We start from the raw sequence: 54,429 nt of genomic DNA on the forward strand, positions 1-54,429 counted from the left end.
GGCCCGCCGGTCTTGACGTTGATGACGTAGTCGCCGGCCTGGCCCTCGACATTGTCGATCTCGAGATTGACCGTGCCGTGGTCACCATTGAGCAGGAAGCGCGGCAGGGTCGTGGTCAGCACGACGGGATCGCGGATCACGACATCCGTGTTGGCGCGGCCAAGCTTGGTCGCGGTCCAGGCCACCGCCATGACGCGCGCGGTACCGGCGAACTCCGGAATCTCGAAGCTCACCTCGGCGGTGCCGTCCGCAGCGACGGTGACGATGCCCGAATAGAGCGCCAGCGGCTTTTGCGAGGGCGGCGAGCCCTGCAGCTCGGCCGCGCCGGCGTCGCCGCCGGACTTAATCTGGCCGCGCGTGCCCGACATGCCGTCGATGAGCTGGCCATAGAGATCGCGGATCTCCGCGCTCAGGCGACGCTGGCCGAGATAATAATCATCCGGCGCCGGCGGCTTGTAATTGGTGAGGTTGAGGATACCGACATCGACCGCGGCAATGACGATCTTGGCGTCCTCGCCCGGATTGAGCCCGTCGAGCTTGACCGGTATCTTCAGCATTGCGTTGGGGCGGATCAGCGCCGGCGGCGTCAGCTTCACCGCAAGCGTGCGGGTCTGCTTGTCGATGCCGAACCATTTCAGGCCGATCGCCCGGCCCGGCATGCGCTGGGCGGCGGCATCGAGCGGACGGCGCAGTGTCGCCACCACATAGGCGCCGGTGCCCCAGTCCTTGCCGACCGGGAGCTTGACCTGGGCGGTGCCTTCCTTGACGTCGATGGTCTGCGTCGTCAGCAGGCGGTCGCCGAGCACGTTGATGGTCAGCTTGCCGGCGCTGCGGACGTTGACCGACACCGTCATGGTATCGCCGGAAGAATATTGCGGCTTGTCGATCGAGGTTTCCAGCAGGTCCGGCGTGTCGGCGCTGCCGTCGGAGTACCAGCCAACGTCGAACTGCACCGAGGTCACCGGGCCGTCGGCATCGTTCGATTTCACATCCAGCCGATAACGACCGGGCTGCGGGGTGAGCGAGATGCGCGCAGGCTGGTCAGCGGCGATGGTGACATCACCGTCGGCGACCCGCGAAGTCGACTTGACCGGTTCGTACTCCCAGTAATTGTTCTGGCGATACCACTGGTAGCGCGACTCCATCTTCAGGAGCTCGTAGCGCAGGCCGTCGCGGCGCAGCGTCTGGCCCTCCGGCGAGACGAACACGACGTCGAACTCGGCTTTGTCGCCCTCGGCGACATTCTTGTCGCCGAACAGCGGCTTGATGCCGATCTGCGCAGCGGCGGGCGCGACCGGCAGCACGATCTTGCGCTCGACGGCGCGGCCGCCGGTCTCGACCATGCGCACGAAGATCTGCGCCTCCTGCGGGCGCGTCGAGGCAGGTTGCTTGTCGAGCGTCACCGGGAAGGTCGCAACGCCGTTGGCATTGGCCTCCGGCAAATTCTCCAGCGGCGTGCGCTCGTTCGAGGTGGTTTCCTCGTCGGCGACGCCGAACTGGTAGCCGGCAAAGCCCGGACGTCCGGCCGCAGGCGCAACCAGCATGTCGCCTTCGAGCCCAAGACCCGAGGCCGGCGCGCCGTAAAGGAAATGGCCGTCCGCCTTAAGCTCCACTGGAGCGTTAGCTTTGATCAGCTTGTCCTTGGCCGACAAGTCGAATTCGATCCTATCGGGAACGTAGTCCTCGACCATGAACGTGGTTTCGCCGACCGACGCGCCCTTCGGATCGGTGAAGGCGCGCACGCGCCAGGTACCGGTCGGCACCGCCGAGTTGAGCGGCACGGACAGCGTGCGGCCGCCGGCGCCCTGGTCGGGCAGCACCGCGCGGCGATATTCGACGCCGTCGGGGCGCTCGATCACCAGCGTCATCGGCCCGCCGCTCACGGCGTTGCCCTGCCCGTCGCGCAAGAGAGCCGTGAGGAAAACGGTCTCGCTGGAGCGGTAGACACCGCGCTCGGCATAGACGAAGGCATCGGCGCCGGCGGGCACGGCGCGCCCGGAAACGCCGCGGTCGGACAGGTCGAAGGCGGAGGTCTTCAGGCTCAGGAAGGCATAGTCGGCCTTTTCGCCCGTGACCGTCAGCATCGCCGGCGACAGGCCGCCCTCGCCGCGCGCAAGGCCTGCCTCGAACAGCACGTGACCGGTCTCGTCGCTCTTGCGCGTCGCCAGGATCTCGTTGTTGCGAGCGACCAGCCGCACCTCGGCCTTGCCGACCGGATCGGTCGAGGCCAGCGAGTTGACGAAGACATGGATGCCGTCATTGCCGGAATAAGCTGTAACCCCGAGGTCGGAGACGATGAACCATTGCGTGGCAAGCTGGTACTCGTCGTCCGAGCCGGGGCCCTTGGCCGCGGCGGTCATCACGTAGACGCCCGGCTGGAGCTCGCCGAGCGCCTGGTCCACCGGGAATGCCGTGGTGACGTCCTGGTTCAACGTCATCGCGGTCGAAAGCTCGCCCGACCAGACCTTGACGCCGCGCTCGTCGCCGAGATCGCTGAGCTGGTATTTGGTCAGCGTTTTCTGGAAATCGCTGTCCACCACCGTGTTGATCAGGTTGCGGTCGCCGATCCGGAAGACGTTGATGTTGACCGCGGGCGTGTTGACGCTGACCACGGGAATGCCGCGCTGGCCGGTCCTGGGCAGCACATAGGCGCGGCTGGTGAAACGCACGAAGGGCTTGCGGTCACGTACATAGACGTTGAACTCGGCCGATTTCGGCAGGCCTTCCTTGACCGTGGACGGCAGGCCGGCGCGCAAGTTGATGTTGTAGCGCTCGCCGTGCTTAAGCCCGTCGACGCAGAGCTGCTTGCCTTCCGCCGACAGCGCCGGCTTGTCCTGCCCTGCGAGGACCAGGAACGGCGCGAAGTCGGTGCGCTTGGCGAGCTCCTCCGAGAACTGGAAGCAGGCGCGCGGGCTCGCCGAATCCGAGTCCACGGTATAGTCCAGCAGCCGGAAGCCGTGCTCGTCGCGGAGCTTCTCATATTGCCCGCGGACATCGGCGACCTCGCGCAGGTCGAGCGACAGCCGCAGCGAATCCAGCGCCGGCCGCCACAGCTTGCGTTCGGCCAGCGACTTGCCGAGCACCGCGAGCGCGTCGGCCTCCTCGCCCGGATTGCCGGCGCGCATGTAAGCGACATAGGCCGCGGTCGAGGCGCGCTCCAGCAGGAAGGTCTGCTCGCTCGAGTTCTTCGGCCAGATCTGGAAGATCACCTTGGCGAGCCGCAGCCAGTTGCCGGCATCCTCGGGCGTGGTGGCGGCAATCTGGCCGAGCACTGACAGGCCGGTGCGGTAATCATTGCGCTTGAAGGCGGCGTCGGCATCCGTGCGCAGCGTCGCGTTGGTCTTGGCGACCGGCCCCGCCTCGCTCTTGATCTGCGCCTCCAGCTTGATCGCGGAATCGGCGAGATCGTCGCGTTTGAAGGCCTTGTCGGCGGCCTGCGCCGCGTTAAGGCCGAGCGCCAGCGCGGCGCAGATTGTGACGGCGCGAACAAGACCGATCATGGATGGACTCCCGGAAATCGCGGACGAACGCCGCTTGTCGCAAGAAATGCGCGGAAAGGTGACGGACTCAAGGCGATGGAACCAGAGGTGCAAAACGTCGCATTCGCCATGACAAGGCAGGCCCAGAGGAGACCGATCAAGATATCGCCGCGCACGCCGTCCTGATGGCGCAGCAACACCCAGCCGGTCGACCGGCGGCCGTGTCCCGGAAGCTGTTCAGCGTTCCCGGCGATGTGATCCATCGTCCAGTCCGCTGCCGCTCAACCCGGCACCCTGACACCCCACCGTTCCGCTTTGTCGCGCCATTGAGGAAAACGGTTCGGTTCAGACTTGGCGAAACACCCAATTTTTCATATTGGCATGCTAGATGAACGGCCAGCCGCCCGAACCGGGCGGCCCAAGACGGTCCCGTAGCTCAACTGGATAGAGTAGCGGATTTCTACTCCGCGGGTTGCAGGTTCGAGTCCTGCCGGGATCGCCAGCCTCCGTCTTGCCGCCAAGCCTTGCCACCAGACCCTCGTTCCCGTCGAGCCGGCAAACCACTCAGCCGAGGTTACGCGCCAGACGACGTTCATTCGCCGATCCGTCGTCCTTCACGAACGCGTGGCCGGCCCTTTGAACCGGGCTCATCGGTCCTATCTATGCGCCGGGCAACGTGCGCCCGAGAAGGACTCTGATGCCATCGTCCGAGTGGACGAGGATGGCCATCGCATCTGCGGTGGCCGTCATCGCAATATCATTTCTGGCAATTGATGCTGGCGTCGACGTGAACGCCGGCGCGATCGTAAAGCGCGTCGAGACGGCGCGGGCGTCCATTACGGACGCGGTGGTGCGCCAGCATGAGCTCGCCTTCGTCGTTCAGGCGTGGTCGCGAGGCAATCATGACAAGCCGCTCCAGGAGAAGCAGCCGCTGGAGCAGTGCCTGGCGATCGATTGATCCAGGTGCGCTGCCTGCGCATCATTTCCCGGCCGCCTACTCGTGCGCCCGCCACCAACCCGCAATCGCCGCCGCCAGATCATTCCAGAGCTCGGTCGGCAGATCCGGCACCGCGACCCGGACGCTGTATTCGTCCGTGGTCGCGTCGTGAAACCATTCCGTCGCGGCGAAGTCGAAGCCGAAGCTGCCGGCGTGGCGAATCGGGAAGCCGGCGCGGCCGAGATCGTGGCTCATCGCATCTGCGGCTTGTCGCGCGCTGGCCTCATCAAGGCGGCGTCTGCTGCGAAGGGTGATGTAGAGGCCGTGGGTGAAGTGGAGCTCGGCCGAGAGCGAGGCAAGCTCGCGCGCGAAAAGTCGGGCCGCCTGGCGGCCGTTACGCAGGATGGCTGCGACGCGCCGCTTCGTTAAGACCCAATAATCCGTCGTGCCGACAAAGGGTGGGAAATGTGCCGGCAACGCCGCGCCGCCGAGCAGCCGCACGGCATCGCGCGTCTCCGCGGCGAGGCGCTCAGACAACGAATGTTCGGCGCCCTCCTCGCTCCAGCGCATGAACACCGCGGAGCCGAGCCGGCCGTATTCCGCACCGAGCGAATCGAGCTTGGTGTGGCTTCGCACCATCACGACGGGAATTCCGCTTCGCCGGGCCAAGCGCAGGACACGACGGATGCGGCCGGACCGGCCGGCAAAGCATGTCGTGTCGAAGATCAGGAGATCGAGCGTCGAACCGTCGCAGCGCAGCGCCGCTTCAAATGCGGTCGCGGAGACACAGGAATCCAGCAGAAGAATTCGCAGGCCGCCGGCCGGAGCAAACCCATCGTCCAACGGTGGTCTCAAGGTGACGAGCCGCAAATCCGGGACGAATCGGTCGATCAGCTCCAGCGTCTCGCCGTAGGAGCCCGGCAGGACCAGGACGTCAGCACCGGCGACGATCCGGGTGGCGGCAAACAGCAGCGCCGCGATCGCGGCCATGCCGGAGGCGGTATAGATCGTCTCGCCGCTGCTGCCGGCCTCGCGTTCATAGAACGAGGGACCGTTCACCTTCAGATCTGCGCGCTGGTAGTCGTAGCTGAATGTGAACGGACCGCTGGTCGGAGACGCCGTGGCCGACCAGGATGTCTCCGTCGCCTTCCAGTCCTGCAGCGCATGCTCGGCGCGCAAGGCAGCGGTCAGCTGGAATTTCGTCCTGATGACCTCGTCCACCGAACGTGGGCACGGCATGTGTCGCGGGCTGCTCAGGCAGCCATTCAGCAGCCCGATCTCCCTGTGCTTGCGTTCTAGATAGGCCTTGATGGTCTCCATACGACGCTTGTCAGCTGCAACCCTCCTTCAACGTCCGGCGCGCCTCCGGGGTCCAAACTGCGGCACGCTGCGCCGAGCAACGAAGAGCCGTCTGCTTCGTTGAGACTGCCCAAGGAGGACATCATGCCGAAAATCAGGGAACACATGAAAATCATCGGCAAGGACGGCGTGCACGTCGGCACCGTCGACCGCCTCGAGGGCAACCGCATCAAGCTGACCCGGGAGGACAGCCCGGAAGGGCACAAGGACCACCATCACTACATCGAGACCAAATATGTCGGCGCGGTCGAGGGCGATGTCGTCAAGCTTTCGGTCAATGCCGACGCGGTCCCGAAGTCGGAAGCTGCGTGACAACACAGAGCCCCTTCGGCAGCGTTTTGATTGTTCACGATCCGACTCCGCTTCGTTCGCAAAGCACGAATCGCGATCGCGAAAATCAGCGCTGCGCAAATCTTAATAGAGAGTTGCTGTAGCGCTGATTGCGCGTGACCGCTATTCCGTCGGCTCATCCTCGCGACGCTCGCGGGCAAGCTGGTGCCAGGCGATGGCGAGCTCGATCAGGCGTTGCCGGTCGGCGCCCTCGGACGCAGCGGCGCGCTTCATTGCGGCTTCGGCTTCGTGCTGCGGGTCGTACTTGTTACACATGAGTCGGATTTTAACCGCTCGATCTGGACAAGTGCGTGGCAATTTCGTCCGTATGATTGCGGATGACGGACGTTGTCGCGAGCGATTTCGGCACGCCCAGATTGTTCCGGCCATGAAACGTCACTGGCGGTTTCAGCCTCGTCGTCGCAGGTTAAGGCTCGGCCCCATTCCCACTTATCTGTGAATTGCATCACAGCCAGCGCCCGGCGTCTCGCGCTAGACATCGTCTCAGCGCCTCCGGAAAGCGCGAGGCGGCGTGGGAGTCTTTCCCGTCATGGCACAGCAAGCAGCCGCCGAAGCGAGGGCCCCGACACAACGACAGCGATCCGATCTGTTCGGCATCGCTTGTCTTGCGGCGATCGGTCTCGTGATGCTGGCCTGGATCGCAGGTCTGGTCTGGGGCGCGATGGCATTCTTCAATTGGCTGGTATCCTGACGCGCGAGACGATCAGCCCTCATCCGCACACACCGGCACGAAACCAAAAAGGCGGGCCTTTCGCCCGCCTCTTCAGTTTCAGATCCTGTGCAGATGCTCAATAGCACGCGCGCGGATCGGCCTGCACATACTGTCCGTTCGGATAGCGGTAGTAGCAATTGCCTTCGGCCAGATAGTAGCCGGGGCGCGAAGCCGCCGTCGCGCCGGCGATCGCGCCGGTCGCGCCGCCGAGAACCGCGCCCGCGGCGGCCCCCGTTGCATTGCCCGAAATCAGCCCGCCGAGCACGCCTCCGACAATCGCTCCACCAAGCGCGCTTACGCCGGGATCGGCCGGCGGCGGCGGGGGCGGCGGTTCATAGGCGACCGGAGGCGGCGCCGGGGCGTAGGCCACCGGCACATCGTCGTAATACTCCTCCGATATATAGGCGGGCGGACCGGCCATCCGCTGCGGATAATAATACCAGACGCCGCCGACGTCCCACCACCAGCCTGATCGGCCGTTATGGACTTCGTGGCGCCAGCGCCCGCCATCCCAGGCGACCCTGCCACGATAGGCATGTCCGCCCCAATCGCGCGCCGGCGCGGGGCCGCGAGCGTAGTTGTGGCCGGGCGACGGACCAGCGGCATGGTGCGGGCCGGGACCGGGGCCGCCGGCACGAGGCTGGCTGCCACCGGGCGGCGGCGCGGGTCGGGCTGCCTGCTGCGGCGGGGGTCCTTTGCGCATGTTCTGATTGGTCTGCGGCGGAGCGCCGGCGCCCTGGCCAGCCGGAGGCTGGGCTGCATCCCTGGGCGGCCTGGCTTCCTGCGCCTGCGCCGAGAGCGCCAATGACATGGCCGAAACCAAGGGAATGATGATCTTCTTGCGACTGGACGCACTCATGCGTGCTTGCCCCCTACTCTCTCGCTCGCCGCGCTTCCTCGCGCGATAGACGATTCGCCTCGCGCCGGGGTGATGCCGGCTGGCATAACTGACCTGCTTGATCTGCTAAGTCCCGTTACAAATGATTAAGATCACGGCAATTTTCCGGCCCAAAGGGCGGCGGAGGCCGCGCGGAAGCGCGTCTAGCGGGCCGGCTCGATGACATTGCAATTGGTCCGCCCCGACATCAGGCAGTCCTGCATCTTGCTGGCAGAGGTGAGATCGCGGGCGAGCCACCAGCCAATTCCGAGGATCACGATGGCGATGACGAGGCCCGCGATGGCGCCGCGGCGGTTGTCGCCGGAGGGAGGTCGTCGCAGGGATTTGGGCTTCTCGCCCGGTTCGGGCTTGGACTCGGGCTTGGACTCGGACATGGCCACCTGATCGCACGGCAAGCCGGCCTTTATCACCTCTGCGACGAGGCGTCACATCCCGGCCGTCCCGGCCGGTTCAGCCCCGGGTCTGGTGGATCGCATCCTTGCGCGAGGTTTCGACTGCCGGGATCGCCTCGCGGGCCCGCGGTGCGCAGGTCGTGAGCACGAAGGCGGTCTGGCTGCACTCCCAATCGGCGCCCAGGACGGCGTTCTCGATCGGTTGCGGACGGGCAAACAGCAATGCTGCCCCGGCCAGCGCGGCCACCACGAGGGTGAGCGCGAGCGCCTTGAGGCTCAGCTGGAAGATGGTCATGCCCGTGCTCCGTCGCGTATCAGGCGGACGCTAGGCGCCGCCGTAGTCGCCTCTTATGAGGGACATCACAGTTCGGCAGTTTTTCCGGGCTACGAGAGATCGTCGGGGGCGATTTTTCGTCTACCTGATAGGCTGCGATTATGTATGGCGTCGTGACGCGCGCCGATGTACACGCATTCCGTCACGCGGCGCCGCGCTATGCCCAGCCGACGTACCCACGATCAGTGATGTAGGATTGAAAGCGAGGAAGACAAGGCTCGTCGATGAGTGGATTCAGGGAACCCGGCTTTGCAGACCGGCAAAAGGCGGCGCAGGACGCCCGCAAAAATCTTTTGAACAAATTCAAGTCGCAGCCGGGCCCCGACGATCCGGCCGTTGCCGCGCGCCGTGCCGAACGCGAGGCCCTTGCGGCCAAGCGCGCCGAGGCGAAGGCTGCGCGCGAGGCGGAAAAGGCCGAGCAGAAGCGCATCGAGGAAGAAGCCAAGGCCGCAGAAGCCGCGCGGATCGCGCGCGAAGCGGAGGAAGCGGTCGCCAAGCAGGCTGCGCTCGAGGCCGAGCAGAAAGCCAAGCGCGACGCCCGCTACGCCGCCCGCAAGGCCAAGCGCAAGTAACGTTCCGAAAGAACGTTCACAAAGTAACACGCAGTAGTCACGTTCAATTGAAATTGAACTGAGACATCGTTTCGGGGCGGTCCATGCGACCGCCCCCCGGACTCTTCCGAGCGCGCATCTGCCTCTCGCACGCGCGCCAGTGACGACAGAAGATCAGTTCTTCTTCATCATCCCGTCGTCTTTCTTCATCCCGTCCTTCGACATGTGATCCTTCTTCATGCCGTCATCCTTGGACATGGCATCCTTCTTCATGCCGTCCTTGGACATCGTGTCCTTTTTCATCATGCCGTCGTCCTTGCCCATCTTGTCCTGGGCAAAGGCGGCCGGCGACAGCGCGAGGCCAAGCGAGAGAGCGGCAACCGAGACGCCGAGCGCGATACGGGTACGAATGGTCATGGATCATCTTCCCTTCGAGATGTGTTTGTCAGCGACGGACGCCGCTAATTGATCTCGACGGATCAGGGAGCGGTCTTGTTACGGCCTTGGCGAAAGATTTCTCCGGGCCTCCGCGCATTCGCCGCAATCGCACCCGCGATATCCGGCCTCCATTCGAAGGACGGTTGACGACAAGTGTGCAGCGCAGCACGACCGGCACTTGCCGCGACATTCGGTCTCGAACTATCAGATGAGAGAACATCGCCTCGAAGACCGGCTAGGATGGGCCCAAACGCCGGTCTGACAAGACGAACCAATCACACCAACAAGAACAGTTCAAAGAAACGTTCAAGGGGATCACACCATGATTACGCGCCGCCATCTGATCGCGACCGCTGTCGCCGCGCCCGCCATCCTGCGCTTCGGCACCGGCACCGCACACGCCGCCACCACGTTGAAGATCTCGCATCAATTCCCGGGCGGGACCGTGGACAAGGGCGATTTCCGCGACCGGCTCTGCCGCATGTTTGCCGCTGAAGTCAGTAAGCGCAGCAACGGCGACATCGCCGCCGAGATCTATCCGAACTCCTCGCTGATCAAGACCAACGCGCAGTTCTCCGCGATGCGCAAGGGCGCGCTCGACATTTCGCTCTATCCGATGCCCTATGCCGGCGGCGAGCTGCCGGAGACCAATATCGGCCTGATGCCGGGCCTCGTCACCACCTACGACCAGGGCCTGCGCTGGAAGAAGGAGCCGGTCGGCAAGGCGCTGATCGACTTCCTCGCCGACAAGGGCATCATCCTGCTCACCTGGGTATGGCAGGCCGGCGGCGTCGCCAGCCGCTCCAAGCCGATCGTCGCGCCAGAAGATGCCAAGGGCATGAAGGTGCGCGGCGGCTCGCGCGAGATGGACATGGTGCTGCAGACCGCGGGCGCCTCGGTGCTGTCGGTGCCGTCGAACGAGATCTACGCGGCGATGCAGACCGGCGCCTGCGATGCCGGCATCACCTCCTCCACCAGCCTGATCTCGTTCCGCCTCGAAGAGGTCGCCAAGTCGCTGACCTCCGGCGCAGGAGCCTCCTACTGGTTCATGCTCGAGCCCCTGATGATGTCGAAGGCGATCTTCGACAAGCTGCCGAAGAACCAGCAGGACGTCCTGCTCACGGTCGGCGCCGAGCTCGAGGCCTTCGGCCGCAAGGGTGCGCAGGACGATGACGTCGAGGTCGCCAAGGTCTACGAGAAAGCCGGCGCCAAGGTCTCGGTGCTCGATGCTGCGATCGTCGGCAAGTGGCGCGACATCGCTCGCGACACCGCGTGGAAGGACTACGGCGCCAAGACCGCGACCGCCGCCAACCTGCTCAAGCTCGCCACTGACGTCGCGGCATGAGCCACGGTCCGCTTCCGGATCGTGACGACCACGCAACCGCCGCCGCGGGCGCAGGCCCTGCGGCGGCGATCGATCGCGGTCTTGCTATCCTCAACAGCATCATCGTCGTGCTCGCCGCGATCGCGCTGGTCGCTGCCTGTGCTATCCTGAGCTACAGCGTGCTCAGCCGCGCGCTGTTCAAGGCCGCCAATTACTGGCAGGACGAGGCCGCCGTGTTCCTGCTGGTCGGCGCCACCTTCATGACCGCCGCCTATGTGCAGCAGAACCGCGGCCACATCGGCATCGAGGCCTTTGTCGGCCTGCTCTCGCCGTTCGCGAACAGGGTCCGGCTCTGGCTGGTCGACGTTGCGACGTTGCTGTTCTGCGCCTTCTTCACCTGGAAGTCCTGGACGTTGGCCCATGAGGCCTATGTCGACGGCCAGGTCTCGAACTCGATGTGGTCGCCGCCGCTCGCCATTCCCTATTCGCTGATGGCGCTCGGCATGAGCCTGCTCTGCGTCCAGATTCTCGTGCAGCTCGTGCTGCCCTTTGCTGGAGGCCGGCGGCCATGAGCGTTTTCGGGATCGGCCTCGCCTACGGCATCGCGACGCTGCTAGTGATGTTTTCGGGCATGCCGATTGCTTTTGCCCTCGGCGCGGTCGCCGTCGTGTTCATGGGCATCTATATGCCCTCGGCCTCGCTCGATACGGTGACCCAGAACGTCTACGAGGAAATGGCCTCGATCACGCTGCTGTCGATCCCGCTCTTCATTCTGAAGGGCGCCGCAATCGGCAAGTCGCGCGCCGGCCAGGATCTCTACTCGGCGCTGCACGCCTGGCTGCACCGCGTGCCCGGCGGCCTCGGCGTCGCCAACGTGTTCGCCTGCGCGCTGTTCGCGGCGATGGCAGGCTCCTCGCCCGCAACCTGCTCGGCGATCGGCTCGGCCGGCATTCCCGAGATGCGCAAGCGCGGCTATTCCGGCGGCTTTGCCGCAGGGATCATCGCCGCCGGCGGCACGCTCGGCATCCTGCTTCCGCCCTCCATCACCATGATCCTGTTCGCGGTCGCCGCCGAAAAATCGCTGGGACGGCTGTTCCTTGCCGGCATCGGTCCCGGCCTCCTGCTGGTCTCGCTGTTCGGCGTCTATGCCGTGCTCCGCTTCCGCCAGGAATACGCGGCGGCCGACGCCATCTTCAAGAATGGCGGTCCGGAGGCCCCGATCCTCGCCCGCGACGAGTACACCCTCGCCGAGCGCTTCAGCGTCCTGCCCCGCGTGATCCCGTTCGTGCTGCTGCTCACCGGCGTCATGATCGCGCTCTATGGCGGCTTCGCGACGCCGTCGGAGACGGCGGGCCTCGGCGGCCTGCTCGCCCTGGCGCTGATCGCGGCGATCTACAGCGTGTGGCGGCCGAGTGACCTTGCCCCCATCATGAGGTCGACGATCCGGGAATCGACCATGCTGATGATGATCATCGGCATGTCGCTGCTCTATTCCTATGTGATGAGCTATCTGCACATCTCGCAATCGGTCGCCGAATCCATCGTCGCGATGCACCTGCCGCGCTGGGAGCTGCTGTTCGCGATCCTCGTCATGGTGGTCGTGCTCGGCTTCTTCCTGCCGCCGGTCTCGATCATCCTGATGACCGCGCCGATCATCCTGCCGCCGCTCCGCGCCGCCAATTTCGACATCATCTGGTTCGGCGTGGTCATGACCATCGTGATGGAGATGGGCCTGATCCATCCGCCCGTCGGCCTCAACATCTTCGTCATCCGCAACGTCGCGCCCGACATTCCCCTGCGCGAGGTGATCTGGGGCACCCTGCCGTTCGTGCTGCTGATGATGCTCGCGGTGCTGCTGCTGTGCTTCGTGCCGGGGATTTCAACCTGGCTGCCGGATCTCGTGATGGGGCCGGACGGGAGCAGGTAGCGACGACCATAACTGCCGTAGGGTGGGCGAAGCGCAGCGTGCCCACCACCTGTCAGCGACCACGGAGAGATGGTGGGCACGGCGCTACGCGCCTTTGCCACCCTACGAGTTCTGCGCTCGGTGCGGCCGCAAGGCTAAGTCACTCTACGACTTCTCGTTCCTCCGCGCCTTCGGCGCATTCGCCACCACCTGCAGCAGATCCTTGCGCACGGCCTCGATGTGCCGCTCCAGGAACCGGCAGGCCTCCTCCACCTTCTGCGCGCGGCAGAGCGCGATCAAATGGGCGTGCTCCTTCTCGGCAATGCCCATCGCCTTCGTGTTGGAGAGTTGCAGCCGTGTGTAGCGGTCGCTGGTCTGGAGCAGCGATAGCACGATCGCGCGGGTGCGCGGCTGCGGGGCGTGCATATAGAGCGCCAAATGGAAGTCGGCGTTGAGCTGGCCCCAGTCGCTGACATTCTTGGCCTTGATGGCCTTCTCGAATTGCCTGTGGATGTCAGCGAGTGCGTCGAAATCATCGGCGGAGAAATGCGGCGCCGACTGCGCCAGCAGGCGCGGCTCCAGGATGCAGCGCAGATCGAACACGTCGTTGATCTCGTCCAGGGACAGCTCGGAGACGATCGCGCCCTTCTGCGGGACGATGCGCACCAAGCCTTCCGCCTCGAGCTGGAACAGCGCCTCGCGCACCGGGATGCGGCTGACGCCATAGGCCTCGCCGAGCGCGTCCTGGCGGAGCTGCGATCCGGCCGGATAGGTGCCATCGAGGATCGCCTGGCGGAGCTGGTCGACGATCGCGGCCGACAGGGTGCGATGCTTCAGAGGCTGTTTCATCTGATCGTCCGTCCTGCTTTCCGACTCGTCCGTCCCAAGCGGTCCCTGTCTTGCATGTTGGGCTGCCGGCAAAAGCTGTGCTCGGCAAAAGCTGGTGCCCAGCAAAAGCGCGTCCTGCCGCCCAATTGACCGCAATCTCCGTTTGACTCGTAAAATGTATAAATTATACATTTGCCAATCGCACGACAAATCTTCCGGGGTGGGGCCTCTTTCATGATCGAGCAGACGATGCCGGCCACGCGCGCGCTCAGCCTCCGACGTACGGTCGTCCGGATGTCCAGCGCCCTGCTCGCCTTCGAGCGCCTCGCCCTGATGGGCCTGATGTACCTGCTCACCGGCCTGATCCTGGTGAACGTCGTCACCCGCTACTCGCATTTCCCGATCTACTGGATCGATGAATCCGCCGTCTATTGCGTGGTCTGGCTGACTTTCATCGGCGCTTCCGCGATGACCCGGCTGCGGCTCGACTTCGCGGTGACGATGCTGACGGAGCGGCTTTCGCCGCAGTACCAGAAGATCGCCAAAGCGATCTCGACCGGCATGGTCGTCGTGTTCGGCATCGCCCTCATCATCACCTGCATGCTCTGGATGGACCCGATCGGGCTCGCGCGCGCCGGCTTCGACGGGCGCAAGCTCGCGGCCGAAACCTTCAACTTCCTCTATACCGAGCACACCCAGACGCTGAACTGGCCGACCTGGGTGCTCTATCTGACGCTGCCGATCTTCGCGGTGTCGATGACCGTGCACGGCCTCGCCAATCTGCTGGAAGATCTCGAGCTGGTGCCGCGCACGCCGCCAAAGGGGTTTCAGCTCTCAGAGCTCGATGGGGTCAACTGATGATCACGTCAGCCGCCTTCGTCGCGATCATGCTGGTCGGCGTGCCGATCGGCCTCTGCCTGTGCCTCGCCGGCCTCGTCTATATCGCCGCCTCAGGCAATCCCGTGCTGTTCCAGTCCTATCCGCTCCAGCTGTTCGGCGGCGTCGACAGCTATGGCCTGATCGCGATTCCGCTGTTCATCCTGATCGGCGAGATCATGAACGGCGGCGGCATCACCCGGCGCATCGTCGACATGGCGATGGCCTTCGTCGGCTCGCTCAAGGGCGGGCTCGCCTACGTCAACATCCTCGCCAACATGTTCATCTCCTCCATCCTGGGATCTGCGACCGCGCAGGTCGCGATCATGGCCCAGATCATGGTGCCGGAGATGGAGAAGAAGGGCTACGACAAGACGTTTGCGGCGGNCCGCCTATGGCGGCATGCTCGGCCCGATCATTCCGCCGTCGGTGATGTTCGTGGTCTACAGCGTGCTGGCCCAGGTCTCCGTCAGCGACATGCTGATCGCCGGCATCGTGCCGGGTGTCATCCTCACCGTGATGTTCTGTCTCGTCATCGCGCTGATGGGCTACATGTACAACTATCCCCGCGCCGACTATCAGACGCCGCGCCAGCGCCTGATGACGATCCTGCGGACCTCACCGACGCTGCTGATCCCGATCGTCATCGTCGGCACCATTCTAAGCGGCCTCGCCAACGCCACGGAATCCGCCGCCGTCGGCGCGGTCGCCGCGGCGCTCGTCGGCAAATACTGGACCAAAGAGTTCGAATTCTCGCAGCTGCCGCAGATGATGCTGCGCAGTGGCATCTATTCGGCGATCGTGCTGTTCCTCGTGGCGGCCGCGGCCGTGTTCTCCTGGGTCCTGATCTTCGGCAAGGTACCTCAGGAAACAGCCGGCTGGATCCAGTCCGCCGCCAAGGACCCGATCAGCTTCATGCTGATCTGCAACGTCATCCTGCTGATCATCGGCACGGTCATCGACGGCATTCCCGGCCTGATCATGACGGTGCCGATCCTGCTGCCGGTCGCGACCGACGTCTATCACATCGATCCCCGGCAGTTCGGCGTCGTCGTCGTGATCAACCTCGTGCTCGGGCTTTTGTCGCCGCCGGTCGGGCTCTGCTTCTTCGTCGCGGCCGCCGTCACCGGCGCCAAGCCCGGCAAGATGTTCATGGTGACGCTGCCGTTCTTCGTCATCTCCTGCGTGCTGCTGGTGCTGCTCTCGCTCTACCCCTCGCTCTCGCTGATCCTCGTCAAATAGGCCCGTTCAAAAGGAAGCCCGACCATGCCGCTTTCACGCCGCCGCTTTCTCGCCGCCAGCGCCGCCGCATCGGTGTTCGCGCCCTCGCTCGCGCTCGCCCAGGCCAAGGAATTCCGCCTCGGCCTGATCACGCCGAACGGCCATTCCTGGAACAAGGCCGCGCTCAAGTTCGGCGATGAGCTCAAGGCCGCCACCAACGGTCGCCTGACCCTGACCGTGTTCCACTCCGGCCAGCTCGGCAACGAACCCGCGATGATGCAGCAGTTGCAATCCGGCGCGCTCGACATGGGCTTCATCCAGGCCGCCGAGCTCGGCTCGCGCGTGCCGCACATCGCCGCGATCAACGCCCCCTACATCGTCCGCTCGACGCCGGCGGTAGCGAAATTTGTCCGGCATCCGGCGGCGGTCAAACTGTTCGACGTGCTGCCGCAGGAGACCGGCACGATCGGCCTCGGCTGGGGCATCACCGGCATGCGCGCGGTGTTCTCGTCCAAGGACCTCAACACGCTCGCCGACATCAAGGGCATGAAGCTGCGTATCAACCCGACGCCGGTCTATCGCGACTTCTATTCCTCGCTTGGCGCAGCGCCGACGCCGATCCCGACGCCGCAGGTGTTCGACGCCATGGCCAACGGCCAGGTCGACGGCCTGGAGGCCGACCTCGAATTCTCCTGGAACCAGCGCTTCGACAAGGTATCGAAGGTGATTCTGCAGATGAACGCCGTCTTCATGCCGATGGCCGCGGTCGTCTCCGGCCGCGTCTGGCAGTCGCTCCCGGCCGCCGACCGCGAGCTGATCACCAAGACGATCAAGACGACGCTCGACGCGCAAATCGACGAGCTCGCCGGCAACGAGCCCGCGCTGATCGAGAACTTCAAGAACGCGCCGATCCCGATCCGCCAGGTCCCCACCGGCGACACCGAAGCCGTCATCGCCGAGTTCGACAAGATCTGGCTGCCCAAGGCGCCTGTCCTCGCCGAGCTGCGCAAGGTCGGCGCGACGCTCTGATCCTTTTCGCCATCCTCTTCACCACAGCCGGCGGTCCCAGCCCCCGCCGGCAAACTCACTTGGAGTGAACTCATGAGCCGCCGCGTTTCCTGGGAAGGTGTCTTCCCGGCCGTCACTACCCAATTCCACGACGATCTCTCGCTCGACATCGACGCGACCGCGAAGGTGATGGATGGATTGATCCGCGATGGCGTCTCCGGCCTGATCGTCTGCGGCTCGGTCGGCGAGAACACCTCGCTGGAGCGCAAGGAGAAGGTCGCGATCATGGAGACGGCGAAGGCGGTCGCGGCCGGCCGCGTGCCCGTGCTGTGCGGCATCGCCGAATTCACCACGGCGTTTGCGGTCGAGACGGCGAAGGAAGCCGCGCGCGTCGGCATCGACGGCGTGATGGTGATGCCGGCCCTGGTCTACTCCTCCAAGCCGCACGAGACCGCCGCGCATTTCCGCGCCGTCGCCAGCGCGACCGACTTGCCGGTGATGCTCTACAACAATCCGCCGATCTACAAGAACGACGTCACCCCCGACATCCTCGCCTCGCTCGCCGACGTCGAGACCGTGGTCTGCTTCAAGGATTCCTCGGGCGACACGCGCCGCTTCATCGACACCCGCAACATGGTCGGCGACCGCTTCGTGCTGTTCGCAGGCCTCGACGACGTCATCGTCGAGAGCGTCGCCATGGGCGCCGTGGGCTGGGTCTCCGGCATGTCCAACGCCTTCCCGCGCGAGGGCGAGACGCTGTTCCGCCTGGCCAAGGCCGGCCGCTTGGCCGAGGCGATGCCGCTCTACGAATGGTTCATGCCGCTCTTGCATCTGGATGCCCGTCCTGACCTCGTCCAGTGCATCAAGCTGTGCGAGCACATCATGGGCCGCGGCACCGCACTGACCCGCCCGCCGCGCCTTGCGCTGCTGCCGCAGGAGAAGGCCGAGGTCGAGGCGATGATGGTTCGCGCGCTGAAGAACCGGCCGCAGCTGCCGGATGTCGGGCTGAAAGCGGCCTGACAACAGGTCTCCTTGGGTGGGCAAAGGCGCGTAGCGCCGTGCCCACCCAAGGAAGCTCTTTCAATGTCATTGCGAGGAGCTCTTGCGACGAAGTAATCCAGACGGCCTCAATGGAAAGATTCTGGATTGCTTCGCTGCGCACGCAATGACGGAGAATTAGGAAGCCGCCCGCTTCTTCTTCGCGTTCAGCGCCGACGCCACGCGACTGACCGGCGGCTTGGCCAGCACGATGCTCATCGCGTTCGTCGCCGCCAGCAGCTTCTCCATATCCACGCCGGTCCTGACGCCCATGCCTTCGAGCATGTAGACGACATCCTCGGTCGCGACATTGCCGGTCGCGCCCGGCGCGTAGGGACAGCCGCCGAGGCCGCCGGCGGCGGCGTCGATGACGCGGATGCCCTCCTCCATCCCCGCATAGAGGTTGGCAAGCGCCTGGCCGTAGGTGTCGTGGAAATGCATCGCGAGTTTTGCCGGCGGGATGTTGCCGGCAACCGCGCGCAGCATCTCCTTGGCCTTGTCAGGCGTGCCTACGCCGATGGTGTCGCCGAGCGAGATCTCATAGCAGCCGAGATCCCACAGCGTGCCCGCAAGATCGGCAACGGCCTTCGGCTTGATCTCGCCATCGAACGGACAGCCCAGTACGCAGGAAATATAGCCGCGCACCTTCACGCCATCGGCCTTGGCGCGCGCCAGCACCGGCTTGAACCGCTCGATGGATTCGGCGACCGTGCAATTGATGTTGGCGCGGGAAAAGTCCTCCGAGGCCGCCGCGAACACGGAGACCACTTTGGCGCCGGCAGCGCGCGCGGCGTCATAACCCTTCTCGTTCGGCACCAGTACGTGGAATTCTGCGCCCTTGACATGGCTGACGCCGCGCAGGACGGCATCCGAGCTTGCCATTTGCGGAATCGCCTTGGGCGAGACGAAGGCGCCGACCTCGACCGTATCGAGGCCGGCCCCGACCAGCGCCTCGATGAAGGCGATGCGGGCCTCGACGCTGAGCGGCGTCTTCTCGTTCTGGAGGCCGTCGCGCGGCCCCATCTCGATGATGCGGACGGGATCGCTCATGTCAGTCTCCCGAAGGCTCGACCACGGCGAGCTCGACGCCTTCCTGGACGATGTCGCCGACCTTGCACTTGATGGACCTCAGCACGCCGGCAAAGGGCGCGCGCAGCGTCTGCTCCATCTTCATGACTTCCAGTGTGAGGATCGGCGCGCCCTTCTCCAGCTTGGCGCCCTCCTCTGCCAGCACGGCGACGACGGTTCCCGGCAGCGGCGCGGCGATCTTGTCTTCGCCGACATGCTCCTCGCTCTCGCCGCCGAACGGATCGACCCAGTGCAGGTCGAAGCGGCCGTTGCGCGTGCGCAGGTAAAGCTCATGGCCGTCGATCACCGCTGCCACCGACGATTTGACGCCGTCGAGCGTGAGATCGAAGCCGCCGTCCTTCGCCGCAATCGTGAACGCCAGTTCGCGGTCACCGATCACCAGGGTGGAGGGTCCGCTGCCGTAGTTCAGCGTGATCTTCTGCTCCGGTCCATGGCCGACGCGGAAGGCGAATCTGCGCTGGCGCCGGCCAACCGGCTGCCAGCCAAAGGTTTGCCACGGCGAATTCGCCTTGGCTTGCGCGGCCTGACACTCGTCATTGACGATCGCAGCGACTGCGGCGCAGAGCTCGAGCTCGCCGGGCGCCGGAGCTGCGGACGTCAGCACAGCCAGCTCACGCTCGATGAACCCGGTATCGATCGCATTCGCGCGCACCTTCGGGTGCGTGATCAGCGCCGACAGGAACGGGATATTGGTGACGATGCCGCGGACATCGGACTCTTCGAGGCCTCGGTTGAGGCGGTCGATCGCAACGTCCCGCGTCGGCGCCCATGCAATCGTTTTTGCCAGCATCGCATCGTAGTAAGGCGAGACGATATCGCCCTCGCGATAGCCGGCGTCGATGCGCAGGCCGCCGGTTTCCGCCGGCAGGCGCCAGGTCGAGATCCTGCCGACCGAGGGCATGAAGTTCTTGGTCGGGTTCTCCGCGTACACGCGCGCCTCGATCGCGTGACCGTTGAGGCGGATCTCGTCCTGCTTCAAGGGCAGCGCCTCGCCGAAGGCGACGCGCAGCTGCCATTCGACCAGATCAATCCCGGTGATCAGCTCCGTCACGGGATGCTCGACCTGCAGGCGCGTGTTCATCTCGATGAAGAACACGTCCTTGCCGTCAGAGACGAACTCGATGGTGCCGGCGCCGACATAGTTCACCGCGCTCGCCGCCTTTCGCGCGGCGGCGCTGACCGTCTCGCGCTGGGCGGCATTGAGCGTCGGCGACGGCGCCTCCTCGATCACCTTCTGGTGCCGGCGCTGCAGCGTGCATTCGCGCTCGAACAGCGAGAGCAGATTGCCGTGGCTGTCGCCGATCACCTGCACCTCGATATGCCGGGGATTGTCGACGTATCTCTCGATCAGCATCCGGTCGTCGCCGAACGCGGCCAGGGCTTCGCGCTTGGCACTGACGATCGCGGGCCCGAGCTCGGCTGCCGAGCGAACGACGCGCATGCCGCGGCCCCCGCCGCCGGCCGAAGCCTTCACCAGCACGGGGAAGCCGATCCTGTCGGCGGCCTTCGAAAGCGTCGCCTCGTCCTGGGCCTCGCCGTGATAGCCGGGCACCAGCGGCACGCCGGCCTTCTCCATCAGCTCCTTCGAGCCGGATTTCGAGCCCATGGCCGTCATCATCCCGGCGGTCGGGCCGACGAAGACGAGGCCTGCGTCCAGGCAGGCCCGCGCGAATTCGGCATTTTCCGACAGGAAGCCGTAGCCAGGGTGCACGGCTTCGGCGCCGGTCTTGCGCGCGGCCTCGATCAGCCGCTCGACATTGAGATAGCTGTCGCGGGCGCGCGCGGGCCCGAGCAGCACGGCCTCATCCGCGAGCGCAACATGCATCGCGTCACTGTCGGCCTCGGAATAGACCGCGACCGTGCGCAGACCCATGGCGCGGGCGGTGCGGATGACGCGGCAGGCGATCTCGCCGCGGTTGGCGATCAGGAGCGTGCGAAAACGCCGGTAGAGCTTTGAGCTGTCCATCGCATTCACATCCTGAACAGGCCGAATTTCGTCGGTTCGATCGGGGCATTCGACGCCGCCGAGAGGCCAAGGCCGAGCACGAGGCGCGTGTCGGCGGGGTCGATCACGCCGTCGTCCCACAGACGCGCGGTCGCGTAATAGGGATGGCCCTGGCTCTCATATTGCGCGCGGATGGGCTCACGGAATTTATCTTCCTCTTCCTTGGACCAGCTATCACCCTTGGCCTCGATATTGTCGCGGCGGACCTGACTCAATACCATCGAGGCCTGCTCGCCGCCCATCACCGAGATGCGCGCGTTCGGCCACATCCAGAGGAAGCGCGGCGAATAGGCGCGGCCGCACATGCCGTAATTGCCGGCGCCGTAGGAGCCGCCGATCACGACGGTGAATTTCGGCACCGAGGCGGTCGCGACCGCCGTCACGAGTTTCGCGCCGTCGCGTGCGATGCCGCCGGCCTCGTATTTCTTGCCGACCATGAAGCCCGTGATGTTCTGCAGGAACACCAGCGGAATGCCGCGCTGGCAGCACAGCTCGATGAAATGCGCGCCCTTCAGCGAGCTCTCGCTGAACAGGATGCCGTTGTTGGCGATGATGCCGACCGGATAGCCCCAGATATGGGCGAAGCCGCACACCAGCGTCGTGCCGTAAAGCTTCTTGAACTCGTCGAATTCGGAGCCGTCGACGATGCGGGCAATGATGTCACGCACATCGAACGGCTTTCGGCCATCGACGGGCACCACGCCATAAATCTCCTCCGCGGCGAACAGCGGATCGCGCGGCGGATGCATGTTGAGGTTCGGCCGCCCCGACGGCTTCAGCGTGCCGACGATGCGCCGGGCGATGCCGATCGCATGGGCATCGTTCTGTGCATAATGATCGGTCACGCCCGACTGCCGCGAATGCACGTCGGCGCCGCCGAGCTCCTCGGCGCTCACGACCTCGCCGGTCGCGGCCTTCACCAGCGGCGGGCCGCCGAGGAAGATGGTGCCCTGGTTGCGCACGATGATGCTCTCGTCGGACATCGCCGGCACATAGGCGCCGCCGGCGGTGCAGGATCCCATCACGATCGCGATCTGGGGAATGCCCTGGGAGGACATCTGCGCCTGGTTATAGAAGATGCGGCCGAAATGGCGTTCGTCCGGAAAGATCTCGTCCTGAAGTGGCAGGAAGGCGCCGCCGGAATCCACCATGTAGACGCAAGGAAGGTTGTTCTGCCGCGCGATGTCCTGCGCGCGCAGATGCTTCTTCACCGTCATCGGGTAATAGGTGCCGCCCTTGATGGTGGCATCATTGGCGACGATCACGCACTCGCGGCCCGAGATCCGCCCCACTCCGGTGACGACGCTCGCCGAATGCACGTCGCCGCCATAGAGGCCGTAGGCCGCGAGCGGCGACAGCTCCAGGAACGAGGTCCCGGGATCGACCAGGAGGTCGACGCGCTCGCGTGCCAGCATCTTGCCGCGCGCGGTGTGGCGGTTGCGCGAGGCCTCGCCGCCGCCGCCGGCGACCTGGCTGAGCTTTTCGCGCAAGTCCGCGACCAGGCCGCGCATGGCCTCGGAATTGCGTGCAAAGTCCGACGAAGAAGGATCGATGCTGGAATGGAGCGGCATTTCAGTCCCGCGTGGCTGGTGATGTCGTGAGGGGCCGCGGGCAGGTTGGACCAGTTCCGCGGCAATTCCAATTGCAAGGAGCTTACGCGGTCTCCGCCATCAGCTCGCGGCCGATCAGCATGCGGCGGACTTCCGACGTGCCGGCGCCGATCTCGTAGAGCTTGGCATCGCGCCAGAGGCGACCAACCGGGAATTCCGATGTATAGCCGACCCCGCCAAGCGCCTGGATCGCCTCGCCCGCCATCCACGTCGCCTTCTCCGCGGAATAGAGGATCGCGGCGGCAGCATCCTTGCGCAGGGTGCGGGCGTGGTCGGTGCGATCGCAGGCGCGCCCGACCGCGTAGACATAGGCGCGGGCCGACTGCCAGGTCGCATACATGTCGGCGAGCTTGCCCTGCATCAGCTGGAAATCGCCGATCGGCTGGCCGAACTGCTTGCGCTCATGCATGTAGGGCACGACCGCGTCCATGCAGGCCGCCATGATCCCGAGCGGGCCACCGGAGAGCACCGCGCGCTCATAGTCGAGGCCGGACATCAGCACCTTGACGCCCTCGCCCACCTTGCCCATCACGTTCTCCTCCGGCACCTCGCATTCGTCGAAGAACAGCGGATAGGTGTTCGAGCCGCGCATGCCGAGCTTGTCGAGATGCTGGCCGTGGGTGAAGCCCTTGAAGCCCTTTTCGATCAGGAAGGCGGTCATGCCGCGCGGACCCGCCTCGAGATCGGTCTTGGCGTAGACCACCAGCACGTCGGCATCGCCGCCATTGGTGATCCACATCTTGGAGCCGTTGAGCACATAGCGGTCGCCGCGCTTATCGGCGCGCAGCTTCATCGAGACCACGTCGGAGCCGGCTCCGGGTTCGGACATCGCCAGCGCCCCGACATGCTCGCCGGAGATCAGCTTGGGCAGATAGCGCTGGCGCTGGGCGTCGTTGCCGTTGCGGCGGATCTGGTTGACGCAGAGGTTGGAATGGGCGCCGTAGGACAGGCCCACGGCCGCCGAGCCCCGCGAGATCTCCTCCATGGCGACGATATGGGCGAGATAGCCCATGTTCGAGCCGCCATATTGCTCCGGGGCGGTCATGCCGAGCAGGCCGAGGTCGCCAAGGCGCTTCCACAGGTCCGCCGGGAACAGATTGGCCTTCTCGATCTCGGCGGCGCGCGGGGTGATCTCCGCTTCGACGAAGGCGCGGAGCGTGTCGCGCAGCATGCCGATGTCTTCGCCCAGATCGAAATCGATGCTCGGGATATTCAAGGCGATTCCTCCGTGATTTGAGGACTGAACCTAGCGGTCTCAGGGCCCTCGGGCGGTCGAAAAGGTTGCATTTTCCGCCAAACTTGGCGAGGATTTTCGGGAGGTACTTCCGATGACTTTTCATGCCGCAACCGCGATCCCGCGCCGCGCCGTGACCCCCGCCGCCTTTGTCCGCGGCGTGGTGGCCGCCTATGCGCGCTACGGACTGGACCCGGCCGAAGCGTTGCAGCGGGGTCAAATAGCGCCAGACCTTGTCAATTCGCCGGACGGGCGGGTCACGGCCGTCCAGTTCGAGGCCCTCGCCGGCCATGCCATGCGCGAACTCGACGACGAGGCGCTCGGCTGGTTCTCGCGCCGGCTGCCGTTCGGCACCTACGGAATGCTGTGCCGCGCCTCGATCACGGCGCCGACGCTCGAGGTCGCGCTCAAGCGCTGGTGTCGGCATCATCGCCTGCTCACCGAGGACGTGCTGCTCGATCTCGAGGTCGGCGAGGAGACCGCGGTCTTGTCGATCCGGGAGCGGCACGACCTCGGCGGCTTCCGCGAGTTCTGCCTGGTCACCCTGCTCCGCTACGTGCTCGGCTACTCCTGCTGGGCGGTGGACTCCAGGATCGCGCTCCGCGCCGCCGAATTCCCCCACCCGGAGCCGGGCCACGTCTCGGTCTATCCCACCATCTTTTGCAGAAACGTTCGTTTCGATGCGCCCCATGCCCGCATCATCTTCGACAAGCACTATCTGTCGCTGCCGCTGACCCGCAGTGCCGCCGACCTCGACAACATGCTCAAGGGCGCTTTACGGCTCACCGTGCTGCCCTATCGGCGCGACCGGCTGCTGGTCGAGCGGGTGCGGCGCGTGCTGCGCAATGCGCGCGGACGCAGCCTCGGCGCCGAAGATGTCGCGAGCGAGCTGGCGCTCTCCACCCGCACCATGCACCGCCGCCTGCGCGAGGAGTCGACCTCGCTGCGCGATCTCAAGGAAGAAGCAAAATTCGAGCTGGCAAAACAGGAGCTGATGCGCGGCCGCGCGCCGATCAAGCGGATCGCGGAGATCGCCGGCTTCCGCAGCGAAAAGAGCTTTTCGCGCGCTTTCCGCACCTGGACCGGTGCCAGCCCGCGTGAATTTCGCGGCCGGTATCGCTGAGGCGCCGCTCTGGCAGGTTTACGGCCCCCGAAATCAATCCCGGAGGCCGCAACGTTTCGAAACCGGTTCGATATCAGGACGTCAGTTCGAGTTGGTCTGCGCACCCGAACGAAGCTTGGGCTGTTTGGTCTGCTTCGGCTGGAAGGCGAGCGCGTCGTTGCTGGTCTTCGAACCGCCGCTCTGCGAGCACATGCCGCCGATGCCGCCGGCCGCTGCGCGGCAGGCCTCCATGGTCGGATAGCCGCAGCCGTGCGCGGCCTGGGCGCCGTTCGTGATGCAGTATTCTTCCGCCTGCGCAGCCGGCGCAGTCAGAACCAGAAATGCAGACGCGAACAGCGTTGCAGCGGAAGCTGCGAACGTCTTCGAGATCGATGTCATGTTGTCTTTTCCTGCTTCAGGGTCCCACAAAAGAGTCCTCGCCGTGCGACGCAGGCTGAGGTTCACACCTTGCATCTAGGCGGCGTACGGCAGTCGACAATCACGGCTCGGCGCATTGCAGGACTTCGCAAATCACATGTCACAGTTAGGTGAGTTACTAAGGTATTTAATTGCGCTACGGCGCCGTCTCCGCCGGCCTCAGCGTCTCATGACGTGGATCGGCTTGAAGCAGCCCAGGATCAGCCGCTTCGGATCGAACGGGATTTCACCCTCAGCCTCGAAGCGCTTGTCGTCGGCCATCGCGGCTTCGGCGGCTTCGAGCGTCGCCTTGTCGGGCCAGACCTGCCAGGTGAAGACGATCTTCTCGCCCGCCTTCGCATTCACGGCGCGGCGAAAGTCCGTTTGCGCGCCGCTGGGGACATTGTCCTCCCAGGACTCGACGATCTCCAGACAGCCGTATTCCCTGAACAGGGCTGAGCCATTCTCGGCCCATCGGCGATAGGCCTCCATCTTGTCCTCCGGCACAGGAATAACGAAGCCCGCGACGTACATGGTGTCAGCTCCTTCGCAGTCTCTGTGAGCCTCATTGCGGGACACGATCCCCTATCCTGCCGGAGACGCCGTAATCTCCTGCAACGGCAGCGGCACGTCCTTGGCAACCCCCAGCACCGGAAAGCTGCGGACGTTCTTCACGTCTGGCATCGCGGCGAAATGCAGCAGCTGCTGGCGCATGCTCTCGACGCTCGGCGCGACGCATTTCAGCAGATAATCGGTGTCGCCCGAGATCCGCCAGCACTGCAGGATGCGCGGAATCGCGGCGATCGAGCTCTCGAATGCCTCCAGCACCGGCTGCGCCTGGCTGCCGAGCTGGATCGAGACGAACGACACCACCTCATAGCCGAGCAAGCGCTCGTCGATCACGGCGCGCACCGCCCGGATCACACCGCGGCTGAACAGCAATTTCAGCCGCCGCAGGCAGTTCGGCGCGGAGACGCCGACGCGCAGCGCCAGCTCGTTGTTGCGAACCCGCCCGTCCTGCTGCAGCTCGGAAAGTATTTTCAGATCGACGCCGTCGAGCTGGTCACGCCCCGCCATCCCCCACCTCGCCATGGTCGTGTGATGCGCGACAGCGAAGCATGGGGCGGGATTGGTGCCAAGGGGCTGGAGGAGGGCCGCCCCCCGCAGTCATGACCTCACCCCTGCTGCCAAAACGTAAATGCCCGGGCCTGGCCCGGGCATGACGCGGCGACAGAGCGTGCCGAGCTTCAATGTGTCCAGGGCTCTCCGCGCCGGAACGAGAAATTGTCGGCATAGGCGACCGGCCGGCGGATCGAATCGTGGGGCTCGATGACCTGGTAGGCGATGCCCTTGCGCTCGCAATAGGCGACCGCCTCTTCCTTGCTGTGGAAGCGCAGGGTGATCTGCTGCTTCATGTCCCCGGATGAGGTCCAGCCCATCAGCGGCTCGACCGCCCGCGGCTGCTCCGGCTCGTAGTCCAGCTGCCATTCCTTCGTCTTGGACCGGCCGGATTGCATCGCGTTCTTGGCGGGCTTGAAAATGCGTGCGGTCATGGGTGGTCCGGGCCTCGTTTTTCGTCTTTTCGTTCGATTTCGATGCGTCAGGGTGGCAGTTGGAGGAAACCTCAGGGATAGTATAGAGACACCGATCGGGAACTGATTGGTGATTCCGGCCCCGGTAAACCTCTGCGACGGTATAGTCATTATGCTGCACCGTGACAATTGCGTACCCGCCTTCCGCGCCGGGATCCCGCCCGGCGGCTCTGCCTCGCCGACATCAGCGTATCCGTCCCCTCCGAAAGCTCCCGTCGCATGGCCTTCCTGAACATCAACGCCACGCTGCCTGAGAAAGGCCGTGACCTCCGGCTCGACCTGTTTCGCGGCGTCGCGAACTGGGCGATCTTCCTCGATCACATCCCTGACAACGTGGTGAACTGGATCACCACCCGCAATTACGGCTTTTCCGACGCCGCCGACCTGTTCGTCTTCATCTCCGGCTACACCGCCTCCTTCGTCTATGCGCGGATGATGCTGGACCGCGGCTTCATCGTAGGCGCCACCCGGCTCACCAAGCGGGTCTGGCAGCTCTACGTCGCCCACATCATCCTGTTCGTGATCTACATCGCCTCGATCTCTTATCTCGCGCTGCGCTTTGGCGATTCCGAGATGATCAACGAGTTCAACGTCGCCGGCCTCGTCGACAATGCCACCGAGACGCTGCGCCAGGGCCTGTTCCTGCGCTTCAAGCCGCTCAATCTCGACGTGCTGCCGCTCTACATTGTGCTGATGGGCCTGTTTCCGCCGGTACTGTGGTTCATGCTGCGCAAGCCGGATTTGACGATGGCGCTGTCGATCGTGCTGTGGCTCGCCGCGCGCCATTTCGGCTGGAATCTGACGGCCTATCCGGCCGGCCAGTGGTACTTCAACCCGTATTGCTGGCAGGTGCTGTTCGTGTTCGGCGCCTGGTGCTCCATGGGCGGCGCACGGCGCTCGATGACGCTGATCAATTCGCCGATCACGCTGTGGCTCTGCCTCTTCTATCTCCTGTTCGCGCTGGTCATGACCATGGCCGGTCGCTTCCCCGCCTTCGGCGGCATGTTCCCGGAATGGCTGTTCTCGGCCTTCAACCCGAACGACAAGACCAATCTCGCGCCCTACCGTTTCATCCACTTCGTCGTGATCGTGATCCTGGTGATCCGCTTCGTGCCGAAGGACTGGCCGGGCCTGGAATGGAAGGTATTCGACCCGCTGATCGTGTGCGGCCAGCAGTCGCTCGCGGTGTTCTGCGTCGGCGTCTTCCTGTCCTTCGTCGGCCATTTCGAATTGTCGATGAGCTCGGGCTCGCTGTTCGCACAGCTCTTCGTCAGCATCGCCGGCATCGCGATCATGACGACCGTGGCCTATTACATCTCGTGGTCGAAGAAGCAGGACAAGCCGCTGAAGCCGCCACCGGCCAAGCCGGCAGCAGAGGCCAAGGCGGCCTGAGGGAGGCGGCAGCTAAAGCGCGATGAGATTTGGATGAATCGTCATCGTGCTTAAGGTTGTTGTTGACGCATGACCTTTCCGGAAAACCACTTTCGCACTTTTCCGGATCATGATTAGGCCGCCTCTTCGCCGTCGAACTCGGTGAATTTCTTGTAGATCCAGTCGCGGCCATCGTGCCGCCGCCAGACCTTGCCGTAGACGAGCTGCCCGTTAATCGAGCGGCGTGGCACGATCACGGTCCAGAGATGCCAGATTTCGGTCCAGCTCGATTGCGTAGTGACGGTTTTGACGTTGCGATCGAAAGACATGACGCTGAACTCACAGAATACGCGTGCCGCGACGAACTGTGATCTTGTGTGAGCACGGATTCCAGGCAGCCCATCGCGAGCCGGGACTGATCTGATAACGCTCCCCGAAACGCCTGCAACAGCCGCTCGCCCTTAACCTAACCGATCAACCTTACCTGCCGTGGACAGCCGGCGGGCCCGGTTGAAAGCCGACCCAGGCTTTTCTACAATGCATGCGCGATTTGAGGACGAGCGCGCCCGTTTTGGATGCGTAGTGATTTTAACTGCGATTGATTTTGAAGAATGACTTATCGGGCTGGGGCGATCGCAATGAACTTGCAGTGTGTATGTCTGCGCCTGGCGGTACGATTGATTCCGCCTGCCCCGCTGCTCCGGACGTCGGTTCAGGAGCCGCCAAAACCCGCCAACGACAACCAAGCGGCCTGGCCGTTCGTGCCGTTTCCGCCCGGCTGGCACGCCTCGAGCTGATTGCCAAACCCGGATACAAAGCCAGGCTACGAGATGCCTGAAAAAGCGCAACGCCGCACAAGCGGAATATCATCGCTTGGCGGCGTCCGTTTAGGCATTGGGCGCTGAAATCCCCAACATCGATATGTCTGTGGCGACAGCCAAAGGTTCGATAGATCTTGGGTAATTCTGCACCCCTTGCTCCTATGCCAACGCGTTGAAACATCGCGCGGAAGTCATGCTCTGCGTGCAATGAGCGTCACCCTCGCTTCAACGCGGCGGACGGGGCCCAGCAGACGCTTGAGGCATGAAAAAGTCGCTGCGGCTCCCATTTTCCGGACCTGATCGCAGCAACCAAACGCGGTGCCGCGCGTTGCAGCTTCTTCCCGCCTGTCCGGGACATCCGCGAACGGCCTGATCAGCGCGCCCTCGTGGATGGATAGTCATCTCGTCTCACGTCCGTGTGAGCTGGAGCGCGGCCGGTGAATTTCTTCGACCGAGCAGAGACCAATGAACAGCGGGCCGCACGGCAAGGGGGCACAGTGAGCCAGATCGATACGACCGAGAAACTCTCCGAGGGACCGGAGACAGGAAGCTCACTGTTTGCGCTCTGCGGGCTCGGCGTCGCGGGGATCGTGATGCTGGGCTGGATCTCCGCCCTCGCCTGGATCGCCTGGCGCCTCGTCGACTGGCTGCTGTTCTGAAACAGCAGCCGCAGCCATGACAGGCCTGCCTTCCGCCATATCAGTAGTGGTAGTTCACGCCGATCGTTGCGGCATGGATCGTATCCTTGAGATGCGCCACGGTGACGCTTTCGACCGGACTGATCAACTGGATCGGGCTCTTCGTGCCGAAGTCGTGGTAATTGTATTCGACATTGGCCGACCAACTTGACGCGAACGCCCATTCTACGCCGGCGCCCAACGTCCAACCTGTCCGCAGGACCGACGCGCTGGGATCGATCGCAAGCCCGGTCGCCGGGCTGACATAGGCATCATCGACCTTCTCGTGAGTCCAGGCGACGCCGCCCCGCGCGTAGAACAGCCAGCCCAAGCCATAGGCGTAGCCGAGCCGTGCTGTCACCGAGCCCAGGAAATCGTTCTTGAGGCCGAACCGCGACGGCACCGCGAGGTTGCCGAACGCGGGAAATCTGACGCTACTGCCGTGCTGGCTCGACAAACTCGACCATGCAGCACGGCCCTCGGCGCCGACGACCCAGTTGGATGCGAATTGGTGATCACAGCCGGCCTGTCCGCCGCCGACAAATCCCGCCGCGCCGAAATCGGTCGTCCCCCCGACAATGTTGATCGTGCGATCGTCGCTCGCCAGCCCGCCGAGATGACCGCCGACATAGCAACCGGTCCAGTTGAAGGTGGCCACCGCCGCTGGAGGTACCTGCAGCGCAAGATCTGCCGCAGACGCCGCCGTCGCAGACAGCGCGAGAATCGCCACACCGCAGAGAGCTTTCAACATGTCCTGACATTCCCCATTGCACGCGCAGAGATAGTGCATGCGAGGCTGTCGCGGAGGTTGCGTCGTGGACAACATGTCGCGGCGGACGCTCTGCCGGCCTGCTTGACGCCACCGGCATTCAAGAACCGGCGCGTCAGAATCACGTCAGAACCGCAGGGAAAAAGTTTAGGAGATTCAACGTCGGGACTGGTCGGGGCAGCTGGATTCGAACCAACGACCTGCAGTACCCAAAACATACCAGCTATTCCCTCACCTACCCTCATCCACCCTCAGCACTCGTAATGTCCGGCAGAAAGGCCGGCCGGCCATAACCTCGTGCTATCCCTTGCCTGCTGTGATTGGCGCCGCGGTGCTTCCCCCGTGCTTCCCGGTGGAAAAATGAGCGGTCAAACCATCACAAAGAGCCTGGTCGACGGCCTCGAAAAGCAGGCGTCCGAATACACGGTATGGGACGCGAAGCTTCCCGGGTTTGGGGTGCGTGTCCGCCCCACCGGGGCCAAGTCTTTCATCATCGTCTACCGGGCGGGAACCGGCCGAACGGCGCCGGTCCGGCGCTACACCGTGGCTGCAGTCGGCAAGCTGGCGCCAGAGGCAGCCCGCACCCAAGCCAAGATCCTGCTGGGGAACATTGCCAATGGCGCCGACCCCGCCGCCGAGAAGCGAGCGAATCGGCCCAAACGGGACCGCCTGACGTTTGATGAGCTCGCCCAGCTCTACCTTGACCAATATGCCAAGGTACGGAAATCGAGCTGGAAGAATGACGAAGGCTACCTAAAGAAGCCCCGAGCCAAGTGGAAGCGCCGAATCGCTTCCGAAATCACCGACGACGATGTTGCCGAGCTCCTCGAGGAGATCGGCGCCACGGCGCCCGTCGGGGCGAACCGGACGCAATCAATCCTGCACACCCTATTTTCCTGGGCCAAGGAACCGGGGCGTAAGCACGTGCCAGTCAATCCGGTGGCGGACATGCGCCGGCGCTACCAAGAAACTGCCCGTGAACGCATCCTCAATGATGAGGAGATCCGGACCTTGTGGTGGGGCTTGGACGACCCCGAGTTGCCCGCCGGACGCTCTGTCGCCCTCGCCCTTCGGTTTATCCTGGCAACTATGGTCCGGCCTGGCCAGTCCGCCGGCCTGCTCATCCCGGAGTTAGTCGGGTTCACCAGCGAGGATCCGCAGTACCATATCCCAAAACATCGGGTGAAGAAGCGCCGCGAAGTAATTGTCCCACTGAATGCTTTAGCCGTTGCTAGTGTTCGGGAGGCAATAACGCGCGACGATCAAGGCGCCGTCTTCTGTTCCTGGTCGACCCAGGCCGCCACAGCCGCCGATGAAGGAGCAAACAGCAGACGGACGGAAGCGGAGCGGCAACTACTGTTGCCGATCACCCGAGACTCATTGTCCGCAGCCTTGAACGGCCGGCCGGCCAAAGGCAAACGACCGGCGCGCAGGGGCATCCGGGAGCATCTCGGCATGGCTCACTTCACACCGCACGATCTCAGGCGCACTGCCGCGACGATCGCGCGTCGCGGTGGGGCCAAACGCGAGGACGTTAAGGCGCTGCTCGATCACCTGGAGGGCGACGTCACCGCCACGTATGACAAGTACGACATGTTGCCAGAGAAGCGGCTCGTCGCCTCGATCTTGGAAACTGAGCTGAGAAAGATCGTCGGAAATCGAGCCTTGCCGTCGCCGAAACCGATCCTCGCAGGCGAGAACGTAGTATCGATCACCGAGGGAGAACGCAGAATTGCGAGTTTGTGAATCGCAAAAATCGACAAACCCACAAATGCAAGGGGAGACGGCTTCTGATGGCCGTGGCTAGCATCTGATCCAGTCAGTCGGCGCCGGTCGCTTCTTTGCTGAGCGCCGGCTCCTCCAAATGGAGAGAACGGATGCAGCAATTTTTGAATACAAAAGAGGCAGCCAAGCACGTGCGCCTCTCGACTGCGACGCTAGAACGCCTGCGCGTTCGTGGCGGGGGCCCGACCTACATCACGCCAATCCCTTCTAAGGTGGTCTACGACGTGACCGACCTTGATGCTTGGATGTGGAGCCGTCGGCGCAAGTCGACTTCCGAAACGGCCGCCTAACCCTTCGCGCGCGTTAGCGCGCTTTCGCCGGCCAAGCATTCCCAAACACCAGACAATGAGAGGCCAAAATAACAACGTCCCCCGTCGGGCGCCAAAAGAATGGCCCCGCCGACTGCCAGGTCGAACGGGGCCACAAGCTGAAAACCTGAGAGATGAATACCACAACGATCGTTGACAATCAACGAACCGCGCTTGGCCTTGCCGAGCTTGGGTTCGACGTTTTTCCGTTACTGCCCAATCAGAAAACGCCAGCGCTGCGTGACAACTGGAAGGATGTTGCCAGTCGCGATCCCGCCCGCATCAAGCGGCATTGGTCTGGCGAAAATCGCGCGCGAAATATTGGCATTCGCACCGGCATGCCCTTCCAGAACGGCTTCCTTGTCGTCATCGATATCGACACTAAGGATGGAAAGCCGGGGATGCAGTCGATCGCCGAGCTTGAGGAACAGCTCGGCAAACTACCCGCGACGACAACTTTCCGGACGGCCTCTGGTGGCGAGCACCGCTATTTTGTCGCGCCATGGCCGCTTGGAAATAGCAACTCGAAGTTGGGACCCGGCATCGACGTTAAAGGTGTTGGCGGCTATGTCGTCGGTTGCGGCAGTACAGTCGACGGAAGAGCATATGATCTAGCGAACCAGGAAGGAATCGCGGAACTCCCGGAGGGCTGGGCTGCAGCTTGCGGCCGCCCTCGAGAGCGATCAGCACTCGACCGAGCTGTTCCTTTGGTCGACTTGGACGGCCCCTTCAACATCGAACGCGCGATCGCTTATCTCGCCGGGGGCGCTCCCTCGCACGGGACCTACATCGTGGCCTGCCACGTTCGCGGTCTTGGCATCAGCCAGGAGAAGTGCCTGGAGCTGATTGTTGAACATTGGCCGGGCGCCGACGGAAAAACGTACGACCATATCGAAACCCGGGTTCGCAATGCCTACACTTACGCACAGGATCCCGCCGGTATTGCGTGCGCCGAGGTAGAATTTGAGGCCCTCGACGTCGCCCCACGGCAACCTCCGGCCGGAAATTGGGACGAACCGGCCGATCTTTGGAAACAGGGGAAGCCGCCAGCAGACATGCTCGAAGGGATCGTCCCGCCCTTCCTGAATGCATTCGGGAGGGATCGGGCGCGCTCGCTGGGCGTAAATTCGGACGCAATCACGGCCGCGGCTGTGGCGGTAGTGGGCTCACTGATCCCTGCGAGCAACCGGCTGCAGATGTTCCAAAACCGGAGTTCATGGTCGGTACTCTGTGTGCTTTGGACAGCGCTTGTCGGCGATCCCGGCTCAGCCAAGTCGGCTGCGGTGAAGGCGGCGCTTGCCTTCGCCAATCCCGTCAACAAAGCCTGGTCGGCGGCATTTGCCAAGGAAATGGCCAACTACGATCGGGCGGAGCTCGCCTTTTCGGCTCGTACCTCGAAGAAGAAAAAGACCGAAGAGCCGGTTGAGCCGGACGGGCATCCGGCGGACGTCATGGCGAAGCCGACACCGCCGAAGTCCCGCTCGAAAATCTCGAACGACAGCACCACCGAGGCGATCGTAACGCGCCTGGCAGAAACGCCGGAAGTTGCGCCGCTCATCCAATATTCCGATGAGCTCTCCGGTTGGCTCGGAGGTATGGACGCCTACCGGGCAAAGGGCTCCAAAGACAGGGCGCTTTGGCTTGAGGCCAAAGAAGGCGCCTCCTACCGCGTCGATCGCCAGGGCCGCGGATCGGTCGAAGCCCCGAATCTGGCGGTGTCAATCATCGGAGGCATTCAAGATGATCTCATCGCGCGACTAGCTCCCGATCTCGAGACCGATGGGCTGTTGCAGCGTTTCGCCCTGATCGCCATTCGGCAGCTGGGGCTCGGCGAAGACAATGCCGAAGATCCGGCCATTGAGGCCGCAATCCCACGCATCGCCCTGGCACTCGCTGGCCTCGGCGAGGCAACCTATCGCTTCGCCACCGCGGCTGCAGAGGAGCTGTGGGCTATCAAGGCGTTCAAAGCGCGCGAGATGGCCCGTCCCGACATTCCCTCGGGACTGAAAACGTGGCTGGCGAAGACTGATGCAGAGTTCGGTCGGTATGCCCTCGCCTTCCACCTGATCGAATGGGCTATTGTCGCTGAAGCGATCGAGCTTCCTCCTGACGATCTGATCTCCGCCGCAACGGCCAGGAGGGCGCGGCGCTACGTCGAGGAATTTCTCTACGCTCACGCCCTCTTCATCCACACCACAGTGTTCGATGGCGGCGGCCACGATCACGAGGCGCGATGGGTCGCGGGCTACATCCTAAGCCGGAACGTCCAACGGCTTTCGGCCAGGGAGGTCAAACGGGCTCGGCCGCGCAGTCTCGGCAAGAACCCCAGGCAACTGATGGCGGTGATGGGCCAGCTTGAGGTGGACGGCTGGGTGCGTCTGGTCACCTCAGATCCCCCCAGCTGGCGGATCAATCCTGCCGTTCACGACGGGCGCTTCAACGATATCCGGCGCGCCGAAACTGAACGTCGCGAAGCTGTCCGCGGCGAAATCGCGATCGCAGCCGCGAGTCGGCGGGCGCAAGGAGGCGCGGCATAATGGTTCGGTCCTGTCAGCGGTGTCAGCGAGTGTCAACGCTGTCAGCGCCCTTAGGCCCTGATCTGCAGCTTCACAAAGCGGGCAGCGTAGGCGTCGTCACGCTGACACCCGCTGACACCGCTGACGGTAAAGCGGCTTCGAAGCCCCCGCCAGCGCGGGGGGTGTCAGCGGTGTCACTTGCGCGCGCGGAAACACCAAGGCTTTTTACCCCCTCCTCCCTCTTTCTTCCTCCGAGCCCGTTTAGCCGGAATCCGCTGACACCGCTGACACCCCCGCCGCTGGCCGCTCCTCCCCGAGCGAGGCGCCCGCGCCGGCTATTGCGTCCATTCATATCCCCGGCCCGCGTCCGCAATTCAGGGAGACCTCAATGAACCGCTTCGCCCCCGGCCGCACGTTCAAGTCTCGAGGCCGGCCGTATCAGATCCTCGGCCCTAAGGATCACTGGATGCGGGATGGACGCTACGTCGAGATGATCCGCTATCAGTCCGTCTGCGCGGAGCCTGGCTGCAAGCGCACGTTTATCGCGCTCACGACCAAAACCCGCATTCGCAGAGGGCAGCTGAACAAGCGGTGCGAGCTCCACCATGCCCCAGGCGTTCCGATCCCGGTCAGGAAGGCAAAGAAGGTGCGCAAGAAGCGCCCCAAGATCCGGTTGAAGAAGCCGTCGGCGGCGGCCCGCCTGGCGGCTCGTCGGGAGCGTGCGGTCCAGCGGGCCCTCGTCGCCATGCAACGCGTCCAGCGGCCCTCCTATCTGGACTGAGGGGCCTTCTGACGCCTTGCAGGGGCCGTCCAGCTACGGCAATCTGGCGTTGAGCCCCAAAACGGAGGTTTTCTATGCCCCGCGGCCAGTTCTACACGGTCTTCACCCTGGGATTTGCCAGCGCCATCGCAATACTTGGGATCGTAACCGGGGTAGTCCTATTCTTCTGGCACGAGCCTACTTGGCGCATTGCATGGGCGCTTGGCGCTTACGGCAACCACCTTTCCCCGCTGTACTCCGGCCTGATCGTCGCCGGCGCGGCTGTGTTCGTCGCTTACTGGATTGTGCGGATCCAGCAGGCTGTTGTTCGTTGGTCCGGCGATCGTCTTATCGCGAGGCTGAACCAGCAATACACCGCAATCGCACAGACCCAGGGCTGCGAGTATGCGGACGAGTTCATGAGACTGCAGGCGCAGTCCATAATTGAGGAGAGTGAGGGGAAACCGTTCAATCTCTTCGGTCGCGAGAAAATGCTCCACGCTGCCGCGGCCGCAGGTGTGCAAATTCGCCCGCCCGCTTAAATCATGAAGTTGGGTGCGAGCGCGCTTGTCGCGCAAGCCGGCCCACAAGGCGCCACGCCCCGAAAAGTCATCTTTCCGAACTATGGCAGGGAATTGTACCCCGCCGCCTCACCAGATCGCGCCAAACATCAGCCATCGGTCGTCCAAGTCGCCTTTCAAAACGGCTAAAACGCACAAAATCGACAAGCGCAGTGTAGAAGATCAAGCTGATTCGGAGTGCTCTGCCCTCGCCCGCCGAGTTTTGCGAAGCTTGCAATCACGCAAAGGACGACACGTTCGGCGCAGCCCCTTCAATTCCAGGTATTCGCGCAATGTCGACATAATCGACAAACTCTCACGGTTGACCAAGCTCGCCTTCAGTGATCCCAAACGCATGCTGGGGCTCAAGGAGAGCAAAGCATGCGCCAAGAAATGGAAGAGCTCGACACCGCAACGCTATTTGCCGACGACCATCAACTGCCGCCGCATCAGTCGGCCGTCGCCGCCGACCAACAGCCACAGCACCCGCCTGCGACGCAGCGTGAAGCGCCGCACGATGTCTCACCTGAAATCAAGCAGGCCATGCTTGCTGCGGCTACCGCCCAGCGAGTGATCGATCGCCTCGCCGCGCTTCAAAACCAAGAGATCATCAAATACACCGGCGTCTCTCGTGCTGAGCTAGGCCTGCGCGTCTGGAACGCACCAATGGGCGAAGTCGCAAAACGCGTCGGGATCAAGAAGCACGTGCTCATACGCATCTGCAAACTCTATGAGGTGCCTACGCCTCCGAAGGGCTACTTCAACACGAGCTTTGCTAACCGCCCGATCCGATGGACGCGCGTTGCCGTGGTGGGCTGAACGCGACGAGGACCGATCCGCCGCTCTAGGAAGAGTACGAGTTGCTCGAGCTACAAGTTGAGAAGGCACGAGCTCGAACAGCTTCTAAACATTGGGATCATCGCGCCTGTCGCCGGCGGGCGACGGGTGAGCCACGGTACTGCGCCGAGACCGTCGAAAGCCGAGCCACGCCCCAGCAATGTATCCGGCCCTCTGACCCGCTCTGGTGGGACAAGTAAGACCGCGCCGTCGCGCGGCCATCGGCGACAAGATCGCCTGCGCTCTGGTGGAAAAAAGGGGAATAACGCGCGACCACCGCTACCGGAACCGGCCGGTTGCAGGGTATATGTCAGTGCAACCTGCTTGCGTTGATTCGCGAGCGCAGATCTCTCCAAGGGAATCAGCCCTATGGCTAGATGCACTGCACCAGTAAGGGGCCATCGCTCTGCGAGGTCGAGAGCGGAATGCCCCGCATGTGGTGGTGGCGGTTACCGAAGCTACGGCGGCTATGGCGGTGGCTATGGATCGTATTCGTCTCCATCCTACTACTCCTCGCCCGTGAGCAGCGGGAGCGGCCGGAGCGGCGGCGGCTCCGGCAGCAGTACAAGGCCGCGATGGTCGAAGGCTGGTTCGTTCGTGTCGTACACACCTGCAGAGGTGCAGACACTCACGCCGATCCGCGAGACCGTCGAAAAGCAAGCGCCCCGACCCGACCTCCGGGACATTTTCCTTTGCCATGCGTGGGATGACCGTCAGGGGGCAGCCAAACAGCTGCACGATCTCCTTGAGGCATGCGGCGTCAAGGTCTGGTTCAGCGAGAAAGACGTCGCCCTCGGCACGTCGTTGCTCCGCGAAATCGACAAGGGATTGGCGAAATCGCGAATTGGGATCGTACTGGTGACCCCTGCGCTGCTGAGCCGCCTCAAAGGAGAGGGCATCGCCGACAAAGAACTATCGGTCCTCCTAGCACGTGACCAACTGGTTCCCGTGGCGTACGGCACGACGTTCGAAGCTCTCCGCGATGTCAGCCCCATGCTCGCTTCGCGAAGCGGCCTGACAGTCACTGCAGACAATACGATGGCAAACGTCGCGGCCAAACTCGCCGAAGTGGTTGCTCTCTAACAGCTGTGGTGGCTGAAGGCCAAGCCCAAAGACTAGTTGCCCCGTTCGCTAATCAGGTGCCGCGCGATCTCTGTGCCGGCGCCGTCAACGACCATTACCACTGTGCTGTTGACGGGATCGTACTCGGGATCGCTGCCAATATCCCGAGCGACACGAGCGCCATACTGCATTGCAAGATCGGCAGATTCGAACATTTCTCCCGCATCGCCCGCCTGGAGTTGCCCATTGTTAATGATCGGAAAATAGTAGCGTCGCACAGCGAAGACCTCGTCTTTTGTGCCGAGCATGCACTCATCTCAGGGCGGGATGCACCTGTCAAAAATGGCAGGTCATAGAGCAGGGAGGCAGCGTTTATGCCCTTTTTTTATATCTGCTTGCGTTGGCGTTTCCGGCCTAGACGTCTCACCCGCCCCGTCAGCGAACGCCGCCTCGTGCTGCGTTTACTGCGCGAACGATCCTCGCGGTGATCGCGAATTTTCTGTCCACTGCCCGTCGTTCATTAAGTCATATCGATCGGTCGTCCGCTGATTCCACCTGCCTCGCACCGCGATCAGCGATTCGAAAGGTTTAACATTGGATACCCTCTACGAGATTGCCAAGGCTGTCGGCGCCGCTTCCGGATTGCTGGCTATCAGCCTCTTACTTTGGGATCGTTACGTTAAGCACGTCCCCGTGGCTGTCGTCGTCGCTAGACCGCTCATGGCAGGCAGCCGTCAGATAGCCCCCTTCCTGCATCTCAAAAACCCCAGCGACCGACCCATTTTGGTGTCGTGGAATAACGGAGATTACAGAAAGATGCGCGTCGCCAAGGGGCAATCGTTGGAAGGCGTGCTTCAAACAATGTTTGATGGCGAAACGACGATCTCGCTCGACGGAGGTGCGGAGGCCGTTCTCCCGATCTTTAAGCCTCGCGATTACGACGACATCAGCTCCGAAAGCCAGATAGAGCTATGCCTGCGCTGGAAATTTGCGCAGCCACGCATATGGAAAGTGGACCGATCGATCGTAGCATCAATCAGGAAGATCGATCTGGATCAACTCATTGATGGCTACTATGAGCACGACGAAGGATAAACACGGGCGGTGACCAGACGACAACGTTCGCTGATGCTTCAAGCCAAGAGGGAGCGTGAACAACAGAAAGGAAGCCCCTGTAGATGCCGGTCCGGGCGGATCGCAGGCATCTGCTGCCTATCCGGCGACCGCTGGCACAAGTCTCCAGCATCTCTTCGGCTGCGGCTCCCGGGATCTGCACCGCCGCTGGATCGATGCTACATGCGAACGCTGGGCAACTGCGAAGCGCCAATATCGCGCGAGCATATCATCACCGAGAGCGTTATCGAGATTTTGTCCTCAGGAGGTGAATTTACTGTCGGCGGCTTGCCATGGCTCCGGTCCGGGGAAACAAAAGCTCTAGCACCCGGGAATCTGACAGCGAAATGCCTATGCAAGGGACACAACAGCGCCATCCATCCGCTCGATGATTGCGCGAAACTGTTCTTTTCCGCACTCAAACATAGTCTAGAAAAGGCTAATGCAGAGCATCCACTACTAGTGTCTGGCCATGATCTGGAGCGCTGGTTACTGAAAACGTTGAAGGCGATGGCGGCATCCGGAAATCTTGCTAGCGGCAGGGTGAAATTGCCAGATTTATTCCAGGGCGACGTCGATGTCGTGAGAATGATCGAAAATCCCTTGTCTTGGGCGACTGCGACTGGTCTATATTTCGTGATGCCTTCCGGCAGCCGCTTCATCAACAACACAAGAATTCAGATCCAGCCCTGGTATGGCGAGTCAAGGCAGGAACTCGTCGGCCTTTGGACGAACTTTCTAGGATTGGAGTTCGTTCTAATGATAGCAGCTCCTAATGTCGCGCGAAGCCCGGCGTTGGGGCACTGGCTCCATCGACCAGGTCGCATCAAAGTCAGGACAGGAGGCAGCGTACACCTGATCGAGTTAAGTTGGGCTGACCTACGGAAACACCCGTCTATCAACGCGAGCTTCGATCGGTCTGTTGTGAGATAGGGCCATGACAACGAGCTTGGGGACGGCGCAGCATCAGCTATCGATCGATCAACGCTTGGATCGCCTCGGCCAGCATGTCGTGAGATCGCGTCTGTTTTTGGATCTCTGGTCTTACTTCGAGTTAGATGACACCAGACAGCACATTATCGAGACGATGCGCGAATACAATGAGTTCTTCCGGTTCACTCCGCACGCATATCTTCTCACCTACTGCATCTACATTGCAGGAGCGTTCGAAACTAGGCGCGACACGATAAATTTCGGCACCTTGATCCGCGACATGACCGGGGCCGGACATCTGCAGGGTTCGCAAGAAGCAGAGGTTGCGGCGCTCATGCTGACCGCCAAAGCTGCAGCTAGAAAAGTGGCCATTCTACGTAACAACGCGTTCGCCCATCGCACCAGCGCAATTACCTACAATGATGTTTTTGAGCTAGCAAAGGTTTCTCCAGCCGAGTTGCGCGAGCTCACCGATGTCGCACTACAATTGTTCAACGCAATGGCTGCGATCCGCGGCGTCACCAAACAGTATTTCACCGAGTTACCTACCAGAGACGCTAAGAGCATGATGGCAGCGCTGGCCAGCAAGTGCTAGTCCGACGGGCAACTCAGACTTCTGCCACACCAGCCGTATGCCGCGCAATTTTGGCCGCGGCGGTATCAACCGCGCTTACGGCCGTGCCCGCATCAAGGTCACAATCGGGATCGCTGGCGATATCCCGAGCAACACGTACGCCGTTGGATCGCTAGTTCAGCCGAGCCAAAAAGCTCTCCTTCCGCCGGGGGAACGCGATGCGGGCGCTTGCTTTCGCGCGTAAGTTGCGCTTGCATAGCTCCTTGCGACGGGGGATTTCAGCATGCGCATTTTCATTACGGCGGCGGCCTGCGCCGCCCTGGCCGGCTGCATGACAGCGGGCGAGACGGTCTCATTCAAGGCCTCTAACCCGCAGCAACAAGCTCTCATGAGGGACGGGCAGCCTGCCCTCGTCTCTCGACAGAAAAGCTCCCTGGTCCTCGTTCGACCGGCAGCTCGACAGCTCCAGGTCAACGGCCGGCCCGTATTCGTGGTGGGCATCAATAACCTGAGCCGGCAGCCTGTCGAGTTTCGGGTCGGACAGGTGGAGGCGGTGCAGCACGCCGCGGGCTCGGACTTCGAAATGAAGATCGTGACCTATGAGATGCTATTTCAGGAGGAAAAGAACCGGCAGGTGGCGGCCGCCCTGTTAACCGGGATTGCCGCCGGTGCTAACTCGTATAGTGCCTCCCGGGCCGGATACGGCCACTACACGACACCGAGCGGCCGCACCGGGACGTTCTACAGCCCAACGGCGGCCGTGATCGCGCAGAGCAACGCTGCCGCCCAGAACGACGCCATGATCGCGAACACGGTCGAGGCCGGCCAACGCAACATGGCTGTGCTCGAGCAGTCAGTCATCAAGGACAACACGCTTATGCCCGGCGAATGGTACGGCGGCCAACTGCACCTAGCACCGCCAACGGACACGGGCGGCGGCCAAAAGACGTATACGATCGTCATCACCGTGGGCCCCGACCGCCACGTTATCGACGTTGCTCAAGGCCCGGCTGGAGCGTGAGGAACTGCGACGCTGCCTACCATCGGAGGACTCCGGCGGGCGCCGCTTTCGACCTGGCAGCTCAAGGTGGACTTGTTGACCCGATTATCCGACCATCCCCGACGGTAATCAGCCCCAAAAAGCGTTGTAGCATCCGATTTGACTCCCGCAGCCGACGAAAAGTGGAGGCCCGAGTCGCCGGCTTTCCTTCCACCAGGGTGGACCCGCGGGCGGTGCGTGCGCCGGCCTTGATACAACCAACCGCTGCACCATTTATGGATTCAGGCAAAACGCCGGGAATTTCGAAAGGGGAGCATATTGCAATGAAGAACGGCTTGTATTCCGCGTCGTTTAAGACGCCATTCGGCGAAGGCGGCGGCGTCGTCATGTTGCTCAATGGTCAATTGAGCGGGGGTGACTCGAGCATGTACTATGTCGGAACGTACGCCGTGTCGGGCGACAAGTTCACCGCCGAGGTGAAAACGGCAAGACACCACCAGGGCCCCGTATCTGTTTTCGGCAAAGACCAGGTGACGATCCGCCTCACCGGCACTATTAGCGGCGATAGCCTGCAAGCCAACGGTTCCGCGGCCGAAGCGCCTGGCGTTGGATTCTCTGCGCGGCTTGATCTTCTGGCGGTCGGAGGTTAGGGGCGGCCGCGTAGCCACCGATACTGATCCCTCGCTCGAGCACAAGAGAGCGGTACGCTTCTGTCTTCGTCAAAATTCGAGGCCTTTGGTGCAGCGTTCCGCTGTCCTGGGAGGGGCGACGGTTTCCTCCCCTCCCAGCCCCCGGCTAACAGTGCCTCTGATATCGATCGGTTGAACCTCTTGCGCCCTGCCGCAGGCTCGCTGTGAGCCGACCAAAGTACCGGATTCCCTTTGCACAGAAGCGAGCAATGTGCGGGCTCGCCAGATAAAGGGGAGTGCGCCCCCTTTCTGATGATGGTCTCTCTGTGACTGCTGCTATGCGCCGAACATCGCGGCTCGTTCTCATTGGCCTGTGTGCGCTCGTCGCGCCGGCCATTGTGGCAATTGAGCCATTGGCCGACACCATGCACGTCGGTCGCGCCTCCGGCGACCTTTATCAGTGGCAAAGGATCGGCTTCCCGTCTTCGAACCTGCCCCGCCGGAATGCGCCGCAGATCAAAGTCGCCATCCGCACGATAAGTATGCACGGTCTAATCCGGATTCCCGGCGCGCCAGCTTCCAATTTCGACACCGGCAAAGGGTTGACTGTGGCAGACCTCATCAATGTCGGCGACGAAGCCGAAGGCTATGCAGAGATAGTCGCATTAGAGATCGTGTTCACGCAGGCGACGCCAGGGCAATACTACCAGGTCTTTGCAGTGGACCCTGACAGGGGAAATTAAGGGCCTCAGAATGATTGTTACTGAGGTACAGGATCAGGCGATTGCCGCGCGAATGGCGCTGATCGTAGGCGCAGTTCGCTTTGATCAGCTCTTCCGAGCAGTCAGGTTCGATGAAGTAGATGGTGATATCCTCTACGTCTATGCACAAGACGAAGATTCAGCAGCAGAGATGGAGGACGCGTTCGCGTTGCATATTTCGATCATCGCCTCGAAGATCCTAAATCGTGAGATCAATGTAGTGCTCGTCCTTCCGCGGAAGCTCTTGAGGTCCGACCGGTAGCTGTCGCCGGACTCCCGCAACAGGGTGGACAAGATCGACCCTGGACAGTTGCGAATCCCTGCCCTGTGCTAACCGCTCGGAACGAGCACGAGGGCGGAAGGATTCGTCCCGCAGGAGCGATCTCGATGCTGATAACGAGGGAACGACGACCGGCGATCCGCTGGGCGATCTCCCTGCTGCAGGAAGCCGGCGCCATCGGAGGAGCACGGCTGGATGCAGGACCGCGCCGACCCGCATGGGCGCGAGTACGCCCTCGACATGGCACGTCGGGATCCGGCATCTCCCCCGCCGAGGCCGTAGCCGAGGTCCGCTATGTCCTGGAAGAAGCGATCGACCACACCTGCCCGGAGTGCCCGACTAGGCGGCTTCACCCCCGACCGTCCTCACTGGCCGCCCGCAGACGCGTGAGTTCGTTCCATGCCAGAGCCGTCTTGAATCCGCGGATATTCCGCTCCTCATACCCTTGAACGTCCAACCCCGCCCATCCATATACCATCCAACTGGATGCCAAGGGGAAGGTGGTCAGATGCCGGGCAACGTTCACGAAATCCGACCAAAACCGGCCGACACGGAAAAAATCACGATCAATCTTGGTTTTGTCGATCTCGGTCAGGTCGATTTGATGGTGCAGGAGGGCTTCTACTCGAACCGCACAGATTTCATCCGGACCGCCATCCGCAACCAACTCGAACGTCACGCCGACGTGGTCAAGCAGTCCACGGCGCGAAAGAGCCTGGACCTGGGCTTGCGCAACTACAGCCGCGAGGATCTCGAGGCGGCGCGGCGGGCGGGCGAGATGCTGCACATCAATGTTCTTGGGCTTGCCACCATCGCCCAAGACGTCACGCCTGAGCTTGCCCGCGCGACGATCGCCTCGGTCTCGGTACTGGGAGCGCTGCACGCCAGTCCGGCCGTCAAATCCGCACTCGCTGATAGGACTAGGTGACACCATGCTGAACCAGGACATCATTCGCGAAGCCACACGCCTCACACGCTCGGGCCAACTCGTCGAGGCCACCGCGCTGCTTCAGCGCATGCTTCGAGGCGAGAAAGCTCCGGACCCTGCCACCCCGACGACCCGCCGCCCCGCCCTTGCTGCAGGAAGAGAGCCGCCGACCATTGACGCCCAAGCGAACGCCGAGACGAAGCGTCCGCGTCGGGCGGCCCAGCCGGCAGTGGATATCGCCAAAAACCTCGACAGGCTCGGACTGGGAGGAGCCCTGAGGCGTGTGCCGCCTTCCATGGCGGACATCGTGCCGGACTGCGCCAGGTTCGTCGAAGGCGTCTACGCAAATGCCGCGGGAAGCCGCGCCTACCGGCTCTTCATCCCCAGCGGCTATCATGGACAGCCCATTCCGCTGGTGATCATGCTCCACGGCTGCACGCAGTCACCGGAGGATTTCGCCGCCGGCACGCGGATGAACTTCATCGCCGAAGAACAGACCTGCTTGGTCGCTTATCCCGCGCAGCGGGCGGAAGCGAACCAGGCGAAATGCTGGAACTGGTTTCGGCCGGCCGACCAGCAGCGTGGCCGAGGCGAGCCCTCGCTCATCGCCGGCATCACCCGCCAGATCGTGCGCGACCATTCGGTCGATCCGGAACGCGTCTACATCGCCGGACTGTCCGCCGGGGCCGCGGCCGCGGCCGTCATGGGATCGACGTACGGCGACCTGTACGCGGCGATCGGCATTCATTCCGGACTGGCCTGCGGAGCAGCCAGCGACCTACCCTCCGCATTGATGGCCATGAAGCAAGGCGGCGGACCTGAGGCAGCGCCGAGCGACGGCCCGCCCGTGCCGACAATCGTCTTTCACGGCGATCGCGACACCACCGTGCATTCCAAGAACGGCGATCGGATCATCCGACAGTCGATCGGCAGATCCCGCACGAAGGCCAAGGTGCATCGCGGGCGGGTACCCGGAGGGCATGCCTACACCCGCACGGTCCACACCGACGCTGCCGGGCACGGAATCCTCGAACACTGGGAAATCCACGGAGCCGGACACGCATGGTCGGGAGGCAGCCCCGCCGGATCCTACACCGATCCGGACGGACCGGATGCGACCAGGGAGATGCTGCGTTTCTTTCTCGAACATTCGCTCCAGCGGAGACGAAACTAGGGTCACTGCAGACGCAACGATCAGGTCTTGGGCTTGTGTTTGACGGCCGCCTCGCGAGCCAGCCCCGTCGACCTTCCCACCAAACCTAGCGATTTGTCGAAGGATGATTAGGCCGACCGGCGGCCGGCGCGCATCTCGATGATGCTATTCTGCCGGTGTCTTGCCTGACGTGCCCATCGAAGCGCAAAAAAAGGAAGCTCCTCCTCCCAGCTCAATATGTGATGCGCAAAGGACTTGATTCAAGCCCCCGATGATCGCGTAGAAGCCTCGACTCGAGCAACCAGTCGGGGTCGTGACATGCCTGTACTGTTTCCAACATCCCACTCACGGACGAGCGCAAGCCGCGCGGCAGCCACCGGACATGCGGTCGTCATCGCCGGCGGCGGCCCGACCGGGTTGATGCTTGCCGCGGAGCTCGCGCTGGCGCATGTCGACGTCGCGGTGGTCGAGCGGCGTGCGAACCAGGACCTCGTCGGCACGCGCGCCGGCGGACTGCACGCGCGCAGCATCGAGATCTTCGATCAGCGCGGCATCGCCGATCGCTTCCTGCGCGAAGGACAGATCACCCAGCTCGCCGGTTTCGCCTGGACCAAGCTCGACATCGGCGATCTCCCCACCCGCCATCCTTACGGCCTCGCACTACGACAGAACCACATCGAGCGCCTCCTGGCCGAGTGGGTCGCCGAACTCGCTGTGCCGATTTATCGCAGCCGCGAGGTTACGGGATTTGCGGAAGACGAAGCCGGCCTCGACGTCACGCTATCCGGCGGCGAGCTGTTGCGGGCCCTCTATCTGGCCGGCTGCGACGGCGGCCGCAGCCTGGTACGCAAGAGCGCCGGCATCGACTTCCCCGGCTCTGCACCGACGCTCAGCAACCTCATGGCGGAGGTCGAGATGCGCGAAGCGCCGGAATTCGGCCTGCGTCACGACGCGCTCGGCTTCCACGGCCTCAGCAAAACCGAGAGCGGGCGCGTGCTGGTCGTGCTGACGGAGGCAAGCCTCGCGCACGATAACGAGCCCTCCTTGCGCGATCTCAGCGCGGCGCTCCAAGCCGTCTACGGCACCGATTTCGGCGTCAAGAATCCCGCCTGGATCTCCCGCTTCACCGATGCGGCGCGGCAGGCCGCCTCCTATCGCAGGGGTCGCGTGCTGCTCGCCGGCGATGCCGCGCACATCCATCATTCCGTGGGCGGCCAGGGCCTCAACCTCGGTGTGCAGGACGCGGTCAATCTCGGCTGGAAGCTGGCGCAAGTCGTCAAGGGTGTCTCTCCGGACAGCCTGCTCGACAGCTACCACGCCGAGCGTCATCCCGTTGCCGCGCGCGTCCTGCGCAACACCATGGCGCAGATCGCCCTGCTCCGCCGCGGCGACGACGGCCTCAAGGCCGCGCGCGAAGCCGTCGCCGAACTGCTCGCGATGGACGAGCCGCGTCAGCGTTTTGGCGCAATGATGAGCGGGCTCGACATACGTTATGATCTCGGCGACGGACACCCGCTGCTCGGTCGTCGCATGCCGGACCTCGATGTGACGATCGATGGCCGGCCGCTGAGACTGTTCACACAGCTGCACGGGGCGCGCGGCTTGCTGCTCCATTTCAGCGAAGCGCCAGATTTCGACATCTCGCTCTGGGCGGATCGCGTCAGGTTCATCCGCACTAGTTACGACGGCGCATGGGAGCTACCGGCGATCGGACAAGTCGCCGCACCAAAGGCCGTGCTGGTGCGACCCGACGGTCATGTGGCGTGGGTGGGAGATGAGGGCCAACGCGGGCTAGAGGAGGCGCTCACGACGTGGTTCGGACCGGCTGTGTCGGCGTAGCGCACATTCCCCTCTCGACGTCAGCTTGAATCCGTCTGGTCAGATAGGCAAGATTGCTTAAGCGCCGTTTGATCGCTTCACCTAGTCCGACAACGGTCCCATATCGTCGCAGCCCGAAACGCTCCCGGTTCCTCTCACTAAACCGCAGATCTCGCCCGACCAGTTTGGATGCTGGCATCACGAGATAGTCTCTAATTTCTCGGTTGCCATCGCCCAATCTGATCACGACGACAAGGCCGGGCGGCAATTGGCGGCCACGTATTATGACCCAACTGAGGTGTGTCGCCGCGCGAGGTTGGCGGCTGCGGGCCACACGGAACGATATCGCAACAGCGTGAATCCTGAGGATCTGATGAACTTGGTCTACCCTGACATCTTCTCCAGACTCTGCGAGCTCTGCAGCCACCTTCAAGACCAGCGTCTTGATCATATCGCGGCGGACAGCACGCGACTCAACGTGCTCATACTTTCGTTTCGGGCTGTAGCCGATCAGGCGATAAGCCGCCCTCAAGCTCCCAAATCGCGTTAGGTATGATACCGAGCCGGGGATACCCGGCGTCTCGTTGATAATGTCCCTGCTCAGCCGCCCTCTTCGGTGAAGCAGGACCCTCAATCGCTTCAGCATTTCTTCGTCTGACATTCCCCAGCGATTTCGCCGATCTACGAGCATCTGCTGCGCCTTTGCGAAAATTGCCTTGTCCACTATCGGTTCAAATGCGTCCTCCTTTCGTACCCAATCTGCCGGCGGATTCTTCTTTCGAACTGTTCGCAGTTTGCAACTGTGGAGATTGTAACGATTGATGCCAATGTAATTCTCATTCTGGAGCAGGTAATGGAGTTTTGAGAAGGTCCAAGGTCGACCAGAATTGAGAACGCCACGAAGGTTGAGCTCCCGCGCGATCTTCGTCTCGGTAAGATGACCATTTACGAAACGATCGAATATAAGCCGAACCACCTCGACTTCTCGTTGCGGTCCTGGCCGCAGGATGACGCGGTCGGATTGAAGTGACTTCCATTGTCCTCTTTCCAGCACCCCTCGGGATCGCCCGTTTTCATCAAACAGCTCTCTGCGAAGTCCGAAGCAAGCGGCTCCCCCTTGTCGAAAACCAAGCCCCGACAAACGACACGCGCCGACGTGCGTCTTCTCGGATAGCTCGCGGCTAAATTCGGCCGCCATCACCCGCTTGAGATTCTTCACGATGCCAGCAACCAGGCTTCCATCGTTCTCGAATTGCTCCGCACAATAGCGAACCGTCATGCCTGCTTGCCTGCAGACAAATTCGTAGTGAGCACTTTCATCGACATCCTGAAAGCGTCCCCAGCGGCTTACGTCATAAATCAGGATGTGATCGAAATCGGCCATACCGCGGCGAACGTCGGCGATCAATCCACTCAGGCCGGGCCTGTTCTTGATCCCAAGACCGCTCACGCCATCATCGCGGTAGGTGCGAACGATTTTCAGCCCATGTGCCATCGCGTACGCGGCGATGGCGGCGGCTTGATTCTCGATGGAGTACCGCTGATGGTCTGTCGACATGCGGACATATTGCGCGGCGCGCGCCGTCTGATCGGTCTGCGGCAACCGGATGTTGCGAGGGACGAGCGCGTTAGCCATCAAACGATGCTCCAGGCTAAAGCCTAGTCCTGCTCGAACGAGACTTCAAATTCACGTCTTGATGAGTCACGGACAAAACCATGACCACCCCACCTTCGCCAGCCAGGGAGCGATGGACGCAAGCAGGGCGACAATCACGCCACCGCAAAACGTCCTGCGGCGCACCACGCTGATCGAGCGCAGATACAGAATTGCGCCAAGCAATGTGCCGTAGTTCTTCCTGAAATCCCCGTTCAGCTTGGCAATTTTCGATAGTTCGGAAGAGACCTCTGCTTCATCCGCCATAGCGCTGGTTCCTCTCAACGCAGTTAGAGCCAGCGCCTTATGAACCACTGTTTTGCCCGACGGAGCAACCAATATTTCGGTATTTCGAAATTACTTCTCAAGCCGACTGCGGGCTCTTGACCAACCCTTTGGCACGGTGCCACGCGATCTCTCTAGGTCTAGCGGCTTGCCTCGTGCTCCGTTCGCCGGAATCTATTTCGCATGAGCACCAAGTCGCGAGAGGTCATCTGGGGCGGCCGGATCATGGGTGCGGAGATCCACGCCCAGGGAGCACGCGAGCGGGCCCAGGAAGCCGTGCGCGAGGCGGACCGCGCGGAGGCCGAGGCTTGGTCCGTCCGGATGGAAGGTTACGGCGGTCCTGCCCAGCCCTCTCCAACCATTGGCCAATGTCTCAACGGCGGGCTTGCTTGGCTCGAGGTTGAGTGCAGTCGCTGTAAGACCCGCGCCAGCATACCGCTGGATGCGATCCGCAGGCCGAAGGACACGCCGATCTGGAAGCTCGAAGCTTCTCTAAAGTGTCGATCGTGCCGCACGCCTCGCCGCGCTCCGGCCGCGCGAATGATCAAGTTGACCGAATCGCGGCAGATCACACCTTACAAGTGGGTGCACCCGACCGAAGAGCGCTAGCTTTGGCCTGGAATGAGGATAGTGGGATTCATGTGCAACCTCTACAGCGTCACCACCAACCAGATGGCCATTCAGGCGTTGTTTCGCGTCATCAACCGGTACGTCGGAAATCTCGCACCAATGCCCGGCGTTTTTCCTGACTATAAGGCGCCGATCGTCCGGACCGGTGCCGATGGCCGGGAGCTCGCGACCGCGCGATGGGGCATGCCGTCTTCCCAGAAGGCGCTCATGGACGCGACGAAGAAGCGCGCCGAAAAGCTGCGAGCCAAAGGCAAGGAGGTCGACTTCAACGAACTACTCCGGATGGAACCGGACGGGGGCACGACCAATATCCGGAACGTAAAGAGCAAGCATTGGACACGCTGGCTGAGACCGGAGCACCGATGCGTGGTGCCGTTCAACTCGTTCAGTGAGTTCAACAAGGCCGAGGGCGGCGACATCTGGTTCGCACTCGACGAGAGCCGCCCGCTCGCGTGCTTCGCCGGCATTTGGACCAACTGGACGTCAGTCCGGAAGGTCAAGGAAGGCGAGACCACCAACGACCTCTACGCGTTCCTGACGACCGAGGCGAACGCCGAAGTCGGTGCCATCCATCCGAAGGCGATGCCCGTGATCCTGACGACGTCCGACGAGGTCGAAACTTGGATGAGCGCTCCTGCGGACGAAGCTCTGAGGCTGCAGCGGCCGCTGCCGGACGGGGCGCTCCGGATCGTGGCTCGCGGCATGAAGGAAGATCCCGCACCGGGAGCGTAACGTTCTGCACAGGCGCAGTGGAACAAGTGGACAAGCCCAAGCCCCGCCAATTGTGAATCCCTCCCCCGTGCTAACCGCCCGGAACGAGCGGCGGGTGGAAGGATTCCTCCCGGCAGGAGCGATCTCGATGCTGATGACGAAAGAGAAAAGGCCAGCGATCCGGACGCTACGCGGCTGGGCGATCTCGATCCTGCAGGAGGCGGGCGCCATCCGCGAATGCGAGGAGCACAGCTGGATGCAGGACCGGGCCGATCCGCATGCGCGCGAGCGCGCTCTCGAAATCGCCAGACAGGACCCGCCAGCCGGGGTTACTCCGGATGAAGCCACCGCGGAAGTCCGCGAGCTCCTGTATTCCGTCGGCGATACCTGTCCCGAGTGCCCGCCAAGTTGAGGCTAAGCCGCCGGTTCAGGCTTGGCTCCGGGGAACGGACCCGGGAGCCGGGCAATTTCGTGCCAGGCCAGCGCGAGCATGATCAGCGTTGCCGCTCGGCTCCGTCGGCGTCAGCGGCGAGCTTCATCGCCGCGACCGCTTCACGCTCGGGGTCGTACTCGATCTGCATCGGGCGTATATATATAGTCGATGATCGTAAACGATCCCGGAGCGATCGAACCGTAGGACTCCGGGGTCATGAAGGCTGGTTTCTTCCCGGGTCTCCGGAAGCGCCTGACCCTTTCGTGGAGCATCGGGCTTGGGTCAGCACAGCGACAGACCAGAGCGAGCCCTGCTTCGGACCGCTACTTGCTGCGAAGTGACAGGCTAATGCGCGTGACGATGTCGTCCCACTCGTGCTCCTCGCGGGCGGGGTAGTTGATCAGCACGCAATGAACCAGCCGGCCGGCGAAGTTGCAGCGGTCGTACCAGACCTTGTCGCCCTTGTAGCTGGAAACCGCGAAGAAGCGGGATGTCACCCGCTTGTACTGAATGCGTGACGGCGGACCTTTTTTCGCGAGGAAGGCGGCCGGCGAATCGTTGGCGACGTTGGGGGCGGCCTGTATCGTGATGTCTGCACGGCCGTCGGCGGTCCGGAAGCGCTGCCCATATCCATCCGGTCGGCCCGCCTCCTCGGTGAAGATCGAGGACGGGAAGTCGACCGAGGTGCCGGTCTGGGGGATGCTGTAGGTGGTCCACCTGACGGGTTGTGCCGAGACGGCCGATGCCGAGACGGCGAATACAAACGCGATCGCCGGTGCCGTCACTCTCATCGAAATCTCCTCCCAACGTTCGCGAGCGCCTGCATGTCGTGCCTTGGGCAAAGCGGAACGACTGTCTGCGTTCCAAGGAGTCTGTCTGTCGAAGAGCTACAGCGGTCCGCCTTCCTCGACCGGGTCGTTGGACTCCAGCCACATCAGGGCGGTCTCGATCTTGGCGAGCAATCTCTCGATTTCATCGCGCTCGTTCGAGCCCGGATCGTTCTCCAGTCGCTCGAGCAGCTGTTGCTTCCGCGCGAGCAGGTTCGCCACCGTCGACATCGCACTTACTCCAGCAGGCTCCTTCAGGGCGGTGCGCCGGCGTGCCTCGTTCCAGTGGCGCGCCCCCCCTCAGAAGATCCCGAGGAGGGCGAAGACCGCGACTTCGCCCACGAAGGCGATTGTCATGACGGCGACCGTGAAAACCATGTCGCCCACCGGTATGCTGGACATTGGCTGCGCCTCGCGTTGCAGCCCCTATCCTGGATTCATCAGGGCCTGAAAAAGTTTCGGTTCCGGAGATCCGGTTCCGGATATAGCGTCCGCGCGGGCGAAGTCGAGCGGGAGCGCGGTATGCGATTCCTTGAACTGTCGTGCTGGTGCGCGCGTCGCCATCATCGCCAATCCCGAACATCCTGGGTCCCAGATCGAGCGGGCCTATTCCGAAGAGGTATGGGACCGGCACGGAGAGCCAGCTCGCAGACGCGTTGGCGACCATGGGCAAGAGCCCTCCGCAGGCCATGTCGCTCTTTTCCGACGGCTTCGCCATTCAGTACCGGCAACGGATCATTGACTTCGGAATCGAGCACCGCGCGCCTGTCATCTCGGGCTGGCAGGTCTTCGCGAAGAGCGGCGCCATCTGCACGTATGGGCCCAACCTCTCCGAAAGCTATCGCAGATTGGCCTACTACGTCGACCGGGTCCTCAAGGGCGCGCCGACATCGCAGTTGCCGATCGAGCGGTCGACCAAATTCGAGACCGTGATCAACATGCGGACCGCCAAAAGGCTTGGATTGACCGTTCCGGATACCATGCTCGCCTCAGCCGACGAACTGATCGAATGAGCGCATCCTCGCAGCCCCGCGCGTCCTCCTTCAGATGGTAATCGAGACAGGCAGAGGGGAGGACACGCGGGGTGATGCACATTGTTGGCTCAATGGAGCAGGGAGCCGTGGACAACCGCCGGAGGACGGGCGGTGCCATAGCGGACCTCAGTGGTGGTGATGCGGCCGGTTGCCGCGTCCGATGTACCATCCGTAGTGGTGGCCGCGGTTGCCGTGCCATCCGCGGTGGCCTCTCCCGTGACCGTGACCATGCCCGCCCTTCACCTGGATCAGGCTTTCGTCCTGCGTCGCCGTGGGCGCCATGCCCAATCTCGCCGAAGCCATATGCGCGCCGCCGAGCATCGCTATAGTCAATACTATCGCCGTCCATCCGAACTTCTTCACCGAAAATCCTCCCGCGCGGGATCGCGCCCGGCATCAAGCGGATCTTGATGGATTTGTTCCCAACGCCGGGGTCCCACGAAGTTGAGCTGCATCGAAGGAATTCGGTTCTGTCCGCGACCGCTGCGTCGCCGATCACGGTGGCGATCCCTTCGTCCATCCGAAATCTCTGCGCGGGACCGACAAAATGTGTACCTTAGCTGTAAGAGCGGAGGAAACAATGCGAAGGCGCGATTTCATCCGAGCGTTTGCCGTCGCGGCCGGCCTGCCCGCAATCGCACGTGCCCAGCAGGGGCAACCCGTCCTCGGATTTCTCAGCACCCGCTCGCCAGAAGAAGCCCAAACCCACACGAATGCCTTTCGGCGGGGGCTCGAAGAGATGGGGTACGCCGAGGGCCGTAACGTCGTCGTCGAGTACCGCTGGGCGAAAGGCGATTACGGCCAATTGCCCCGGCTCGCCNNNNCCCCGCCGCGAAGGCGGCGAAGGCAGCGAACTTTCCGGTCCCGATGGTCTTCGTGGTCGGCGAAGATCCCGTGCAGGCTGGACTTGTGAAGAGCATGAATCGTCCCGGCATGGCGACCGGCGTCAACTTCTTCACCGGCGACTTGGGAGGAAAGCGACTAGCCCTCTTGTGCTCGATGGTTCCTGCGGCCCAAGTGCTGGGACTACTTGTGAACCCGCGCTTCGGCGCCGAGGCGGCCGAAGAACACAAGCAATCCATCGCGGCCGCCGCCCGCACGCTCGGGCGCGAAATCCGGGTCCAGCAGGCGAGCACCGACGCCGAGATCGACTCCAGTGTCGCGGAGCTGCTCAAGGCAGGAATCTCAGGACTGATCGTGCAGAATGATCCGTTCTTCGACAGCCGCCGCGAGCAAATCTTGAGACTTTCGGCTCGGGATCGTCTGCCGGGCATCTTCCATATCCGGGAATTCCCGGCTGGAGGGGGTCTCATGAGCTATGGCGCCAGCCTCTCCGACACGTATCGCCAGTTGGGCGCGTACGCTGGCAAAATCCTTAGAGGCGCGAAACCGGACGAGCTTCCGGTTTCGCGACCGACGAAGTTCGAATTGGTCATCAACACAAGAACGGCCAAGACACTCGGTCTCGCCGTGCCTCCATCCATTTTGATCGAAGCGGA

58 protein-coding genes, 1 tRNA gene and 5 pseudogenes (1 of these 64 running past the window's edge) are annotated in these 54,429 nt (G+C 63.1%); 39 read left to right on the forward strand and 25 right to left on the reverse strand.

Annotated elements, in window-relative coordinates; all coding sequences use genetic code 11:
- Both A5906_RS29220 and A5906_RS41835 read right to left on the reverse strand, forming a co-directional pair.
- A pseudogene (locus tag A5906_RS29220) lies at positions 1–3,500 on the reverse strand (alpha-2-macroglobulin family protein); the annotation flags it as partial.
- On the reverse strand, positions 3,497–3,742 hold the full coding sequence (locus A5906_RS41835) for a hypothetical protein (protein WP_136615554.1): 246 nt from the start codon (positions 3,740–3,742) through the stop codon (positions 3,497–3,499). The pseudogene A5906_RS29220 and the gene A5906_RS41835, both read right to left, overlap by 4 nt.
- A 162-nt stretch (positions 3,743–3,904) precedes the next feature.
- Between A5906_RS41835 and A5906_RS29225 the strand changes: the two genes are divergently transcribed.
- Positions 3,905–3,981, forward strand: a tRNA-Arg gene (locus A5906_RS29225).
- A gap of 219 nt (positions 3,982–4,200) precedes the next feature.
- Positions 4,201–4,437, forward strand: a complete 237-nt coding sequence (locus A5906_RS29230; RefSeq protein ID WP_245326966.1) for a hypothetical protein — start codon at positions 4,201–4,203, stop codon at positions 4,435–4,437.
- Positions 4,438–4,473: 36 nt separating this feature from the next.
- Here A5906_RS29230 and A5906_RS29235 read toward each other — a convergent pair whose 3' ends face one another.
- Entirely contained in the window at positions 4,474–5,736 is a 1,263-nt protein-coding gene (locus A5906_RS29235) for a hypothetical protein (protein ID WP_080138659.1), read from the reverse strand.
- 123 nt (positions 5,737–5,859) lie between these two features.
- On the opposite strand from A5906_RS29235, the gene A5906_RS29240 reads away from it, so the two are divergent.
- Positions 5,860–6,087 carry a DUF2171 domain-containing protein gene (locus A5906_RS29240; RefSeq protein WP_080138825.1) on the forward strand — a complete coding sequence of 76 codons (228 nt, stop codon included), beginning with the start codon at positions 5,860–5,862 and terminating at the stop codon, positions 6,085–6,087.
- A gap of 141 nt (positions 6,088–6,228) precedes the next feature.
- On the opposite strand, the gene A5906_RS43285 is transcribed toward A5906_RS29240, so the two are convergent.
- On the reverse strand, positions 6,229–6,381 hold the full coding sequence (locus A5906_RS43285) for a hypothetical protein (protein WP_167523414.1): 153 nt from the start codon (positions 6,379–6,381) through the stop codon (positions 6,229–6,231).
- 274 nt (positions 6,382–6,655) lie between these two features.
- Between A5906_RS43285 and A5906_RS43290 the strand changes: the two genes are divergently transcribed.
- Positions 6,656–6,817: a hypothetical protein gene (locus tag A5906_RS43290; RefSeq protein WP_167523415.1), complete on the forward strand. Its 162-nt coding sequence runs from the start codon at positions 6,656–6,658 to the stop codon at positions 6,815–6,817.
- 97 nt (positions 6,818–6,914) lie between these two features.
- On the opposite strand, the gene A5906_RS29245 is transcribed toward A5906_RS43290, so the two are convergent.
- The 3 genes from A5906_RS29245 to A5906_RS29255 form a co-directional block, all read right to left on the reverse strand.
- Positions 6,915–7,697 (reverse strand): hypothetical protein, encoded by a 783-nt coding sequence (locus A5906_RS29245; protein ID WP_080138660.1) that lies wholly within the window; start codon positions 7,695–7,697, stop codon positions 6,915–6,917.
- 182 nt (positions 7,698–7,879) lie between these two features.
- Entirely contained in the window at positions 7,880–8,110 is a 231-nt protein-coding gene (locus A5906_RS29250; protein WP_136615555.1) for a hypothetical protein, read from the reverse strand.
- 76 nt (positions 8,111–8,186) lie between these two features.
- Positions 8,187–8,423 (reverse strand): hypothetical protein, encoded by a 237-nt coding sequence (locus A5906_RS29255; protein WP_080138662.1) that lies wholly within the window; start codon positions 8,421–8,423, stop codon positions 8,187–8,189.
- A gap of 263 nt (positions 8,424–8,686) precedes the next feature.
- On the opposite strand from A5906_RS29255, the gene A5906_RS29260 reads away from it, so the two are divergent.
- Complete coding sequence (locus A5906_RS29260; protein WP_080138663.1) at positions 8,687–9,034, forward strand: DUF6481 family protein; 348 nt, start codon at positions 8,687–8,689, stop codon at positions 9,032–9,034.
- 153 nt (positions 9,035–9,187) lie between these two features.
- Here the strand turns inward: A5906_RS29260 and A5906_RS29265 are convergent, their stop codons facing one another.
- On the reverse strand, positions 9,188–9,430 hold the full coding sequence (locus A5906_RS29265) for a pentapeptide MXKDX repeat protein (RefSeq protein ID WP_080138664.1): 243 nt from the start codon (positions 9,428–9,430) through the stop codon (positions 9,188–9,190).
- Between the two features lie 343 nt (positions 9,431–9,773).
- Here A5906_RS29265 and A5906_RS29270 point away from each other — a divergent pair, with 343 nt between their 5' ends.
- Genes A5906_RS29270 through A5906_RS29280 form a run of 3 tightly spaced genes read left to right on the forward strand, consistent with a single transcriptional unit; the run spans position 9,774 to position 12,702 of the window.
- Positions 9,774–10,796: a TRAP transporter substrate-binding protein gene (locus A5906_RS29270; RefSeq protein ID WP_080138666.1), complete on the forward strand. Its 1,023-nt coding sequence runs from the start codon at positions 9,774–9,776 to the stop codon at positions 10,794–10,796.
- Positions 10,793–11,347, forward strand: coding sequence for a TRAP transporter small permease (locus A5906_RS29275; RefSeq protein WP_080138667.1), 555 nt, complete (start codon positions 10,793–10,795; stop codon positions 11,345–11,347). The genes A5906_RS29270 and A5906_RS29275 overlap by 4 nt, the downstream gene beginning before the upstream one ends.
- Positions 11,344–12,702, forward strand: coding sequence for a TRAP transporter large permease (locus A5906_RS29280; RefSeq protein ID WP_080138668.1), 1,359 nt, complete (start codon positions 11,344–11,346; stop codon positions 12,700–12,702). Before A5906_RS29275 ends, A5906_RS29280 begins: the two co-directional genes overlap by 4 nt.
- Positions 12,703–12,846: 144 nt before the next feature.
- Here A5906_RS29280 and A5906_RS29285 read toward each other — a convergent pair whose 3' ends face one another.
- Positions 12,847–13,530, reverse strand: a complete 684-nt coding sequence (locus A5906_RS29285; protein ID WP_080138669.1) for a GntR family transcriptional regulator — start codon at positions 13,528–13,530, stop codon at positions 12,847–12,849.
- A gap of 228 nt (positions 13,531–13,758) precedes the next feature.
- On the opposite strand from A5906_RS29285, the gene A5906_RS29290 reads away from it, so the two are divergent.
- The 5 genes and pseudogenes from A5906_RS29290 to A5906_RS29305 all read left to right on the forward strand — a co-directional run bounded on the left by A5906_RS29290 (position 13,759) and on the right by A5906_RS29305 (position 17,634).
- Positions 13,759–14,367 carry a TRAP transporter small permease gene (locus tag A5906_RS29290; RefSeq protein WP_080138826.1) on the forward strand — a complete coding sequence of 203 codons (609 nt, stop codon included), beginning with the start codon at positions 13,759–13,761 and terminating at the stop codon, positions 14,365–14,367.
- A gap of 59 nt (positions 14,368–14,426) precedes the next feature.
- A pseudogene (locus A5906_RS45275) lies at positions 14,427–14,772 on the forward strand (TRAP transporter large permease subunit); the annotation flags it as partial.
- 1 nt (position 14,773) lies between these two features.
- Positions 14,774–15,627 (forward strand): annotated as a pseudogene (locus A5906_RS29295) (TRAP transporter large permease); the annotation flags it as partial.
- 24 nt (positions 15,628–15,651) lie between these two features.
- Positions 15,652–16,635, forward strand: a complete 984-nt coding sequence (locus A5906_RS29300) for a TRAP transporter substrate-binding protein (protein ID WP_080138670.1) — start codon at positions 15,652–15,654, stop codon at positions 16,633–16,635.
- A gap of 72 nt (positions 16,636–16,707) precedes the next feature.
- On the forward strand, positions 16,708–17,634 hold the full coding sequence (locus A5906_RS29305) for a dihydrodipicolinate synthase family protein (RefSeq protein ID WP_080138671.1): 927 nt from the start codon (positions 16,708–16,710) through the stop codon (positions 17,632–17,634).
- 156 nt (positions 17,635–17,790) lie between these two features.
- Here A5906_RS29305 and A5906_RS29310 read toward each other — a convergent pair whose 3' ends face one another.
- From A5906_RS29310 to A5906_RS29325, 4 genes are all read right to left on the reverse strand, one after another.
- A complete protein-coding gene (locus A5906_RS29310) occupies positions 17,791–18,702 on the reverse strand; it encodes a hydroxymethylglutaryl-CoA lyase (protein ID WP_080138672.1) in 912 nt (303 codons plus the stop codon).
- 1 nt (position 18,703) lies between these two features.
- Positions 18,704–20,707 (reverse strand): acetyl/propionyl/methylcrotonyl-CoA carboxylase subunit alpha, encoded by a 2,004-nt coding sequence (locus A5906_RS29315; protein ID WP_080138674.1) that lies wholly within the window; start codon positions 20,705–20,707, stop codon positions 18,704–18,706.
- 5 nt (positions 20,708–20,712) lie between these two features.
- On the reverse strand, positions 20,713–22,317 hold the full coding sequence (locus A5906_RS29320; RefSeq protein ID WP_080138675.1) for a carboxyl transferase domain-containing protein: 1,605 nt from the start codon (positions 22,315–22,317) through the stop codon (positions 20,713–20,715).
- Between the two features lie 82 nt (positions 22,318–22,399).
- Positions 22,400–23,572: an isovaleryl-CoA dehydrogenase gene (locus tag A5906_RS29325; RefSeq protein WP_080138677.1), complete on the reverse strand. Its 1,173-nt coding sequence runs from the start codon at positions 23,570–23,572 to the stop codon at positions 22,400–22,402.
- 112 nt (positions 23,573–23,684) lie between these two features.
- Between A5906_RS29325 and A5906_RS29330 the strand changes: the two genes are divergently transcribed.
- On the forward strand, positions 23,685–24,713 hold the full coding sequence (locus tag A5906_RS29330) for an AraC family transcriptional regulator (RefSeq protein WP_080138679.1): 1,029 nt from the start codon (positions 23,685–23,687) through the stop codon (positions 24,711–24,713).
- 81 nt (positions 24,714–24,794) lie between these two features.
- Here A5906_RS29330 and A5906_RS29335 read toward each other — a convergent pair whose 3' ends face one another.
- From A5906_RS29335 to A5906_RS29350, 4 genes are all read right to left on the reverse strand, one after another.
- Positions 24,795–25,091, reverse strand: a complete 297-nt coding sequence (locus A5906_RS29335) for a DUF3551 domain-containing protein (RefSeq protein ID WP_080138680.1) — start codon at positions 25,089–25,091, stop codon at positions 24,795–24,797.
- 198 nt (positions 25,092–25,289) lie between these two features.
- Positions 25,290–25,643 carry a DUF1428 domain-containing protein gene (locus tag A5906_RS29340; protein ID WP_080138681.1) on the reverse strand — a complete coding sequence of 118 codons (354 nt, stop codon included), beginning with the start codon at positions 25,641–25,643 and terminating at the stop codon, positions 25,290–25,292.
- Positions 25,644–25,694: 51 nt separating this feature from the next.
- Positions 25,695–26,186 (reverse strand): Lrp/AsnC family transcriptional regulator, encoded by a 492-nt coding sequence (locus tag A5906_RS29345; protein WP_080138682.1) that lies wholly within the window; start codon positions 26,184–26,186, stop codon positions 25,695–25,697.
- Positions 26,187–26,356: 170 nt separating this feature from the next.
- A complete protein-coding gene (locus A5906_RS29350; RefSeq protein ID WP_080138683.1) occupies positions 26,357–26,662 on the reverse strand; it encodes an ETC complex I subunit in 306 nt (101 codons plus the stop codon).
- 258 nt (positions 26,663–26,920) lie between these two features.
- On the opposite strand from A5906_RS29350, the gene A5906_RS29355 reads away from it, so the two are divergent.
- Positions 26,921–28,093, forward strand: a complete 1,173-nt coding sequence (locus A5906_RS29355; RefSeq protein WP_080138684.1) for an OpgC domain-containing protein — start codon at positions 26,921–26,923, stop codon at positions 28,091–28,093.
- 113 nt (positions 28,094–28,206) lie between these two features.
- Here A5906_RS29355 and A5906_RS29360 read toward each other — a convergent pair whose 3' ends face one another.
- Positions 28,207–28,401, reverse strand: a complete 195-nt coding sequence (locus A5906_RS29360; protein WP_080138685.1) for a hypothetical protein — start codon at positions 28,399–28,401, stop codon at positions 28,207–28,209.
- A gap of 989 nt (positions 28,402–29,390) precedes the next feature.
- Between A5906_RS29360 and A5906_RS29365 the strand changes: the two genes are divergently transcribed.
- A complete protein-coding gene (locus A5906_RS29365) occupies positions 29,391–29,552 on the forward strand; it encodes an RNA-binding protein (protein WP_245326967.1) in 162 nt (53 codons plus the stop codon).
- Between the two features lie 40 nt (positions 29,553–29,592).
- Here A5906_RS29365 and A5906_RS29370 read toward each other — a convergent pair whose 3' ends face one another.
- Positions 29,593–30,321, reverse strand: coding sequence for an outer membrane protein (locus tag A5906_RS29370; RefSeq protein ID WP_080138687.1), 729 nt, complete (start codon positions 30,319–30,321; stop codon positions 29,593–29,595).
- A 378-nt stretch (positions 30,322–30,699) separates the two neighbouring features.
- On the opposite strand from A5906_RS29370, the gene A5906_RS29375 reads away from it, so the two are divergent.
- From A5906_RS29375 to A5906_RS29405, 7 genes are all read left to right on the forward strand, one after another.
- Positions 30,700–32,085, forward strand: a complete 1,386-nt coding sequence (locus A5906_RS29375; RefSeq protein WP_080138688.1) for a tyrosine-type recombinase/integrase — start codon at positions 30,700–30,702, stop codon at positions 32,083–32,085.
- Positions 32,086–32,216: 131 nt separating this feature from the next.
- On the forward strand, positions 32,217–32,414 hold the full coding sequence (locus tag A5906_RS29380) for a helix-turn-helix domain-containing protein (RefSeq protein WP_036027954.1): 198 nt from the start codon (positions 32,217–32,219) through the stop codon (positions 32,412–32,414).
- Between the two features lie 152 nt (positions 32,415–32,566).
- Positions 32,567–34,969, forward strand: coding sequence for a DUF3987 domain-containing protein (locus tag A5906_RS29385; protein WP_080138689.1), 2,403 nt, complete (start codon positions 32,567–32,569; stop codon positions 34,967–34,969).
- Between the two features lie 367 nt (positions 34,970–35,336).
- On the forward strand, positions 35,337–35,729 hold the full coding sequence (locus tag A5906_RS29390) for a hypothetical protein (RefSeq protein WP_080138690.1): 393 nt from the start codon (positions 35,337–35,339) through the stop codon (positions 35,727–35,729).
- A gap of 74 nt (positions 35,730–35,803) precedes the next feature.
- Positions 35,804–36,250: a hypothetical protein gene (locus A5906_RS29395; RefSeq protein ID WP_080138691.1), complete on the forward strand. Its 447-nt coding sequence runs from the start codon at positions 35,804–35,806 to the stop codon at positions 36,248–36,250.
- A gap of 399 nt (positions 36,251–36,649) precedes the next feature.
- Positions 36,650–37,087 carry a hypothetical protein gene (locus A5906_RS29400; RefSeq protein WP_080138692.1) on the forward strand — a complete coding sequence of 146 codons (438 nt, stop codon included), beginning with the start codon at positions 36,650–36,652 and terminating at the stop codon, positions 37,085–37,087.
- A 615-nt stretch (positions 37,088–37,702) separates the two neighbouring features.
- Positions 37,703–38,188 carry a toll/interleukin-1 receptor domain-containing protein gene (locus A5906_RS29405; RefSeq protein WP_347337624.1) on the forward strand — a complete coding sequence of 162 codons (486 nt, stop codon included), beginning with the start codon at positions 37,703–37,705 and terminating at the stop codon, positions 38,186–38,188.
- A 32-nt stretch (positions 38,189–38,220) separates the two neighbouring features.
- Here A5906_RS29405 and A5906_RS29410 read toward each other — a convergent pair whose 3' ends face one another.
- Positions 38,221–38,475 (reverse strand): DUF6894 family protein, encoded by a 255-nt coding sequence (locus A5906_RS29410; RefSeq protein ID WP_245326968.1) that lies wholly within the window; start codon positions 38,473–38,475, stop codon positions 38,221–38,223.
- A 286-nt stretch (positions 38,476–38,761) separates the two neighbouring features.
- Here A5906_RS29410 and A5906_RS29415 point away from each other — a divergent pair, with 286 nt between their 5' ends.
- From A5906_RS29415 to A5906_RS29460, 10 genes are all read left to right on the forward strand, one after another.
- Positions 38,762–39,262, forward strand: a complete 501-nt coding sequence (locus tag A5906_RS29415) for a hypothetical protein (protein ID WP_080138694.1) — start codon at positions 38,762–38,764, stop codon at positions 39,260–39,262.
- 201 nt (positions 39,263–39,463) lie between these two features.
- Positions 39,464–40,213 carry a hypothetical protein gene (locus tag A5906_RS41840; protein ID WP_136615556.1) on the forward strand — a complete coding sequence of 250 codons (750 nt, stop codon included), beginning with the start codon at positions 39,464–39,466 and terminating at the stop codon, positions 40,211–40,213.
- Positions 40,214–40,217: 4 nt separating this feature from the next.
- Positions 40,218–40,808 (forward strand): AbiU2 domain-containing protein, encoded by a 591-nt coding sequence (locus A5906_RS29420; protein WP_080138695.1) that lies wholly within the window; start codon positions 40,218–40,220, stop codon positions 40,806–40,808.
- A gap of 262 nt (positions 40,809–41,070) precedes the next feature.
- A complete protein-coding gene (locus A5906_RS42705) occupies positions 41,071–41,808 on the forward strand; it encodes a hypothetical protein (RefSeq protein WP_161495445.1) in 738 nt (245 codons plus the stop codon).
- Between the two features lie 302 nt (positions 41,809–42,110).
- Complete coding sequence (locus A5906_RS42710; RefSeq protein ID WP_161495446.1) at positions 42,111–42,437, forward strand: GrlR family regulatory protein; 327 nt, start codon at positions 42,111–42,113, stop codon at positions 42,435–42,437.
- A 392-nt stretch (positions 42,438–42,829) separates the two neighbouring features.
- Entirely contained in the window at positions 42,830–43,159 is a 330-nt protein-coding gene (locus A5906_RS29435; protein ID WP_136615557.1) for a hypothetical protein, read from the forward strand.
- 10 nt (positions 43,160–43,169) lie between these two features.
- Positions 43,170–43,439 (forward strand): hypothetical protein, encoded by a 270-nt coding sequence (locus tag A5906_RS29440; RefSeq protein ID WP_080138698.1) that lies wholly within the window; start codon positions 43,170–43,172, stop codon positions 43,437–43,439.
- A gap of 526 nt (positions 43,440–43,965) precedes the next feature.
- The gene (locus tag A5906_RS29450; RefSeq protein WP_080138699.1) at positions 43,966–44,385 is read left to right on the forward strand and encodes a CopG family transcriptional regulator; all 420 of its coding nucleotides are present in this window, start codon (positions 43,966–43,968) and stop codon (positions 44,383–44,385) included.
- A gap of 4 nt (positions 44,386–44,389) precedes the next feature.
- Positions 44,390–45,559: an extracellular catalytic domain type 1 short-chain-length polyhydroxyalkanoate depolymerase gene (locus A5906_RS29455; protein WP_080138700.1), complete on the forward strand. Its 1,170-nt coding sequence runs from the start codon at positions 44,390–44,392 to the stop codon at positions 45,557–45,559.
- A 297-nt stretch (positions 45,560–45,856) separates the two neighbouring features.
- Positions 45,857–47,377, forward strand: a complete 1,521-nt coding sequence (locus A5906_RS29460) for an FAD-dependent monooxygenase (protein WP_080138701.1) — start codon at positions 45,857–45,859, stop codon at positions 47,375–47,377.
- On the opposite strand, the gene A5906_RS29465 is transcribed toward A5906_RS29460, so the two are convergent.
- Together A5906_RS29465 and A5906_RS29470 are read right to left on the reverse strand one after the other, a co-directional pair.
- Entirely contained in the window at positions 47,343–48,992 is a 1,650-nt protein-coding gene (locus A5906_RS29465) for a recombinase family protein (protein WP_080138702.1), read from the reverse strand. The genes A5906_RS29460 and A5906_RS29465 overlap by 35 nt on opposite strands.
- 66 nt (positions 48,993–49,058) lie before the next feature.
- Complete coding sequence (locus A5906_RS29470) at positions 49,059–49,277, reverse strand: hypothetical protein (protein WP_080138703.1); 219 nt, start codon at positions 49,275–49,277, stop codon at positions 49,059–49,061.
- Between the two features lie 201 nt (positions 49,278–49,478).
- Here A5906_RS29470 and A5906_RS29475 point away from each other — a divergent pair, with 201 nt between their 5' ends.
- The 3 genes from A5906_RS29475 (at position 49,479) to A5906_RS29485 (ending at position 51,048) form a co-directional block, all read left to right on the forward strand.
- Positions 49,479–49,904, forward strand: a complete 426-nt coding sequence (locus tag A5906_RS29475; protein ID WP_136615558.1) for a hypothetical protein — start codon at positions 49,479–49,481, stop codon at positions 49,902–49,904.
- Positions 49,905–49,934: 30 nt separating this feature from the next.
- Positions 49,935–50,657, forward strand: coding sequence for an SOS response-associated peptidase (locus A5906_RS29480; protein ID WP_080138704.1), 723 nt, complete (start codon positions 49,935–49,937; stop codon positions 50,655–50,657).
- Positions 50,658–50,784: 127 nt separating this feature from the next.
- Complete coding sequence (locus tag A5906_RS29485) at positions 50,785–51,048, forward strand: hypothetical protein (RefSeq protein ID WP_080138705.1); 264 nt, start codon at positions 50,785–50,787, stop codon at positions 51,046–51,048.
- Positions 51,049–51,392: 344 nt separating this feature from the next.
- Here the strand turns inward: A5906_RS29485 and A5906_RS29490 are convergent, their stop codons facing one another.
- Positions 51,393–51,860, reverse strand: a complete 468-nt coding sequence (locus A5906_RS29490) for a hypothetical protein (protein WP_080138706.1) — start codon at positions 51,858–51,860, stop codon at positions 51,393–51,395.
- Positions 51,861–51,956: 96 nt separating this feature from the next.
- Positions 51,957–52,127, reverse strand: a complete 171-nt coding sequence (locus tag A5906_RS43295; protein WP_167523416.1) for a hypothetical protein — start codon at positions 52,125–52,127, stop codon at positions 51,957–51,959.
- A gap of 434 nt (positions 52,128–52,561) precedes the next feature.
- On the opposite strand from A5906_RS43295, the gene A5906_RS29495 reads away from it, so the two are divergent.
- Entirely contained in the window at positions 52,562–52,909 is a 348-nt protein-coding gene (locus A5906_RS29495; RefSeq protein WP_080138707.1) for an ABC transporter substrate binding protein, read from the forward strand.
- A gap of 147 nt (positions 52,910–53,056) precedes the next feature.
- Here A5906_RS29495 and A5906_RS41845 read toward each other — a convergent pair whose 3' ends face one another.
- Positions 53,057–53,293: a hypothetical protein gene (locus A5906_RS41845; RefSeq protein ID WP_136615560.1), complete on the reverse strand. Its 237-nt coding sequence runs from the start codon at positions 53,291–53,293 to the stop codon at positions 53,057–53,059.
- A gap of 217 nt (positions 53,294–53,510) precedes the next feature.
- On the opposite strand from A5906_RS41845, the pseudogene A5906_RS43545 reads away from it, so the two are divergent.
- Positions 53,511–53,750: pseudogene (locus tag A5906_RS43545) on the forward strand (ABC transporter substrate-binding protein); the annotation flags it as partial.
- 4 nt (positions 53,751–53,754) lie between these two features.
- Positions 53,755–54,429: pseudogene (locus A5906_RS46465) on the forward strand (ABC transporter substrate-binding protein) (its annotated part continues 16 nt past the right edge of the window); the annotation flags it as partial.

The organism is Bradyrhizobium sacchari (assembly GCF_002068095.1).
GTDB classification, from domain to species: domain Bacteria; phylum Pseudomonadota; class Alphaproteobacteria; order Rhizobiales; family Xanthobacteraceae; genus Bradyrhizobium; species Bradyrhizobium sacchari.

Excerpts from the sequence above, each read along its gene's own strand:
- A5906_RS41835 (WP_136615554.1), bottom strand. The coding sequence starts at position 3,742 with ATGGATCACATCGCCGGGAACGCTGAACAGCTTCCGGGACACGGCCGC.
- A5906_RS29230 (WP_245326966.1), top strand. The coding sequence starts at position 4,201 with ATGGCCATCGCATCTGCGGTGGCCGTCATCGCAATATCATTTCTGGCA.
- A5906_RS29235 (WP_080138659.1), bottom strand. The coding sequence starts at position 5,736 with ATGGAGACCATCAAGGCCTATCTAGAACGCAAGCACAGGGAGATCGGG.
- A5906_RS29240 (WP_080138825.1), top strand. The coding sequence starts at position 5,860 with ATGCCGAAAATCAGGGAACACATGAAAATCATCGGCAAGGACGGCGTG.
- A5906_RS43285 (WP_167523414.1), bottom strand. The coding sequence starts at position 6,381 with ATGTGTAACAAGTACGACCCGCAGCACGAAGCCGAAGCCGCAATGAAG.
- A5906_RS43290 (WP_167523415.1), top strand. The coding sequence starts at position 6,656 with ATGGCACAGCAAGCAGCCGCCGAAGCGAGGGCCCCGACACAACGACAG.
- A5906_RS29245 (WP_080138660.1), bottom strand. The coding sequence starts at position 7,697 with ATGAGTGCGTCCAGTCGCAAGAAGATCATCATTCCCTTGGTTTCGGCC.
- A5906_RS29250 (WP_136615555.1), bottom strand. The coding sequence starts at position 8,110 with ATGTCCGAGTCCAAGCCCGAGTCCAAGCCCGAACCGGGCGAGAAGCCC.
- A5906_RS29255 (WP_080138662.1), bottom strand. The coding sequence starts at position 8,423 with ATGACCATCTTCCAGCTGAGCCTCAAGGCGCTCGCGCTCACCCTCGTG.
- A5906_RS29260 (WP_080138663.1), top strand. The coding sequence starts at position 8,687 with ATGAGTGGATTCAGGGAACCCGGCTTTGCAGACCGGCAAAAGGCGGCG.
- A5906_RS29265 (WP_080138664.1), bottom strand. The coding sequence starts at position 9,430 with ATGACCATTCGTACCCGTATCGCGCTCGGCGTCTCGGTTGCCGCTCTC.
- A5906_RS29270 (WP_080138666.1), top strand. The coding sequence starts at position 9,774 with ATGATTACGCGCCGCCATCTGATCGCGACCGCTGTCGCCGCGCCCGCC.
- A5906_RS29275 (WP_080138667.1), top strand. The coding sequence starts at position 10,793 with ATGAGCCACGGTCCGCTTCCGGATCGTGACGACCACGCAACCGCCGCC.
- A5906_RS29280 (WP_080138668.1), top strand. The coding sequence starts at position 11,344 with ATGAGCGTTTTCGGGATCGGCCTCGCCTACGGCATCGCGACGCTGCTA.
- A5906_RS29285 (WP_080138669.1), bottom strand. The coding sequence starts at position 13,530 with ATGAAACAGCCTCTGAAGCATCGCACCCTGTCGGCCGCGATCGTCGAC.
- A5906_RS29290 (WP_080138826.1), top strand. The coding sequence starts at position 13,759 with ATGCCGGCCACGCGCGCGCTCAGCCTCCGACGTACGGTCGTCCGGATG.
- A5906_RS29300 (WP_080138670.1), top strand. The coding sequence starts at position 15,652 with ATGCCGCTTTCACGCCGCCGCTTTCTCGCCGCCAGCGCCGCCGCATCG.
- A5906_RS29305 (WP_080138671.1), top strand. The coding sequence starts at position 16,708 with ATGAGCCGCCGCGTTTCCTGGGAAGGTGTCTTCCCGGCCGTCACTACC.
- A5906_RS29310 (WP_080138672.1), bottom strand. The coding sequence starts at position 18,702 with ATGAGCGATCCCGTCCGCATCATCGAGATGGGGCCGCGCGACGGCCTC.
- A5906_RS29315 (WP_080138674.1), bottom strand. The coding sequence starts at position 20,707 with ATGGACAGCTCAAAGCTCTACCGGCGTTTTCGCACGCTCCTGATCGCC.
- A5906_RS29320 (WP_080138675.1), bottom strand. The coding sequence starts at position 22,317 with ATGCCGCTCCATTCCAGCATCGATCCTTCTTCGTCGGACTTTGCACGC.
- A5906_RS29330 (WP_080138679.1), top strand. The coding sequence starts at position 23,685 with ATGACTTTTCATGCCGCAACCGCGATCCCGCGCCGCGCCGTGACCCCC.
- A5906_RS29335 (WP_080138680.1), bottom strand. The coding sequence starts at position 25,091 with ATGACATCGATCTCGAAGACGTTCGCAGCTTCCGCTGCAACGCTGTTC.
- A5906_RS29340 (WP_080138681.1), bottom strand. The coding sequence starts at position 25,643 with ATGTACGTCGCGGGCTTCGTTATTCCTGTGCCGGAGGACAAGATGGAG.
- A5906_RS29345 (WP_080138682.1), bottom strand. The coding sequence starts at position 26,186 with ATGGCGGGGCGTGACCAGCTCGACGGCGTCGATCTGAAAATACTTTCC.
- A5906_RS29350 (WP_080138683.1), bottom strand. The coding sequence starts at position 26,662 with ATGACCGCACGCATTTTCAAGCCCGCCAAGAACGCGATGCAATCCGGC.
- A5906_RS29355 (WP_080138684.1), top strand. The coding sequence starts at position 26,921 with ATGGCCTTCCTGAACATCAACGCCACGCTGCCTGAGAAAGGCCGTGAC.
- A5906_RS29360 (WP_080138685.1), bottom strand. The coding sequence starts at position 28,401 with ATGTCTTTCGATCGCAACGTCAAAACCGTCACTACGCAATCGAGCTGG.
- A5906_RS29370 (WP_080138687.1), bottom strand. The coding sequence starts at position 30,321 with ATGTTGAAAGCTCTCTGCGGTGTGGCGATTCTCGCGCTGTCTGCGACG.
- A5906_RS29375 (WP_080138688.1), top strand. The coding sequence starts at position 30,700 with ATGAGCGGTCAAACCATCACAAAGAGCCTGGTCGACGGCCTCGAAAAG.
- A5906_RS29380 (WP_036027954.1), top strand. The coding sequence starts at position 32,217 with ATGCAGCAATTTTTGAATACAAAAGAGGCAGCCAAGCACGTGCGCCTC.
- A5906_RS29385 (WP_080138689.1), top strand. The coding sequence starts at position 32,567 with ATGAATACCACAACGATCGTTGACAATCAACGAACCGCGCTTGGCCTT.
- A5906_RS29390 (WP_080138690.1), top strand. The coding sequence starts at position 35,337 with ATGAACCGCTTCGCCCCCGGCCGCACGTTCAAGTCTCGAGGCCGGCCG.
- A5906_RS29395 (WP_080138691.1), top strand. The coding sequence starts at position 35,804 with ATGCCCCGCGGCCAGTTCTACACGGTCTTCACCCTGGGATTTGCCAGC.
- A5906_RS29400 (WP_080138692.1), top strand. The coding sequence starts at position 36,650 with ATGCGCCAAGAAATGGAAGAGCTCGACACCGCAACGCTATTTGCCGAC.
- A5906_RS29410 (WP_245326968.1), bottom strand. The coding sequence starts at position 38,475 with ATGCTCGGCACAAAAGACGAGGTCTTCGCTGTGCGACGCTACTATTTT.
- A5906_RS41840 (WP_136615556.1), top strand. The coding sequence starts at position 39,464 with ATGCGAACGCTGGGCAACTGCGAAGCGCCAATATCGCGCGAGCATATC.
- A5906_RS29420 (WP_080138695.1), top strand. The coding sequence starts at position 40,218 with ATGACAACGAGCTTGGGGACGGCGCAGCATCAGCTATCGATCGATCAA.
- A5906_RS42705 (WP_161495445.1), top strand. The coding sequence starts at position 41,071 with ATGCGCATTTTCATTACGGCGGCGGCCTGCGCCGCCCTGGCCGGCTGC.
- A5906_RS42710 (WP_161495446.1), top strand. The coding sequence starts at position 42,111 with ATGAAGAACGGCTTGTATTCCGCGTCGTTTAAGACGCCATTCGGCGAA.
- A5906_RS29440 (WP_080138698.1), top strand. The coding sequence starts at position 43,170 with ATGATTGTTACTGAGGTACAGGATCAGGCGATTGCCGCGCGAATGGCG.
- A5906_RS29450 (WP_080138699.1), top strand. The coding sequence starts at position 43,966 with ATGCCGGGCAACGTTCACGAAATCCGACCAAAACCGGCCGACACGGAA.
- A5906_RS29455 (WP_080138700.1), top strand. The coding sequence starts at position 44,390 with ATGCTGAACCAGGACATCATTCGCGAAGCCACACGCCTCACACGCTCG.
- A5906_RS29460 (WP_080138701.1), top strand. The coding sequence starts at position 45,857 with ATGCCTGTACTGTTTCCAACATCCCACTCACGGACGAGCGCAAGCCGC.
- A5906_RS29465 (WP_080138702.1), bottom strand. The coding sequence starts at position 48,992 with ATGGCTAACGCGCTCGTCCCTCGCAACATCCGGTTGCCGCAGACCGAT.
- A5906_RS29470 (WP_080138703.1), bottom strand. The coding sequence starts at position 49,277 with ATGGCGGATGAAGCAGAGGTCTCTTCCGAACTATCGAAAATTGCCAAG.
- A5906_RS29475 (WP_136615558.1), top strand. The coding sequence starts at position 49,479 with ATGAGCACCAAGTCGCGAGAGGTCATCTGGGGCGGCCGGATCATGGGT.
- A5906_RS29480 (WP_080138704.1), top strand. The coding sequence starts at position 49,935 with ATGTGCAACCTCTACAGCGTCACCACCAACCAGATGGCCATTCAGGCG.
- A5906_RS29485 (WP_080138705.1), top strand. The coding sequence starts at position 50,785 with ATGCTGATGACGAAAGAGAAAAGGCCAGCGATCCGGACGCTACGCGGC.
- A5906_RS29490 (WP_080138706.1), bottom strand. The coding sequence starts at position 51,860 with ATGAGAGTGACGGCACCGGCGATCGCGTTTGTATTCGCCGTCTCGGCA.
- A5906_RS43295 (WP_167523416.1), bottom strand. The coding sequence starts at position 52,127 with ATGTCGACGGTGGCGAACCTGCTCGCGCGGAAGCAACAGCTGCTCGAG.
- A5906_RS29495 (WP_080138707.1), top strand. The coding sequence starts at position 52,562 with ATGGGCAAGAGCCCTCCGCAGGCCATGTCGCTCTTTTCCGACGGCTTC.